This window comes from Citrobacter sp. wls706, assembly GCF_005281305.1.
GTDB lineage: Bacteria > Pseudomonadota > Gammaproteobacteria > Enterobacterales > Enterobacteriaceae > Citrobacter > Citrobacter werkmanii.
The window spans coordinates 506580-558272 of the sequence record NZ_SZXG01000037.1 but is presented as its reverse complement, the minus strand read 5'-3'; the positions used below and the strand labels follow the sequence as shown (position 1 = coordinate 558272).

Sequence of the window (51693 nt, the reverse complement as noted above, 5' to 3'; positions counted from 1 at the left end):
CAGGAAGTGATTGTTGATTTCCTCAACGGTGACCCGGATCAGCCTGTCGTAACGGGACGGGCCTATCACGAAGATAATCCCTCGCCGGGTGACCTGCCGGCCACCCGGACAAAAATGACCATCCGCTCCAAAACCTATCAGGGCGACGGATTTAACGAGCTGACCTTTGACGATGCCACAGACCAGGAGCAGGTCTATATCCATGCGCAGAAGAACATGGATACCGAGGTGCTGAACAATCGCACCACCGATGTGAAGGTGGATCACAGCGAAACCATCGGCAACAACCAGAACATTACCGTGGGTCTGGGCCAGACGGTGACGGTGGGTAAGGAGAATGCAGGCGGCCACGATCAGAAAATCACCGTGGCGCATGACCGGCATGTCACGGTCGGGAACGATCAGCGCATCACGGTGCAGCACGATCATACGCAGGAAGTCACAAACGATCGCACCGTGCGCATTGGTCATGACACGTCGCTGAGCGTTGTGCGCAACAGAAGCGTGAGCGTTGAAGGGAAGCAGGAGCACCGCACCACAAAAGACCATATCAGCCTGGTCGGGGGTAAGCACAGCCTGGAAGTGAAAGGCGATATGGCGCAGAAGGTAGCCGGAGCGCTGGGGATCCGCGTTGAGGGCGATATTGTCCTCCAGAGTGACAGTAAGATCAGTCTGAAGGTGGGCGGCTCATTTGTGGTGATACACGCAGGAGGTGTGGATATCGGGGGATCGAAAATTAATCTTAACAGTGGGGGGAGTCCGGGTGATGCCATTCGGCCATTACAACTGACGAATCAGGATTCTGAAAAATATCATCTTCAATTTCATTTTTTTGATAAAAAACAAGAACCATATTCAAACATACGTTATATCGCATATTTTGTAGATGGAACTCAAATATATGGAGAGACAGATCAGAATGGGTATACCGAAATATTTACCCAAGATAACGATGAAGAAATTGCAATAAAACTTATCAATCCTGATTTTGATACATGTTGGGGAGAAGAAGAATGAGTGATAAAACACACGGTAAACCGTCAAAAGAAATGATAGTTTTTAAACAATGTAAAATAAATGATTTTGATGCAATGATAACAGAAACATTAGAGGCTCTGGATAAGGTATTAAATCAAAGAGAGAAAGATCTTAAAACTTGGGAAGACAAAGAAAAGAACGAATTCCAAACGATATCTGGTATATGGGGTGATGAATTTGTTCATATAAATATGCCTGTAAGAGGAGAGCAACATCTTGTTAAAATAAGCGCAAAGGGTGTGATGGAAGATTGTATTAGGCGAATTAGGTATGTGAAAAGTACAATGACCATTAAAAGTTTTATTAACAAAATTAATGAACCACGTGAAGTTAGTGCTAAAGTACCAGGGGAGCCACAGAAGGACTATAAGGTTGAAATTGGTATAAATTTTGTGGGGCGGAGAAAAAAAGACAGTAATGAAAAGAAACGCATATGCTCAAAACTTACCGGCCATGACTCTCGGGTGTCTACACTTTGCCACGAATTAAGCCATATACCCAAATTTTTTACAGACCCTAATGGTGGAGGAATGGGGACATCAGATTATGACTCTGAAGGAAATAAGCAATCGCCCTATCAAGAAGATAATGATGACTACAATGGGCATGTGAAAGGAGCTAATAAATTAATTACTGAAAATAAATTCGATCTTGTTTTTGACAATGCTTACAATATTGAAAGATACTTTGAAATAGAAATTAAAAACGAGTGAGGAATTATTTTTCATTATCCTTCGCAGATTAACTCTTTAAATCAAAAATATAAGATCCTTAATAAAATGAAGCGTTTCATTTATTTAAATAAACTTAACTTCAAAAAAATATTATTAATGATATTAGTTATACCAAACTGGTTATCAGCAAATGAATTATCCATTATCAAATACGGATATGGAATGAGAGGGTGGAATGGATATGAATATGAAAAAGCTCAACTACATCCCAAGCAATGGTACTTACCAAATTATCCTATAGTGCGTTTTAAATCATTGGAAGTTGCTAACACTAATGAGCAAGCGTTAAACGGTTTATATCTCTCATTATCGGTAAATAATAATAATAATAATGTACTTGCAACACTTTCCTTTAAGAATGAAAAATCTCACCCATATTTTATTCGGACAACATCTCTACCTTATATACCAACAGAAAATAAAGAAATCGCATCTGATATAAAACTATGTAGGATGCTTTTCTTTATATCCACGGCTAATATTTCATTAGATTATTTAGGAAGCAATTGCGATTATCGTAGTTCTTTTGAAAAAGATGACTGGTATAAACTTTCTCCGCATAGTGAAGTACATTTTCAAATAAAGCTTAACGAATATTATTATTTCATGCCTAATATTAAAATCTACAGCATCAGAACTACTGATTTCACCTTCGTAAAACAAGAATGGTTTATTGAACAAAATATAAATGAAAAAATTTTATCTTTGATTGGGGATGGAAATAACCCACATCAATATCATATACCACCACATTTACCACCGATAAAAAATAATTATATCTCGGAAAGTAACCAGTTAATAAAATTTATGGATAGATTTAATTTTAAGGGAATCAATAGTAATAATATCCTCATGGTTAAGTCCAATCAAGTTCATATAAAGATAGATGGAAAAAAAGTTAAATCATTATATTATAAGGATTAAATAAATATATTTTTTACAGCAATGAGAACACCTCATGATTTCTATCAAATCTGTCGACATCTACAAATAAAGCATTTGTTTTTTTATGACGATTATATTACAACCTGGAGAAAAACATGCCCACTGCAGCCAAGCTTAGCGATAAAGGTACTCAGCATGACGGTTATTACGAAACTGTCATCATCGCAGGTTCATCAACTGTATTTATTGACGGCTTACCAGCAGCTCGCCAGGGGGATCCGCTAACACCACACGCTAAACCCAAACACCCACCTCACCCCCGAAAAATAGCAGGCGGATCAGAAAGCGTCTTTATCGATGGTCTGCCAGCGGCAAGAACAGGAGATGCAGTTGAATGTGGTGGCGTAATAATCGGTAACAGTTCAGTCAATATTGGCTGACATATATTATAAATATACTCATAACAGCCCACGAAAATTAAGAACCAAGGATAACGCCTAATTGGTTCGCACGCTAAAAGTGTTCTTCGAATTCATTGATTTTTTCGCTCAATTATCTGCGGACTCGTTGTCCAAGCCGCTAACAGTTTCCTCTATACTAACCCAGGAGGTCCGATAGTCCAGTCAAGCCTCCATTTTTGCGCAGCAAATAATAAATGGTGTGGCGTCCCTGATGCCATATCACTGCTGGGCCTGTTTATTATTCTACCTGCTTAGCGACAGCTATTTTCAATGATAATGATGATCTTGTTAGGTGTGTTTGAATTCAATCATCACGTTATCCGGATTTAAGCCTGGGACGGGTCAACTGAATAAAAAAAGCCGGATCAGCTTATGCGCGATCCGGCTTTTCATCATTCATACCGGATCACGACGCTTACGTCTTATCCGGCCAGGGGTTTACGCGTTTTTCAACACTTCACTGACGATCTCAACAGCTTCTTTTTCGATCTGCTTGCGGTGTTCCTCACCCAGGAAGCTCTCGCAGTAGATTTTATAAGCGTCTTCCGTACCTGACGGACGCGCGGCAAACCAGCCGTTGTCAGTCATCACTTTCAGACCACCGATAGAAGCACCGTTGCCCGGTGCCGCCGTCAGACGTGCGGTGATAGGATCGCCCGCCAGCGTGCTGGCACTTACCATTTCCGGAGACAGCTTAGACAGCGCCGCTTTCTGCGCGGAGGTCGCGCTCGCCTGCAAACGGTTGTAGCTCGGCGCGCCGAAGCGAGCAGCCAGTTCGTTGTAGTGTTCTTGCGGATTCTTACCGGTCACAGCGGTAATTTCTGCCGCCAGCAGGCACATGATGATGCCATCTTTGTCGGTCGACCACGGTGTACCGTCGAAACGCAGGAAAGATGCGCCCGCACTCTCTTCACCACCAAAGCCAAAGCTGCCGTCGAACAGACCGTCAACAAACCATTTAAAACCGACCGGCACTTCCACCAGCTTACGGCCCAGATCGTTGACCACGCGGTCAATCATCGCCGAGGAAACCAGCGTCTTACCGACGGCAACATCTTTGCCCCATTGCGGACGGTGCTGGAACAGATAGTTGATCGCCACCGCCAGGTAGTGGTTCGGGTTCATCAGCCCTGCCGGGGTGACGATGCCGTGACGGTCGTAGTCCGGATCGTTGGCAAAGGCCAGATCGAACTTGTCACGCAGCGCCAGCAGACCCGCCATCGCGCATTCGGAGGAACAGTCCATACGGATAGCGCCATCTTTGTCGAGATGCATAAAACGGAAAGTCTGATCAACGTGGTCGTTAACGATAGTCAGGTTCAGGTTGTAGTGCTTCGCAATACGCTTCCAGTATTCGATACCGGAACCGCCCAGCGGATCGACACCCAAGGTCAGTCCGGCTTTCTGGATCGCCGCCATGTCGACGATGTCAGCCAGTCCTTCAACAAACGGCTGAACCAGGTCCTGCTCTTTCACATGACCCGATGCCAGCGCGGCGTCCAGCGACATACGCTTCACGCCTTGCAGACCGTCAGCCAACAGGGCGTTGGCCCTGTCTTCCACCACTTTGGTGACGTTGGTATCTGCCGGACCACCGTTTGGCGGGTTGTATTTAATGCCGCCGTCTTCCGGCGGGTTGTGGGACGGCGTGATCACAATGCCGTCAGCCAGCGGGCCGCCTTTTTTGTTGTGGACCAGGATGGCATTCGACACGGCAGGGGTTGGCGTAAAGCCGTTGTTTTCCTGCACGATGACGTCAACACCATTCGCCGCCAGCACTTCCAGCACAGAGATAAAAGCCGGTTCAGACAGCGCGTGGGTATCCTTGCCCACATAGCACGGGCCAGTAATCCCGTTTTTCGCACGTTCTTCAGCTATCGCCTGGGCGATAGCCAGAATATGCGGCTCGTTAAAACTATGACGACCTGCGCTGCCGCGATGCCCGGACGTACCGAACTTGACGGCGTGCTCAGCGTTCCCTGCCGTTGGTTTCAGTACATAGTACTGTGCCGTCAGTTGGGCGACGTTAATCAAATCACTCTGTTGCGCAGGTTGACCTGCACGGTTGTGGATTGCCATTGCCTAGTCCTTCTAATGCAAGGATTAAATTGTTCCGCAAACCTTTTCAATCAATTCCGCAGGGAATTGCATTGACTGCATGATGTGCTCCACCATGCTGCATTTACGGCCGGTGTTGGTATTGGTGATCACCCAGTACGGCGTGCCTGGCACGTGTTTCGGTTTGGTTTGATTACCATTTTTCAGCAGCGTCTGTTCATCTGCTGCAAAATAAACGCGCGTACGGCCATGCAACGAATCCGTTGCTTCGGCGAACGCGTTTTGATCCAGAGAATAGAGTGTAGACAGCACCAGCATAAAGCGATTTACTGCTTTCTTCTGTTCCGCATATTCATCGGACAACAGCAGTTCACGCATCGCGCGCACTTTATCTTTTACGGGGTTAACCGGCTTGGCTTCCACGACAGGTTGCACAGCGCGGACTTCTTTTACTACCGGAGTGACAGGCTGTGATGCGGCGGAAAATTTCAACATACGCCGTAAAATGTCGGATGCGCTCTCGCCGATATGCTTGGTGTGGCTGGCAATATAGCTATAGAGTTCATCATCAACTTCAATCGTTTTCATCTTAATCCAGTGCAGTGTTTAGCTGAATACAAGTTGTTGGGTTAACACGCGTAGTGTAAAGGCAAATCCCAACAGCGGATAGCGTCAAGCCTGGTGGCTGATAAAACTCGGAGTAACCGTAGTTGTTGCAGCCCTGTGGCAGAATGGTCAACATGATACCCTAACCCGTGAGTGTGAAAAAAAGAACTTTGCCATGAAATTGAATATCCGAGCGCAATCTGCGCAAAACCTGCACAATAATTCTCCCATCGTCCTGGTTCACGGCCTGTTTGGTAGTCTGGATAACCTGGGGATCCTGGCGCGCGATCTGGTGGCCGATCACGATATCATCCAGGTTGATATGCGAAATCATGGCCTCTCGCCCCGATCGCCTGAGATGAATTATGCGGCCATGGCGCAAGACCTGGTGGATACGCTGGACGATCAACAGATCGAAAAAGCGATCTTTATTGGTCACTCGATGGGGGGGAAAGCCGTCATGGCGTTAAGCGCGTTGGCCCCTGACCGTATCGATCGGATGGTGGCTATTGATATTGCGCCGGTTGACTATCATGTACGCCGTCATGATGAGATTTTTGCGGCAATCAATGCCGTAACCGATGCACAAGCGTCCTCACGCCAGCAGGCGGCAAGCGTCATGCGCCAGTATCTGCAAGAGGAAGGTGTTATCCAGTTTCTGCTGAAATCCTTTGTTGACGGCGAGTGGCGCTTTAACGTTCCCGTATTGTGGGATCAATATCCCCATATCGTTGGTTGGGAAACCGTCCCGGCGTGGGAGCACCCGGCATTGTTTATCCCAGGCGGTAACTCCCCTTATGTCACCGAAGCGTATCGCGGACAGCTGCTGGCACAATTCCCGCAGGCTCGGGCGCACGTAATTGCGGGCGCGGGGCATTGGGTACATGCGGAAAAACCTGAAGCAGTGCTGCGGGCCATTCGTCGTTATCTGAACGAGCAGGCTAACTGATTAAAAACTCAGCGTCCGTGCGCGATTACGCGCGTGGGCGTTGGCGTGCCTCCCCTGCTGATGTATTATGGCGCGCTATCCATCCGGGCAGACGCCTGGCTGATTGTTTCCCCGAAGTCACCAAGATCATGGCCAAAGAACAAACGGACCGTACGACATTAGATCTGTTCGCGCAGGAGCGTCGCCCGGGACGACCCAAAACTAATCCGCTCTCGCGTGATGAACAGTTACGTATAAATAAACGTAATCAGCTTAAACGTGACAAAGTTCGCGGGCTTAAGCGTGTCGAACTGAAACTGAACGCTGATGCCGTTGACGCGTTAAACGAGCTGGCCGAGGCGCGTAACATGAGTCGCAGTGAACTCATCGAAGAGATGCTGATGACCCAACTCACCGCATTGCGCGGTCAGGCATAGTCTGAATTTCTGCTCTAAATCATAAATCGTGTAGCACAGAGTGCAGTCCCGCGTGTTTGCTGTTTCCGCATGCCTGACTGTTCTGCTATGATTGCCCTTATCCGTGGGCAATGCGCCACCACCATTTCAATAAGTTTCAAGAGGTTATTTTACTCATGGCAATCACTGGCATCTTTTTCGGCAGCGACACCGGTAATACCGAAAACATCGCAAAAATGATTCAAAAACAGCTTGGTAAAGACGTTGCCGATGTACATGACATTGCAAAAAGCAGCAAAGAAGACCTGGAAGGGTATGACATTCTGCTGCTCGGCATTCCAACCTGGTACTACGGTGAAGCGCAGTGTGACTGGGACGATTTCTTCCCTACCCTCGAAGACATTGATTTTAACGGCAAACTGGTCGCACTGTTTGGCTGTGGCGACCAGGAAGATTACGCAGAATACTTCTGCGATGCGTTAGGCACCATTCGCGACATCATTGAGCCACGCGGCGCCACCATCGTCGGTCACTGGCCAACGGCGGGTTATCACTTTGAAGCGTCCAAAGGTCTGGCTGATGACGACCACTTTGTTGGTCTGGCTATTGATGAGGATCGCCAGCCGGAGCTGACCGCAGAACGCGTAGAAAAATGGGTTAAGCAGATCTCAGAAGAACTGCACCTCGACGAAATCATCAATGCCTGATTTCACGCGGCGTAGATCACCATCTGCGCCGCATCAATAGATAAAACCAATCAAAATAATTGCTACAAATTTGTAACTTTTTCGTCTGACCCTGTACAATGGCTGGATGCCAATCGGGTGTTGCACAGTGTGTTTGTCGGCGATACCACGTTTTGATTAACAATATATGCCAGAGACTTGCAGTTTTCATTTAACCATGGCAGTTCTATAATGATATGCAATTTCTCAAGTGCAATTTCTGTCACTTCTGTTAATGAAGTGAATCGTTTAGCTACAGGACAGATTCCGCATGACTGACAACAATACCGCATTAAAGAAGGCTGGCCTGAAAGTAACGCTTCCTCGTTTAAAAATTCTGGAAGTTCTTCAGGAACCGGATAACCATCACGTCAGTGCGGAAGACTTATACAAGCGCCTGATCGATATGGGTGAAGAAATTGGTCTGGCGACCGTGTATCGTGTGCTGAACCAGTTTGATGATGCCGGTATCGTGACCCGCCATAATTTTGAAGGTGGTAAATCCGTCTTCGAACTGACTCAACAGCATCACCACGATCACCTCATTTGCCTCGACTGCGGCAAAGTGGTCGAGTTCAGCGATGATTCCATTGAAGCGCGCCAGCGTGAGATTGCGGCTAAACATGGTATTCGCTTAACCAACCATAGCCTCTATCTTTACGGCCACTGCGCCGAAGGCGATTGCCGCGAAGATGAGCATGCGCACGACGGCAAATAATGTGACGCTTTCTGAAAAGCCAACCTTCCGGTTGGCTTTTTTTATGGGCTGAATTTGACCAGCACCCTCTTCCTTCTCCGTCAATGTTGCTTTAATGTAAAAATCAATTGCCCTTCCGGAGAGTTGAAATGGAACTTCGCCAGCTACGCTATTTTGTTCGCATTGTAGAAACCGGCAGCATGGGTAGCGCAGCGCTCGATCTTAATATCGGCGTTTCGGCGCTCAGTCAGCAAATGACGCGGCTCGAAAACGAACTTGCTATTCGCCTGCTACAACGCACCTCGCGAGGTGTGACACCCACCAGCGCCGGACTGGCTTTTTACTCCCAGGCGCAGCTGGCGCTCCGGCATGCAGACGATGCAATCCTCGCCGCTCGCGAGGCCCGACTTTCCGGGCATGTCAGCGTCGGTATGGCTCCCAGTACCGCTTCCGTTCTCGGCATGCCTTTTATTCACGCCATGCGGGAAAGCTATGCTGATGTTCGCCTGCACGTGGTGGAAAGTCTCTCTGGCAACCTGGAACGAATGATTAATACCCGCCAGATTGATCTGGCTATCGTGTTTCAAAAAGAAAAGATCCTGCGCTGGAGCGCCAGACCGATTCTTGAAGAACGGCTGTTTTTGATTGGGACCCATGCCCTATTGGCTGATATTGTCGACGACAATATTGCGCCTGCCCAACTGGCAAATATTCCATTGATCATGCCAAGCCCGGGACACGGTCTGCGCGGCAGGCTGGATGCCATCTGCCAGGAACACGCGCTAAATATTGAGATCGCTACTGAAATTGATGGTCTGGCGTTACTGATGCGCGCCGTACGCAGTGGCATTGGCGCCACTCTTCAGCCAGGCGCGGCGATCTCCCATCTCGATAAAGACACTCTAAGAGTGATCGGCGTCCATAATCCGATACTTAGCCGCCCTAACTTTCTGGTCAGTCTCTCTGACGATGAACTTACCCCGGCAGGCCTCGCCGCCCGTGTGGTGCTGACGAAAGTTATGCATCAACTGGTGGAAGCCGGAAGCTGGCCTGGCGCTACGCTTTACAATAACTAAAGCACTGTTTAGCGTCACGTCATAGCGCCCACACAGCCTGTACGTATACATTTCAATTACAAATTTAACAAATAGTTAAATGGTAATGGAGTATACGATGGTTGATGTTCTGGTGATTGGCGGTGGCAATGCCGCGTTGTGTGCTGCCTTGACCGCCCGCGAGCAAGGAGCTTCGGTACTCCTGCTCGAAGCGGCTCCCCGTGAATGGCGCGGAGGAAACTCCCAACACACACGTAATTTACGTTGTATGCATGACGCGCCGCAGGATGTGCTGGTGGAAAGCTATCCTGAAGAAGAATTCTGGCAGGATCTGTGGCGCGTCACAGAAGGGAATACCAACGAAGCGCTGGCGCGTCTGGTGATCCGTACCTCTTCACAATGCCGTGACTGGATGCGTCAGCACGGCGTTAACTTTCAGCCTCCTCTCTCCGGCGCTTTGCACGTGGCGCGAACCAATGCCTTTTTTATGGGCGGTGGAAAGGCCCTGGTAAATGCCTATTATCGCAGCGCAGAAAAGCTGGGCGTTCAAATTCGCTATAACACCCCCGTTCAGGCGCTTGAACTGCGTAATGGCGAGTTCGTGGCGGCGTTAGCAGGCGAAGAGCGCATCACCGCTAAGTCCTGCGTGCTTGCCGCTGGCGGGTTTGAGTCAAACCGCGAATGGCTGCGAGAAGCGTGGGGAGAGAACGAGCGCGGCGAATGGCCTGCGGATAACTTCCTGATTCGCGGCACGCGCTTTAACCAGGGCGTACTGCTCAAATTTATGATGGATGCCGGAGCCGACATTATCGGCGATCCCTCCCAGTCACACTGCGTGGCTATTGATGCCAGAGCACCATTATATGATGGCGGAATTTGCACCCGCGTGGACTGCGTCTCGCTGGGCATAATGGTAAACCGTGACGCAGATCGTTTTTATGATGAAGGCGAAGATTTCTGGCCGAAACGCTACGCCATCTGGGGGCGTCTGGTCGCGCAACAGCCAGGGCAGATTGGTTACTCCATCATCGACAGTAAAGCTATCGGCCACTTTATGCCTCCGGTCTTTCCCGGCGCGCAGGCCAATACGTTGGCAGAACTGGCCCTTCAGTTAGGACTGGATGCCGAACGCTTTACCCACACCGTGACGGAGTACAACAACGCCTGCCAGCCCGGCCAGTTCGACCATACCGTTCTGGATAACTGCACCACCAAAGATTTGCTACCCGCGAAAACGCACTGGGCGCGACCGCTGGACCAGCCGCCATACTACGGCTATGCCCTGCGGCCAGGGATCACTTTCACTTATCTTGGGTTAAAAGTGAACGAACGCGCCGCTGTGCATTTTGCCGGGCTTCCAAGCCGCAACCTGTTCGTCGCCGGAGAGATGATGGCGGGCAACGTTTTGGGTAAGGGCTACACCGCAGGCGTGGGGATGTCGATCGGCACGACCTTTGGCCGCATTGCCGGAAAAGAAGCCGCGCTAGCCGCACGTAAGGAGACTCGTCATGAAGCAGCTTGAGAAACTGATCATCGAAGCGCAAATTATCACCGAACCGGAAGCTGAAGTTGAACGTGTGATGCAAGTGTGCAATGCCTGTCGCTATTGTGAAGGCTTTTGCGCCGTATTCCCGGCCATGACGCAGCGTCTGGAATTCGGTAAAGCGGATATCAATTACCTGGCAAACTTGTGCCATAACTGCGGCGCTTGCCTGCACGCATGTCAGTATGCCCCGCCTCATGAATTTGCCATCAACGTACCGAAGGCGATGGCGGAAGTCCGGCTCGAAACCTATCAGCATTACGCGCAACCCGCCGCCTTTGGCGCGCTTTATCGTCGCGCAGGCGTCACCGTGACGCTGGCGCTGGTTTTCGGTCTGATCCTGTTTTTACTCCTCGCTATAGGTTTGAAAGGCTCACTATTCCATCCTCCGCTGGCCGGGGATTTCTATCAAATTTTCCCGCATAACCTGCTGGCCTGGATGTTTGGTTCGGTGTTTATTCTGGCGATCGGTTTGTTGATGGCCGGCGTGATCCGCTTCTGGCGCGAGATCTCTCCGGGTATGCCGCGTTCCGCCGAGATTGCTGAAGCCTCACACGATGCGCTGACGCTGAAATATCTCGATGGTGGCCACGGCAAAGGTTGTAACGAAGCGGATGATGCTTTCACCCTGATGCGCCGCCGTTTCCACCACTTTACCTTCTACGGTTTTATGCTCTGCTTTGCCGCCACCGTGGTGGCAACGGGCTATCACTACTTTGCAGGTATAGAAGCGCCCTACCCGTTCTTCAGCGTGCCGGTGATGCTGGGCACGTTGGGCGGCATTGGTCTGGTTGTCGGCCCGGCGGGCTTGCTATGGCTGAATCTTAAGCGTTCACCGCTGCATGGCGACGCCCGGCAAAAACCGATGGATCGCGGTTTTATTTTGCTGCTGCTGCTGACCAGTTTGACTGGTCTGGCGCTGCTGGCGGGAAGGGACACTTCATGGATGGCTATTTTACTGGCCATTCATCTCGGCGTGGTCATGGCGCTTTTTCTGACCATTCCTTACGGAAAATTTGCCCACGGATTTTACCGCTGCGCAGCCTTACTCAAGTGGGCGATTGAGAAAAGGCGCGGCAAACAAGCGGGGGTCACAGGCGACTAACCCGCAAACTCTTACCTCTATAAATATTATGATAAGACAGTGGAGCAACCCTAATGACACAACAACCATCGCGCGCTGGAACTTTCGGCGCAATACTGCGGGTAACCAGCGGTAATTTTCTCGAACAGTTCGACTTTTTTCTGTTCGGGTTTTACGCCACCTATATCGCAAAGACGTTCTTCCCCGCGGAGAGTGAATTTGCCGGGCTCATGTTGACCTTTGCGGTTTTCGGTTCGGGTTTTTTAATGCGGCCCGTTGGCGCAATCGTGCTGGGTGCTTACATCGACAGAATTGGACGCCGTAAAGGACTGATGGTGACGCTGGCGATCATGGGCTGCGGTACCCTGCTGATTGCCCTGGTTCCCGGTTATCAAAGCATTGGCCTGCTGGCCCCTGTGCTGGTATTAGTCGGTCGATTATTGCAAGGCTTCTCTGCGGGCGTAGAGCTGGGAGGCGTTTCGGTTTATCTCTCTGAAATCGCCACGCCTGGTAATAAAGGTTTCTACACCAGTTGGCAGTCCGCCAGCCAACAGGTCGCCATTGTGGTGGCGGCGCTGATTGGCTACGCTCTGAATGCCACACTGGGGCACGATGAGATCTCTGAATGGGGCTGGCGCATTCCGTTCTTTATTGGTTGCATGATTATTCCGTTGATCTTCGTCCTGCGCCGTTCGCTTCAGGAGACAGACGCATTTTTACAACGTACGCACCGTCCCGACACCAGGGAAATTTTCACCACTATCATCAAAAACTGGCGTCTGATCGCTGCGGGTACGCTGCTGGTAGCGATGACCACCACGACGTTTTACTTTATTACCGTCTACACCCCAACCTACGGCAGGGCCGTACTCCACCTGAGCGCGCGCGATAGCCTGGTAGTCACCATGCTGGTCGGTATTTCTAACTTTATTTGGCTGCCGATTGGCGGAGCGATATCTGACCGAATTGGTCGTCGTCCGGTATTGATGGGGATTACTGTACTCGCACTGCTTACCACCTGGCCGGTAATGCACTGGCTCACCGCCGCGCCAGACTTCATGCGCATGACGCTGGTCCTGCTTTGGTTCTCGTTCTTTTTTGGCATGTACAACGGGGCAATGGTCGCGGCACTCACCGAGGTGATGCCTGTCTATGTCCGTACGGTGGGCTTTTCACTGGCATTCAGTCTTGCCACGGCGATTTTTGGCGGCCTTACACCAGTCATATCCACGGCGCTGGTCCAGCTAACCGGGGATAAAAGCTCACCGGGATGGTGGCTGATGTGCGCAGCGCTTTGTGGACTCGCCGCCACGGCAATGCTGTTTGTCCGACTGAGTCGGGGCTATCAACCAGTGGAACATAAGCTCTGAAAAGCAAACGGGCGGAAAACTCTCCGCCCGTTGTCATTTTCTTTTCTCGAATTACTGCGCAGCATTCTTGCTACGTATTTCCTGCCAGACCTTGTCGCAATCAGCATTAACGGACTGATCGTTACCCGTGCGCGTGGCCTGGATACACTGCTGATAATCCAGTACGCGTACGCTTTCTTCATTAGCAAACTGCTGGTGCTGCTTTTCTTTCTTCAACACATTCAGCACGCTTTGGCAGGCTTCAATTTTCTCCGGCGATCCTTGCGCGGTGTTAATACACGCGCTGTAGGCTTCTTTCAGGCGACTGTCTTCTTTCGGCGAAGGGGATTGCGCACAAGCCACCAGCCCTGATGCCATAATGGCGATGAGTATCAGTTTTTTCATAGCACTTTCCTCAACGGAGCGGCAGACGTCTGGTCTGCCGCTGTTGGCATTAGAAGATGGTGAACGGAGCAATAACTATGAACTTCACGTCGCGTTCATCCTGGAAGATGTTGCCGTAACCACCGCCCCAGCTCGGAATGTCGGAATGGTTGTCGTACTGGGTGAAGTGCAGTTTGAACATAGTGCCTTTCGCACGACCGTCCTGCAGGGTATAGACCGCATCCAGGCTGTAAGAAGACTCTTCGATAGTCCGGTTTTTGTCGTAGTACGCATCCGGATTGAGCTGCCAGGTAGATGGCTTGGCATCCCAGGCGTAAACGTAGGACGCACCGACTGCCCAACCCGGCAGGTTCCAGTTCTTCAGGTCATACATTGCACCGAAGAAGACGGCCTTTTCGCCGTTGGCGTTGAAGTCAGAACGGTTGTCCCACCAGATATCCAGACGACCGTTTGATGAGGCGTAGGTCGGGGTCATACGCTGCAGGAAGTAACCCTGCTGCCCGTCTGCTTTAACCCAGGTCCCTTCCAGGCGCAGGTCAACCACTTCCGCCACTTTGTAGCCGAAGGTTAACGCCTGCAACCAGGCCGTGCCATCATAAATATCGTTTACTGTGCGATCATCAACTTTGTCGCGCGCGCCATAGAACTGATAGCTGGTGGTAAACGGGTTACCGCCTAAATCGAATTTGTAGCTGGCTTTCGCGAAGTATTGATCGACGTAGCCTTCGGACTGACCAAATGCCGCTTCCAGCAACAGGTTATTTTTGAAGTCATATTTCGCGCCGATTGAGTGCAGGTAATCTACGCTGGTCTTTTTATCGGCCTGATAAAATTTATCGACTTCGGTGTGCCACGGCGCTTTATATTCGTTGGCCCACATATAGGAGAAGCTCAGTGCGCCAGCATCACCATAGTCGAAGTTGGCACCAGCTTCGGCACCCTGATAGGTACCAGGCATAAAGCTCCAGTGCGGAGCCAATAGCGTCTGTCCGGTTGGTTGAATGTAACCGGCGCGCGCCCAGGTTGGGCCGTATTTAAATTTGGCCGCTGCTTTATAAAGGCTAATTCCGCTCTTGTCGCCGGAGTAATCTTCGTCATAGCCTTTATTTTTTGAAGAGAATGCGATTTCGTTTGGATGGCCGCTTTCGCTACTTTCGTTCATTTCAATCGCGGTGAATGCTGCGATATCAATACCAAACATATCGGCCGCATAACCGGACTGGAAGTCGAGGTTAGCGTTCCAGGTCGAGTGAGAAAGGTTGGTTTTGTATTTGTCATGATCGGTGACATCTTTACGGTCACGTTCACGCTGCCAGTAATAGATGCCGCCGGTTAAAGTGGAGTCATCAATGAAACCTTCGGCGTGAGCCTGGGGAGCGACAACGAAACCCGACATTGCTGTGATACCGGCGATAGCCAGCGCCAGCGTACTACGTTTGCCACTAAACGTACGCATATGTTAATCCTCTTTGACATAAAAATGCTGCCGATAAAAGCGGTCAGCGAAAAAACAAAAATTAAAAAAGTAGCGCCAAGAAAACCTCAGTGACTACAATGAATAGACTATTTTTCGCGACGCGAATTATCAATCTCTTTCTGTAACGAGTATGTAATAGTATGAGCAACCGCACATATTTCATTGCTTTCTGTTACATTTTCATCGAGAGATAAAAAAGCGTTGAAAAAATGAAAAAATCGCTTGTTTTCCATGAGGATGAAATCGGTTTCAGCCCATCTCATATTGAGGTAAGTTATTTAAACGTAAAAACATTCAGCCGTTTTATTATTACAGACATGTAATTAATTCGCTCCGCAAACGGAGCCTGTCACACGTTTTTTTGGCATAAAAAAACGCCGCATGATGCGGCGTTTAGACAAGATGTGTTGCGGCTTATTCGCCCGCTTTAGCCCACGTATCACGCAGACCAACGGTGCGGTTAAACACCAGCTTATCAGCCGTAGCGTAACGGCTGTCGAGGCAGAAATAGCCTTCGCGTTCAAACTGGAACGCTTTGCCTGCAACCGCGGCCTGCAGTGATGGCTCGCCGTAGCCGTGTTTAATCACCAGTGATTCCGGGTTAATCACGGACAGGAAGTCCTCTGCCGCACCAGGGTTCGGTACGCTAAACAGACGATCGTACAGGCGGATTTCAATCGGCAACGCATGAGCCGCGCTGACCCAGTGAATAACACCTTTTACTTTACGACCATCGGCCGGATCTTTGCTCAGAGTGTCGACATCGTAGGTGCAGAAAATGGTGGTGATATTCCCTTGCGCATCTTTCTCTACACGCTCGGCCTTGATCACGTAAGCATTACGCAGACGTACTTCTTTACCCATCACCAGACGCTTGTACTGCTTGTTCGCTTCTTCGCGGAAGTCAGCGCGATCGATCCAGATTTCAGCGCTAAACGGCACTTCACGGCTGCCCATTTCCGGTTTATTCGGATGATTAGGCATGGTCACCATTTCGCTCTCGCCCTGTGGGTAGTTTTCGATAACCAGCTTCACCGGATCGATAACCGCCATCGCGCGCGGCGCGTTTTCGTTCAGATCTTCACGAATACAGGATTCCAGCGAGGCGATCTCAATGGTGTTATCCTGCTTGGTCACGCCAATGCGTTTGCAGAACTCACGGATCGCGGCAGCGGTGTAACCACGACGACGCAGACCAGAAATCGTCGGCATACGCGGATCGTCCCAGCCCTCTACGTGCTTGTCGGTAACCAGCAGGTTCAGCTTACGCTTGGACATCACGGTATATTCCAGATTCAGGCGCGAGAATTCGTACTGGCGCGGATGAACCGGAATGGTGATGTTGTCCAGCACCCAGTCGTACAGACGACGGTTATCCTGGAATTCCAGCGTACACAGTGAATGCGTAATGCCTTCCAGCGCATCGCTGATGCAGTGGGTAAAGTCGTACATCGGGTAGATGCACCACTTGTTGCCGGTCTGGTGGTGTTCAGCGAACTTAATACGGTACAGCACCGGATCGCGCATCACGATAAACGGCGACGCCATATCGATTTTCGCACGCAGGCAGGCTTTACCTTCTTCAAAGCCACCAGTACGCATTTTTTCGAACAGCGCGAGGTTCTCTTCGACGCTACGATCGCGGAACGGGCTGTTTTTACCCGGCTGAGTCAGCGTGCCACGGTATTCGCGGATTTCGTCTGCTGACAGTTCGTCAACATACGCCAGACCTTTATTGATAAGTTCTACCGCATAGGCGTGAAGCTGATCGAAGTAATCAGACGAGTAGCGAATGTCGCCAGTCCAGTGGAAACCTAACCATTCAACGTCGTTTTTAATCGACTCAACGTACTCGATATCTTCTTTAACCGGGTTCGTATCATCAAAACGCAGGTTGCACTGGCCCTGGTAATCCTGCGCAATACCAAAGTTCAGACAAATGGATTTCGCGTGGCCAATGTGCAGATAGCCATTTGGCTCCGGCGGAAAACGGGTATGGATCGTGGTGTGCTTACCACTGGCCAGATCTTCATCGATGATCTGACGAATAAAGTTACTCGGGCGGGCTTCAGCCTCACTCATCGTGGATTCCTCAAAGCGTAAACAACGTATAACGGAACATGATCTTATAAGCGACGTCAGGAGACAACTATTAGTTGCACAAAAAAGGTGTTTCAACAGGATATATGAGGGCATTTGCTGCAAAAAAAAGCGGCGGAGGAATATCCCCCGCCGCTTAAGGCATTTAACTCACTTTACTCAGGAGCAGTTATTTACCTTTAATCTCATACAGTGGTGTCTGACCGGCAACCACATGACCTTCAGCTTTAATGACCAGAGCGCCGAAGTCATCGCTGTTGCTGCACACAACCGGGCTAATCATGGAACGTGCATTGGCGTTCAGGAAATCCAGATCCATTTCCAGAATCGGTTGGCCCGCAGTCACTTCCGCACCTTCTTCAACCAGGCGCTTAAAGCCTTTACCTTCCAGCGCTACGGTATCGATACCCATATGGACGACGATTTCCGCACCTTTAACAGTTTCCAGACAGAACGCATGGTTGGTGTTGAAGATTTTCACGATGGTGCCCGCAGCCGGAGCAACCACGATTTTATCCGTTGGTTTCACCGCCACGCCGTCGCCTACTGCTTTGCTGGCGAAGGCTTCATCAGGAACCTGCTCCAGAGCAACGACGTCACCGGTAATCGGAGAAACCAGCGCTTCAACGGTGACTGCGTTCGCGACAGCCTGCGGTTTTGCAACCGGGGCCGCTGCTACTGGCGCGCTTTCAGCAGACGCTGCCGCAACCGGGCCACGCGCCACAACTTTCTTCATTTCGTCGCCAATGGATTCCGCTTTCGCACCCACGATGACCTGGATGGTTTGCTTATTCAGCTTAACGACACCCGATGCGCCTAAACGTTTACACATCGCATCGTTTACGCGACCAGAGTCGGCCACGGTCAGACGCAGACGGGTGATACAGGCGTCAATCGCTTTCAGGTTATCGGTACCGCCAACCGCAGCAATGTAGTTGGTTGCCAGTTGAGCCAGACCTTCTTCAGTGTTGCTGTTCGCTTCTTCTGTAACGATATCGTCTTCTTTATCTTCGCGGCCCGGCGTTTTCAGGTTAAACATACGAATAACCGCGCTGAACAACACAAAGTAGATAACGAAGAAGACCAGACCCATCGCAACCAGCATCCAGACGTTCTTACTTGCTGCCGGCAGGTTGTACATCAACACGTAGTCGATAGCACCTGCGGAGAAGGAGAAGCCCGCGTGGATCCCCAGCAGCGTCGCAACGAACAGGCTGATGCCGGTTAACAGTGCGTGCAGGAGATACAGCAGTGGTGCCAGGAACATGAACAGGAATTCCAGCGGCTCAGTAACACCGGTCAGGAACGCGGTGATCGCAACGGACAGCAGCATGCCGCCAACCATCGGACGACGCGCTTTCGGAGCCGCGAAGTACATCGCCAGCGCCGCACCCGGCAGACCAAACATCATGATCGGGAAGAAACCAGACATGAACATACCCGCAGTGCCGTCACCCGCGTAGAAGCGGTTGATATCACCGTGGAATACGGTACCTGCAGCGTTAGTAAATTCGCCAATCTGGAACCAGGCAATGGTGTTCAGAACCTGATGCAGACCGGTTGGGATCAGCAGACGGTTGATGAAACCAAAGATGCCGGAACCCAGCGCGCCAGCGCCTACGATCCACTCACCACCCGCATGGATGGCGTTCTGCACCGGCGGCCACACGTAGCCGAAGATAGCAGCCAGCACCAGACAGAAGAAGCCAGTGGCGATCGGCACGAAGCGTTTGCCGCCAAAGAAGCTCAGGAAGTCAGGTAGTTTGATACCAGACCAACGGTTATACACCGCACCGCCGACCAGACCGGTGATGATACCCGCCAGCACACCCATGTTGATGGCAGGGTTAATGGTAACCATTGCTTTGGTCAATATGAAATAACCAACCGCACCCGCCAGCGCTGCCGCACCCGCGCTGTCTTTTGACCAGCTGGAAGCCACACCGATAGCGAAAATCAGCGCCAGGTTATCAAAGATAGCCCCGCCCGCTTGCGCGATGAAAGGTACGTTTAGTAAATCTGGTTGGCCGAATCGCAGCAACAGTGCCGCGACTGGCAGCACAGCGATGGGGAGCTGTAACGCCCTACCCAGCCGCTGGAAAAAACCTAAAATATTCATTTTATTCCCCCTACGAGACCCCGATTAGGCTTCTTTGAAGCCATATTTTTATTGTGCGACCATTCCTGACAGCAAGATTCTGGATCAACGATATTAACCATTCATCTACATTCAGAGTGTGTGAAAATTTAATTCGTATCGCAAATTAAACGCGTGTTTTTTGTGATTCCAGTCACCAAATATCGTTATTAAGCCTCCCTTCCACTGGCTAACTACGAAAACTTATTTTATCATTCAAAAAATCGAAACGGATTGATCCTTACCGATGCAAAACCAGGTTACGCTTAATACTGCACAGAGACTCAATCCGCCAATTGCTTACATTTACTTTTGAGGTGAAGAATGAGACTGATCCCCCTGAATACCGCTGAACAAGTCGGCAAATGGGCTGCTCGCCATATCGTTAACCGTATTAACGCGTTCAAACCAACGGCAGATCGCCCGTTCGTTCTGGGCCTGCCGACGGGCGGTACCCCGCTGACAGCTTATAAAGCATTGGTTGAAATGCACAAAGCGGGCCAGGTGAGCTTCAAGCATGTTGTTACTTTCAATATGGACGAATATGTTGGCCTGCCGAAAGAACATCCGGAAAGCTATCACAGCTTCATGCATCGTAACTTCTTTGATCACGTTGATATTCCAGCAGAAAACATCAACCTCCTCAATGGTAACGCGCCGGATATTGATGCAGAATGCCGTCAGTATGAAGAAAAAATCCGTTCTTACGGTAAAATCCACCTGTTTATGGGCGGTGTAGGCAACGATGGTCACATCGCGTTCAACGAACCAGCCTCCTCTTTGGCTTCCCGTACCCGCATCAAAACGCTGACTCACGACACACGTGTTGCTAACTCACGCTTCTTTGACGGCGACGTAAGCCAGGTGCCTAAATATGCCCTGACCGTGGGCGTGGGCACCCTGTTGGATGCCGAAGAGGTGATGATCCTGGTACTGGGTCATCAGAAGGCGCAGGCGCTGCAAGCCGCCGTTGAAGGCAACGTTAACCACATGTGGACCATCAGCTGTCTGCAGCTGCATCCAAAAGCCGTTGTGGTATGCGATGAGCCTTCCACCATGGAACTGAAAGTGAAAACGCTGAAATACTTTAACGAGTTAGAAGCGGAAAATATTAAAGGTCTGTAATTGATGTCTCCGCCCTGTCGATAAGTTGCAGGGCGGCATTTTTTGAAATCGGGGGTCGGAATGTATGCTTTAACCCAGGGCCGGATTTTTACCGGTCACGAAATTCTTGATGACCATGCGATTGTTGTCGCCAATGGCCTGATTGACAGCGTTTGCCCACTGGCTGAGTTACCGTCAGGAATTGAACAGCGCTCACTGAATGGGGCCATTATTTCCCCCGGTTTTATCGATGTACAGCTAAACGGCTGCGGCGGCGTACAGTTTAACGATACGGCAGAAGCCGTGACCGTTGAAACACTGGAAATCATGCAGAAAGCCAATGAAAAATCAGGCTGCACCAACTATCTGCCTACGCTTATCACCACCAGCGACGACCTGATGAAACAAGGCGTTCGCGTCATGCGTGAATACCTGGCGAAGCACCCGAATCAGGCATTAGGGCTTCATCTGGAAGGTCCGTGGCTGAATCTGGTGAAAAAAGGCACCCATAATCCGGGATTTGTCCGTCAACCGGACGCTGCGTTGGTTGATTTCCTGTGCGATAATGCTGACGTGATAACCAAAGTCACGCTGGCACCAGAAATGGTCCCTGTAGAGGTCATCACCAAACTGGTAAATGCAGGTATTGTGGTTTCCGCCGGTCACTCAAATGCGACGGTAAAAGAGGCCAAAATCGGCTTCCGCGCAGGGATTAGCTTCGCAACGCATCTGTTTAACGCCATGCCTTATATAACGGGCCGTGAACCTGGCCTGGCGGGCGCTATTCTTGATGAAGCCGATATTTATTGCGGTATCATCGCTGATGGTCTGCATGTTGACTACGTCAATATCCGTAATGCCAAGCGCCTGAAAGGCGACAAGCTGTGCCTGGTTACCGACGCGACCGCGCCGGCAGGTGCAAATATTGAACAGTTCATTTTCGCTGGTAAAACAATATACTACCGGAATGGATTGTGCGTTGATGAGAACGGGACATTGAGCGGTTCATCATTAACCATGATTGAAGGCGTACGCAATCTGGTCGAACATGCGAATATCGCTCTCGACGAAGTGTTACGCATGGCAACGCTCTACCCTGCTCGCGCTATTGGCGTCGACAAACGACTCGGCAGCATCGCGCCAGGCAAAGTAGCCAACCTGACTGCGTTCACGCACGACTTTAAAATCATCAAGACCATCGTTAATGGCAACGAGGTCGTTACTGAGTAAGAGAAAGAATGACACCAGGCGGACAAGCTCAAATAGGTAATGTTGATCTCGTAAAACAGCTTAACAGCGCGGCGGTTTATCGCCTGATTGACCAGCATGGGCCAATCTCGCGCATTCAGATTGCCGAGCAAAGCCAGCTTGCCCCCGCCAGCGTAACCAAAATTACGCGTCAGTTGATTGAACGCGGGCTGATCAAAGAAGTCGATCAGCAGGCCTCCACCGGGGGCCGCCGCGCTATCTCAATCGTCACCGAAACTCGCAATTTCCACGCCATTGGCGTACGTCTGGGTCGTCACGACACCACGCTCACGCTCTATGATATGAGCAGTAAAGTGGTCGCCGAAGAGCATTACCCTCTCCCGGAGCGCACCCAGGAAACGCTGGAGTATGCGCTACTCAACACCATTGCCACTTTTATTGACAGCTGCCAGCGGAAAATCCGCGAGCTGATTGCGATTTCCGTCATCCTGCCCGGTCTGGTTGATCCTGAAAGCGGCGTTATTCGCTATATGCCGCACATTCAGGTCGAAAACTGGGGGCTGGTCGAAGCGCTCGAAAAACGCTTTAAGGTGACTTGCTTTGTCGGTCACGATATCCGCAGCCTGGCGCTGGCCGAGCACTATTTCGGGGCAAGCCAGGATTGCGAAGACTCCATTTTGGTGCGTGTTCACCGCGGTACCGGGGCGGGTATTATTTCCAATGGCCGAATTTTTATCGGTCGCAATGGCAACGTGGGGGAGATTGGTCATATTCAGGTAGAGCCACTGGGTGAGCGCTGTCACTGCGGTAACTTCGGCTGTCTGGAAACCATTGCCGCCAATGCGTCTATCGAACACCGCGTGCAAAACTTACTGAAACAGGGTTATCCCAGCCGACTCACGCTGGATGATTGCAGCATTAAAGCTATCTGTAAGGCGGCGAATAAGGGCGATAACCTGGCGGCAGAAGTCATTGAACACGTTGGTCGCCACTTGGGTAAAACCATTGCCATCGCCATCAACCTGTTTAACCCACAAAAAATCGTCATTGCAGGCGAAATTACTGAGGCGGATAAAGTGCTGCTGCCTGCAATAGAAAGCTGTATCAACACGCAGGCGTTGAAAGCGTTTCGTCACAATTTACCGGTGGTGCGTTCCACGCTGGATCACCGTTCCGCCATTGGCGCCTTTGCGCTGGTGAAGCGTGCGATGCTCAACGGGACATTGCTGCAACGTTTGCTGGAAAACTAATGCTCTCATATAGTAGTGGATTATTTTCATACTCATAACGAATTCCCTGGGTTGTTCATGACCATTAAGAATGTAATTTGTGATATCGACGGCGTGCTGATGCACGACAATGTTGCCGTACCGGGTGCGGCAGAATTTCTGACCGGGATCCTGGAAAAAGGCCTGCCGTTAGTTCTGCTGACTAACTATCCTTCACAGACCGGGCAAGATCTGGCAAACCGCTTCGCCACCGCGGGTGTGAATGTCCCCGATAGCGTCTTTTATACTTCCGCCATGGCTACCGCTGATTTCCTTCGTCGTCAGGAAGGGAAAAAGGCCTACGTGGTAGGTGAAGGCGCATTAATTCATGAGCTATATAAAGCCGGGTTTACCATTACCGACGTGAACCCCGATTTTGTGATTGTTGGCGAGACGCGCTCCTACAACTGGGACATGATGCATAAAGCGGCATATTTTGTCGCTAACGGCGCGCGTTTCATCGCCACAAACCCGGATACTCACGGCCGCGGCTTTTATCCCGCCTGCGGTGCACTGTGCGCCGGTATCGAGAAAATCTCTGGTCGTAAGCCGTTTTATGTCGGTAAACCCAGCCCGTGGATTATTCGCGCGGCGCTCAACAAAATGCAGGCGCACTCGGAAGAGACCGTTATCGTTGGCGATAACCTGCGTACCGATATTCTGGCAGGATTCCAGGCCGGTCTGGAAACCATTCTGGTATTGTCTGGCGTCTCAACGCTTGACGACATCGACAGCATGCCGTTCAGACCGAGCTGGATTTACCCGTCCGTTGCTGAAATAGACGTCATTTAATCTCTTTAGCCGGATAACAACATCTGCAAGTTATCCGGCCTGAAAAATACATCCATTCAATAAAATCACCACTTCACTGTTGATTCATTAATAATAGCGCTCATTACATAATCTTTTTTCATCAATCAGCAATGACCATTGCGTTTTTTATTTTCCGCACCGTAATTCGCTTGCGCCCTCTCCCGCTTTGCGGCATTTTCTTTATCAAGCAAACATAAAAAGCATTACGCAACAGGTTAACGGAGAAGGTTATGTGTTCTATTTTTGGCGTATTCGATATTAAAACTGACGCAGTTGAACTGCGTAAAAAAGCCCTGGAATTGTCTCGTCTGATGCGCCATCGCGGCCCGGATTGGTCAGGTATTTACGCCAGTGATAACGCCATTCTGGCGCACGAACGTCTGTCCATCGTCGACGTCAATGCCGGCGCTCAGCCGCTGTATAACGTGAAAAAAACGCATATCCTGGCTGTTAACGGTGAAATTTATAACCATCAGGCGCTGCGAGCGGAATATGGCGATCGCTATCAGTTCCAGACGGGTTCAGACTGCGAAGTTATCCTCGCGCTGTATCAGGAAAAAGGCCCAGAGTTCCTGGATGACCTGCAAGGCATGTTTGCTTTTGCCCTGTACGACAGCGAACAGGACGCTTATCTGATTGGTCGCGATCATATCGGGATCATCCCTCTGTATATGGGTTACGACGAACACGGTAACTTCTACGTCGCGTCTGAAATGAAAGCCCTGGTTCCGGTATGCCGCACGATCAAAGAATTCCCGGCCGGTAGCTATTTGTGGAGTAAGGACGGCGAAATTCGTCAGTACTATCAGCGCGACTGGTTTGAATACGATGCGGTCAAAGACAACGTGACCGATAAAAACGAGCTGCGTCAGGCGCTGGAAGATGCAGTGAAAAGCCACCTGATGTCAGATGTTCCTTATGGTGTGCTGCTGTCCGGTGGTCTGGATTCATCCGTCATTTCCGCGATTACGAAAAAATACGCGGCGCGCCGTGTTGAAGATCAGGAACGTAGCGAAGCCTGGTGGCCACAGTTACACTCCTTCGCCGTCGGACTGGAAGGCGCACCGGATCTGAAAGCCGCGCAAGAGGTAGCGAACCATCTGGGGACCGTGCACCATGAGATCCACTTCACCGTGCAGGAAGGTCTGGATGCTATCCGTGACGTGATTTATCACATCGAAACTTACGATGTCACAACGATCCGCGCATCGACGCCAATGTACTTAATGTCGCGTAAAATTAAAGCGATGGGCATTAAAATGGTGCTGTCGGGTGAAGGCTCTGACGAAGTATTCGGCGGCTATCTCTATTTCCACAAAGCGCCAGACGCGAAAGAGCTGCATGAAGAAACCGTGCGTAAGCTGCAGGCGCTGCATATGTTCGACTGCGCCCGCGCCAACAAAGCGATGTCTGCCTGGGGTGTGGAAGCTCGCGTGCCCTTCCTGGATAAGAAATTCCTTGATGTGGCAATGCGCATCAACCCGCAGGATAAAATGTGCGGCAACGGCAAAATGGAAAAACATGTGCTGCGCGAATGTTTTGAATCTTACCTGCCTGCCAGCGTCGCATGGCGTCAGAAAGAGCAGTTCTCTGATGGTGTCGGTTACAGCTGGATTGATACCTTGAAAGAGGTGGCTGCTGAGCAAGTTTCTGACCAACAACTGGAAACCGCCAGCTTCCGTTTCCCTTACAACACGCCATCGTCTAAAGAAGCGTATTTGTACCGTGAGATTTTTGAAGAATTGTTCCCGGTTGCCAGCGCGGCGGAATGTGTGCCTGGCGGGCCATCAGTAGCCTGTTCTTCTGCCAAAGCGATTGAATGGGATGAAGCGTTTAAAACCATGAACGATCCCTCTGGCCGTGCAGTTGGCGTACATCAGTCCGCTTATAAATAAGTTAATCCTTAGAAAAGGGCCCTGCGGGGCTCTTTTTTTATGTCTTTTTCTGTGCAAAAAAACAATTAATAACTAATAATTGCCGAATATTGCGCCATGCTGTTCGCAACCTAACCAAACAGTCACATTCCAGCTATTTTCAATGAAAAAGGGGTTGACGCTTCAAGGCTCAATACGCATAATGCGCCCCGCAACGCCGATAAGGTTACGCGAAAAAAAGATGGCTACGTAGCTCAGCTGGTTAGAGCACATCACTCATAATGATGGGGTCACAGGTTCGAATCCCGTCGTAGCCACCATCTTTTTTGCGGGAGTGGCGAAATTGGTAGACGCACCAGATTTAGGTTCTGGCGCCGCAAGGTGTGCGAGTTCAAGTCTCGCCTCCCGCACCATTCACCCGTAAGCGTTGCACGGATGGGGTATCGCCAAGCGGTAAGGCACCGGTTTTTGATACCGGCATTCCCTGGTTCGAATCCAGGTACCCCAGCCATTTTTTTCTTCGATATAGCGGTTCACCGCAACGGTCATTGGGGTATCGCCAAGCGGTAAGGCACCGGTTTTTGATACCGGCATTCCCTGGTTCGAATCCAGGTACCCCAGCCATTTTTTTCTTCGATATAGCGGTTCACCGCAACGGTCATTGGGGTATCGCCAAGCGGTAAGGCACCGGTTTTTGATACCGGCATTCCCTGGTTCGAATCCAGGTACCCCAGCCATTTTTTTCTTCGATATAGCGGTTCACCGCAACGGTCATTGGGGTATCGCCAAGCGGTAAGGCACCGGTTTTTGATACCGGCATTCCCTGGTTCGAATCCAGGTACCCCAGCCATTTTTTTCTTCGATATAGCGGTTCACCGCAACGGTCATTGGGGTATCGCCAAGCGGTAAGGCTCTGGTTTCTGATACCAGCATTCCGAGGTTCGAATCCTCGTACCCCAGCCAATTTCAAAAGTCGTCCACATTGTGGGTGCGCCCGTTGGGGTATCGCCAAGCGGTAAGGCTCTGGTTTCTGATACCAGCATTCCCTGGTTCGAATCCAGGTACCCCAGCCATTTTTTTCTTCGATATAGCGGTTCACCGCAACGGTCATTGGGGTATCGCCAAGCGGTAAGGCACCGGTTTTTGATACCGGCATTCCCTGGTTCGAATCCAGGTACCCCAGCCATCGAAGAATAAGTAATATATGGCTACGTAGCTCAGCTGGTTAGAGCACATCACTCATAATGATGGGGTCACAGGTTCGAATCCCGTCGTAGCCACCATATTAAGGACGTATCGACTCGTTCGGTAACGCCAAAATATTGTTGGGGTATCGCCAAGCGGTAAGGCACCGGATTCTGATTCCGGCATTCCGAGGTTCGAATCCTCGTACCCCAGCCATATTAAAAAAGCTCGCTTCTGCGAGCTTTTTGCTTTTCTGCATTTATCGCCTGATGGCGCTCCGCTTATCAGGCCTACGTATTTTCCCCGTAGGCCTGCCTGAATTACAATCCTAACGCATACTTCAACGCCTGACGCTTCAGTACGCCTGCGCGCTCTGCGGCCATTAATCCGAGATTACGCATGATACGCAGTGGCTGTAGATTGTTGCTGAATCCGGCGTAGAACAGATCCATCCCGCTCTGCATAATGAAATTATCAGTCATACGACGGTTCTGATAGCGCTTCAGCACCGGCTGGCTGGCCCAGGATTCACCGTAGCTGCGCGCATTAACCAGCACGTCAATCAGCGCATCCACATCACGGAACCCGAGATTTACGCCCTGCCCTGCCAGCGGATGAATGGTATGCGCGGCATCCCCCACCAACGCCAGCCCTGGCTGGACATATTGCAGCGCGTGACGACGCGTAAGCGGGAATGCCCCCGCCGCCACAGGCGTAACGTTGCCGAGTCGTGACGGGAAGTGTTTGGCGATCTCCGCCTGCAGTTGCGACATATTCAGACCTTGCAACTGTCGGATACGCGCCGGTGAGTCATACCACACCAGCGAGGCCCAGTTATCAAACAGCGGTAAAAACGCGCGTGGACCGTCAGGCGTGAATTGTTGCCAGGTGCTATCGCCGGGCGCGTTATCGCATTGTACGGTGATCAACATACAGGACTGCGCGTATTGCCAGGCATGAATACCAATCCCGGCCATTTTCCGCACCTGAGAATTTGCGCCATCCGCGCCGATCACCAGCTTCGCGCTGATTTTCTCACCGCCAGCCAGTTCAAGCTCATGCCGATCGTGATGTTGATGCAGAGAGATCAATGACGCCGGTACGCGCAGCGTGACTTTGGGGTGGGCTTCCAGCGCCTGCCAGAGCGCCTGTTGCAGAACCGTGTTTTCCACCATATAGCCCAGCAAAGGTAACTTAAGCTCGGCGGCATCAAACATGACATGGGCATTTTCCCATTCCCACGTTTCCAGACGACGGTAAGGATGACTGCGCATACCCTGAACCGTATCCCAGACCCCCAGTCCTTTCAGCAACGACACTGAGGCGGAGCTAATGGCGGAAATTCTGACATCGGGCTGTCCATCAGCCACAAACGGCGCGGGAACGGCATGTTCAATGACCGTTACCGTAAATCCATGCTGCGCCAGTCCAAGCGCCAGCGCGCCGCCGACCATCCCCCCGCCGACAATGGCAATTTCCGTTGGTTGATTTGTCATGTGGTCAATCATCCTGTTACATGTATTGTGTAAGTTTACAGGATTTTTTACCCCTTGAGGCTGACATCCGTCATACTGGTCACAACCGCGCCAAAGCAGTACACTATGCGCCCTGCATTTCAGCCACAATTTCGCAAGAGCAAGTCGATGACCAAAAAACTCCATATTAAAACCTGGGGCTGTCAGATGAACGAATACGATTCATCGAAGATGGCCGATCTGCTGGATGCCACTCATGGGTATCAACTGACCGACGTGGCGGAAGAAGCGGATGTGCTGCTGCTGAATACCTGCTCAATCCGTGAGAAGGCTCAGGAAAAAGTTTTCCATCAGTTGGGCCGCTGGAAGCTGTTAAAAGAGAAAAACCCCAATCTCATCATCGGTGTCGGTGGCTGTGTCGCGTCACAAGAAGGCGACCATATTCGCCAGCGCGCCCACTACGTCGATATTATTTTTGGGCCGCAGACTCTGCATCGCCTGCCGGAAATGATCAACAAAGTACGTGGAAGCACTAGCCGTAGCCCGGTAGTTGATATCAGTTTCCCGGAGATAGAAAAGTTTGACCGCCTGCCGGAACCGCGTGCTGAAGGTCCAAGCGCGTTTGTGTCCATCATGGAAGGCTGTAATAAATATTGTACCTACTGCGTGGTGCCCTACACTCGCGGTGAGGAAGTCAGCCGCCCGGCGGATGACATCCTGTTCGAAATCGCTCAGCTTGCGGCGCAAGGCGTGCGTGAAGTGAACCTGCTGGGGCAAAACGTCAACGCCTGGCGCGGTGAGAACTATGACGGCACAACAGGATCCTTTGCTGACCTGCTGCGTCTGGTGGCGGCGATCGACGGCATTGACCGCATCCGCTTCACCACCAGCCATCCGATCGAATTCACCGATGATATCGTTGAAGTTTATCGCGACACGCCGGAGCTGGTGAGCTTCCTGCATCTGCCGGTACAGAGCGGTTCAGATCGCGTACTGAATCTGATGGGGCGCACCCATACCGCGCTGGAATACAAAGCGATTATCCGCAAACTGCGCGCAGCGCGTCCGGACATTCAGATTAGCTCGGATTTCATCGTTGGCTTCCCAGGCGAAACCACACAGGATTTCGAGCAGACCATGAAGCTGATTGCAGACGTGAATTTTGACATGAGCTACAGCTTTATCTTCTCTGCGCGTCCTGGCACCCCGGCCGCCGATATGGTTGACGACGTACCGGAAGAAGAGAAAAAACAGCGTCTGTATATCCTGCAGGAGCGTATCAACCAGCAGGCCATGGCCTGGAGCCGTCGTATGGTCGGCACAATCCAGCGCATTTTGGTTGAAGGTACGTCGCGCAAAAGCATTATGGAGCTGTCAGGCCGTACCGAAAACAACCGTGTCGTGAACTTTGAAGGCACACCGGAAATGGTCGGTAAGTTTGTGGATGTTGAAATTACCGATGTCTGGACAAACTCCCTGCGCGGTAAAGTGGTTCGCACCGAAGACGAAATGGGTCTGCGCATCGCAGAATCCCCTGAGTCGGTCATTGCGCGTACCCGCAAAGAAAACGATCTGGGTGTAGGTATTTACCAGCCTTAATCTTCTGGCCCGTCAGCTCTGGCGGGCCTTGTATTTCCTCCTGCAATCCCCATATTTATTGCAATGCTTGCGCCTTTTCCCTATGGCGTGAATAATTTCCTTAGATGCCGGTAAATGTTCAGCGTCCGGCGAGACATGCTAAAGAGGAACAGTTTGAACATAGACACTCGCGAAATCACCCTTGAACCCGCAGACAACGCCCGCCTGTTGAGCCTTTGCGGTCCATTTGATGACAACATCAAACAGTTGGAACGTCGTCTCGGCATCGAAATTAACCGTCGGGATAACCACTTTAAGCTGACCGGTCGCCCAATTTGCGTCACCGCTGCGGCTGATATTTTACGCAGCCTGTATGTCGATACCGCCCCAATGCGCGGTCAGACCCAGGACATTGAACCTGAGCAAATTCATCTGGCGATTAAAGAAGCGCGAGTGCTTGAGCAAAGCGCGGACAGCGTGCCGGAATTTGGCAAAGCGGTGAATATCAAAACCAAACGCGGAGTGATTAAACCGCGTACGCCAAACCAGGCGCAGTACATCGCCAACATCCTCGATCACGACATCACCTTCGGCGTTGGCCCTGCGGGTACGGGTAAAACGTATCTTGCGGTTGCCGCCGCGGTCGATGCACTTGAGCGCCAGGAGGTCCGTCGAATTCTGCTGACCCGTCCGGCAGTAGAAGCGGGTGAAAAACTCGGTTTCCTGCCGGGAGATCTCAGCCAGAAAGTCGATCCGTATTTACGTCCGCTGTATGACGCGCTATTCGAAATGCTCGGTTTTGAGAAGGTCGAAAAACTGATTGAGCGTAACGTCATTGAGGTGGCGCCGTTGGCCTATATGCGCGGTCGTACCTTGAACGATGCGTTCATCATTCTTGATGAAAGCCAGAACACCACCATCGAACAGATGAAAATGTTCCTGACCCGTATCGGCTTTAACTCCAAAGCGGTCATCACCGGCGATATCACTCAGATTGACCTGCCGCGTAGCACCAAATCCGGTCTGCGTCATGCCATTGAAGTGCTGGCTGAAGTCGACGAGATTAGTTTTAATTTCTTCCATAGCGAAGACGTGGTTCGCCACCCGGTAGTCGCCCGTATCGTCACGGCGTATGAAGCCTGGGAAGAAGCAGAACAGAAACGTAAAGCCGAGCTGGCAGCGGAACGCAAGCGCGAAGCTCAGGAGCAGGAGCAAAAATGAGTCAGGTTATTCTCGATTTACAGCTGGCATGTGAAGACGAAACCGGTTTACCCACAGAAAGTCAGTTTCAGGGCTGGCTGGATGCGGTAATCCCGCAGTTTCAGGAAGAGTCTGAAGTGACGATTCGCCTGGTCGATGACGCGGAAAGCCACGAGCTGAACCTGACCTATCGCGGAAAAGATAAATCAACCAACGTGCTCTCTTTCCCGTTTGAAGCTCCGCCGGGCATTGAGATGCCGCTGCTGGGCGATCTGATCATCTGCCGTCAGGTGGTTGAGAAAGAAGCTCAGGAGCAAGGTAAGCCGCTTGAAGCCCACTGGGCGCACATGGTGGTGCACGGTAGCCTGCATTTACTCGGCTACGACCATATCGAAGATGATGAAGCGGAAGAAATGGAATCCCTCGAAACAGAGATTATGCTTGCTCTGGGCTATGAGGATCCGTACATTGCCGAGAAGGAATAAGCCGTCGGGCATCTGCCCGGGCTTCCCATGAAGCCATGCGCTGAGTTTACGCGCATTGAGCGACCTATTAACTAACATGAGAACCCATACGACGCCATGAGCGACGACAATTCACACAGTAGTGACACCTTAACCAGCAAAAAGGGATTTTTTTCCCTGTTACTGAGCCAACTTTTCCACGGTGAACCGAAAAACCGCGACGAACTGTTGGAGCTGATCCGTGATTCCGGGCAAAACGACCTTATCGATGAAGATACGCGCGATATGCTCGAAGGGGTGATGGACATTGCGGACCAACGCGTGCGCGACATCATGATCCCTCGCTCGCAAATGATTACCCTGAAACGCAACCAAACCCTGGATGAATGCCTCGATGTCATTATCGAGTCAGCCCACTCGCGTTTCCCGGTGATCAGCGAAGACAAAGATCACATTGAAGGGATTCTGATGGCCAAAGATCTGCTGCCGTTTATGCGCAGCGATGCCGAAGCTTTCAGCATGGAGAAAGTGTTACGCCAGGCGGTTGTCGTCCCTGAAAGCAAGCGGGTTGACCGCATGCTGAAAGAGTTCCGCTCCCAGCGTTATCATATGGCTATCGTCATCGACGAATTCGGTGGTGTCTCTGGTCTGGTGACCATTGAGGACATCCTTGAACTGATCGTTGGTGAAATCGAAGATGAGTACGACGAAGAAGATGATATCGACTTCCGTCAGCTCAGTCGCCACACCTGGACCATTCGCGCGCTGGCGCCAATTGAGGACTTCAACGAAGCCTTTGGCACCCACTTTAGCGACGAAGAAGTCGATACCATTGGCGGTCTGGTCATGCAGGCCTTTGGTCATCTGCCCGCTCGTGGGGAGACTATCGACATTGATGGTTACCAGTTCAAAGTGGCAATGGCCGACAGCCGTCGTATTATTCAGGTTCATGTCAGAATTCCGGACGACTCACCCCAGCCCAAACTGGACGAATAAACCCGAAACTGGATCTTAGACTACATGGCATTTGCCTCACTAATTGAACGCCAGCGCATTCGCCTGCTGCTGGCGTTATTATTCGGTGCCTGCGGGACGCCGGCTTTCTCTCCGTATGACATCTGGCCTGCGGCGATCGTATCGCTGATGGGCCTGCAGGCTCTCACCCTCAACCGCCGTCCACTTCAGTCAGCCGCTATCGGCTACTTCTGGGGCCTGGGGTTGTTTGGTTCCGGCATTAACTGGGTCTACGTCAGCATCGCGCAGTTTGGCGGTATGCCAGGTCCGGTTAACGTTTTCCTTGTGGTACTGCTTGCCGCCTACCTTTCACTCTATACCGGTCTGTTTGCTGGCGTGTTGTCACGCCTGTGGCCGAAAACAACCTGGCTACGCGTCGCCATTGCCGCGCCGGTTGTCTGGCAGATAACCGAGTTCCTGCGGGGCTGGGTGCTGACCGGCTTTCCGTGGCTGCAGTTCGGCTACAGCCAGATTGACGGCCCGCTAAAAGGGCTGGCGCCGGTGATGGGCGTTGAAGCGATTAACTTCCTGCTGATGATGGTCAGCGGCCTGCTGGCGCTGGCTATCGTACAGCGTAACTGGAAACCGCTGGTTGCAGGCGTGGTGCTTTTCGCTCTGCCCTTCCCGCTGCGCTACATCCAGTGGTATACGCTTGAGCCGGAAAAAACGACTCAGGTTTCGATGGTACAAGGTGACATTCCACAGTCACTCAAATGGGATGAGGGTCAGCTACTTAATACGCTGAAAATTTATCTCGACGCCACCCAGCCTGAAATGGGCAAATCACAGCTGATCATCTGGCCGGAGTCCGCTATCCCGGACCTGGAAATTAACCAGCAGCGTTTTTTGAGCATGATGAATGACCTGCTGAAATCGAAAAACAGCACGTTGATTACCGGTATCGTAGACGCGCGGCTGAATAAGCAGAACCGTTACGACACCTACAACACCATCATCACGTTGGGTAAAGACAGTCCGTACAGCTACGACTCCAGCAACCGCTACAACAAAAACCATCTGGTACCGTTTGGCGAGTTTGTTCCGCTGGAATCGATCCTGCGCCCGTTAGCGCCGTTCTTTGACCTGCCTATGTCGTCGTTCAGCCGCGGACCGTATGTGCAGCCACAGCTGCATGCGCATGGCTTTAAGCTGACCGCAGCTATCTGCTACGAAATCATTCTTGGCGAACAGGTTCGTGATAACTTCCGCCCGGATACGGACTATCTGCTCACCATCTCTAACGATGCGTGGTTTGGTAAGTCTATCGGCCCGTGGCAGCACTTCCAGATGGCGCGTATGCGTTCCCTGGAACTGGCGCGCCCGCTGCTGCGTAGCACCAACAACGGTATTACGGCGGTGATTGGTCCACAGGGTGAGATTCAGGCGATGATCCCGCAGTTTACCCGCCAGGTTCTGACCACCAGCGTGACGCCAACCACGGGCTTAACCCCGTATGCCCGTACCGGTAACTGGCCGCTATGGCTGCTTACCGCGCTGTTTGGCTTTGGCGCGCTGGTAATGAGCCTGCGCCAGCGTCGTAAATAACCTTCCTTCCCCGGGCCGGATAACGATGTGTTTATCCGGCCGACAAAACTCCCTACCTTGCCCATTCTGGCACGCCTATTGCTTTGTTATACAAGGCAAACGCCGTTTTGGCTGAATGTGCAACCTGGTCGCACCAAAGTTGAGCTTTGGTAGCACCTGAAAAGTGCAACAAGATATTTTTGCCCCCAAATGGTGCGGCGCACTTCGCAAAAATAAACAATAACACAGCAAATTCTTTACATTCATCCAAACTAAATGTTAACAAACATATACAAGACTGCACGTTTAAGTAGCAAACAATAACAACATCACAATGGGTATCAATGCGTCCCTGGCGCAGACGATAAAGGAGTTGGATATGCAATTACGTAAGCTCGCCACTGCCATGCTGGTCATGGGAATGTCCGCCGGTCTGGCGCACGCAGAAGACGCAGCACCAGCGGCAGGCAGCACGCTGGACAAGATCGCCAAAAATGGCGTTATCGTTGTCGGCCACCGTGAATCATCGGTACCGTTTTCTTACTACGATAATCAGCAAAAAGTGGTCGGTTATTCACAGGATTACTCCAACGCCATCGTTGAAGCCGTGAAGAAAAAACTCAACAAGCCTGACCTACAGGTAAAACTGATCCCGATCACCTCACAGAACCGTATCCCGCTGCTGCAAAACGGTACCTTCGACTTTGAATGTGGCTCCACCACCAATAACGTCGAGCGTCAAAAACAAGCGGCATTCTCTGACACTATTTTCGTTGTTGGCACCCGTCTGCTGGCGAAAAAAGGCGGTGATGTTAAAGATTTCGCTGACCTGAAAGGCAAGGCCGTGGTCGTGACTTCGGGTACCACCTCGGAAGTGCTGCTGCACAAGCTGAACGAAGAACAAAAAATGGATATGCGCATCATCAGCGCGAAGGACCATGGTGACTCTTTCCGTACTCTGGAAAGCGGCCGCGCCGTTGCCTTTATGATGGATGACGCCCTGCTGGCTGGCGAACGCGCGAAGGCGAAGAAACCAGACAACTGGGAGATCGTCGGCAAGCCACAGTCTCAGGAAGCCTACGGCTGCATGCTGCGCAAAGATGACCCTGAGTTCAAAAAGCTGATGGACGACACTATCGCCAAGGCGCAGACCTCAGGCGAAGCGGAAAAATGGTTTGATAAGTGGTTTAAAAACCCAATTCCACCGAAGAACCTGAACATGAATTTCGAACTGTCAGACGAGATGAAAGCCCTGTTCAAAGAACCGAATGATAAAGCGCTTAACTAACTAAAATAAATGGGAGGCTTCCCCTCCCTCTCGATTGTTACCCGGCACGGACAGACTATAAGCCTGATGGTCGTTCCCCATCAGGCCTGAAAACCGCAAAACGCCGAATAACAATCTTCGAGGGTAGCGCTGCTACCCTTTTTTTTCTGGAGTAGATTTATGTCTATAGACTGGAACTGGGGCATTTTTTTACAACAAGCCCCGTTCGGCAACACCACCTATCTCGGCTGGCTCTGGAGTGGTTTCCAGGTCACGGTCGCGTTATCCATTACGGCCTGGATTATCGCTTTCCTCATCGGTTCTTTATTCGGCATTTTACGCACAGTCCCCAACCGCTTCCTCGCCGGGATCGGCACGCTGTACGTTGAGCTGTTTCGTAACGTTCCGCTCATTGTCCAATTTTTCACCTGGTATCTGGTCATTCCTGAACTGTTACCGGAAAACATTGGTATGTGGTTTAAGTCGGAACTGGATCCCAATATTCAGTTCTTCCTTTCATCCATGCTTTGTCTGGGGCTGTTTACCGCCGCGCGCGTCTGCGAGCAGGTTCGCGCTGCTATTCAGTCTCTGCCTCGTGGGCAGAAAAACGCAGCTCTGGCAATGGGGCTGACGTTGCCTCAGGCTTATCGTTATGTTCTGCTGCCAAACGCTTACCGCGTGATTGTTCCGCCAATGACCTCAGAGATGATGAACCTGGTGAAGAACTCCGCGATCGCCTCCACCATCGGCCTGGTCGATATGGCTGCTCAGGCAGGTAAGCTGCTGGATTACTCCGCCCACGCTTGGGAATCGTTTACGGCTATTACCCTGGCCTACGTGCTGATTAACGCAGTCATCATGCTGGTGATGAATCTCGTCGAACGCAAGATCCGCCTGCCGGGCAATATGGGAGGCAAATAATGTACGAATTTGACTGGAGTTCTATTGTCCCTTCCCTGCCGTACCTGCTGGACGGGCTGATCATCACGCTGAAAATCACTGTCACGGCGGTCGTCATTGGTATCGTATGGGGAACTATCCTGGCCGTCATGCGTCTGTCCAGCTTCGCGCCGATAGCCTGGTTTGCGAAAGGCTACGTCAACGTATTCCGTTCTATTCCACTGGTGATGGTACTGCTGTGGTTCTACCTGATTGTGCCCGGCTTCCTGCAAAACGTATTGGGTCTGTCGCCAAAAACCGATATTCGCCTGATCTCGGCGATGGTCGCATTTTCGATGTTTGAAGCCGCGTACTACTCAGAGATTATCCGGGCTGGGATCCAGAGTATTTCTCGTGGGCAGTCCAGCGCCGCGCTGGCGCTGGGGATGACCCACTGGCAGTCGATGAAGCTCATTATTCTGCCGCAGGCCTTCCGCGCGATGGTGCCGCTGCTGCTTACCCAGGGTATCGTACTCTTCCAGGATACCTCGCTGGTCTATGTATTAAGTCTGGCAGATTTCTTCCGTACCGCCTCCACCATTGGCGAGCGTGACGGCACGCAGGTTGAAATGATCCTGTTTGCTGGCGCCGTTTATTTTGTATTCAGTCTGAGCGCATCGTTGTTGGTCAGCTATTTGAAGAAAAGGACAGTTTAATGATTACCCTGAAAAATGTTTCTAAATGGTATGGTCACTTTCAGGTGCTGACCGACTGCTCTACGGAAGTGAAAAAAGGTGAAGTGGTCGTGGTCTGCGGCCCTTCAGGTTCCGGTAAATCCACGCTTATCAAAACGGTAAACGGTCTGGAGCCGGTACAACAGGGCATCATCACGGTTGATGGCACCGTGGTGAACGACAAAAAAACCGATCTGGCCAAACTTCGTTCCCGTGTGGGCATGGTGTTCCAGCACTTTGAACTATTTCCACATCTGTCGATCATTGAAAACCTGACTCTGGCCCAGGTCAAAGTGCTGAAACGCGATAAAGCGCCTGCCCGCGCAAAAGCGCAGAAGCTGCTGGAGCGTGTCGGTCTGGCGGCCCATGCCGAGAAGTTTCCGGCTCAGCTCTCCGGGGGACAGCAACAGCGTGTCGCCATCGCCCGGGCACTGTGCATGGATCCTATCGCCATGCTGTTTGACGAACCGACATCTGCGCTTGATCCTGAAATGATCAACGAAGTACTGGACGTCATGGTTGAACTGGCCAATGAAGGAATGACCATGATGGTGGTGACCCACGAAATGGGCTTTGCGCGGAAAGTGGCGAACCGGGTGATCTTCATGGATGAAGGGAAAATTGTTGAAGACTCACCGAAAGAAGAGTTCTTCGCCAATCCGAAATCGGACCGCGCCAAAGACTTCCTCGCGAAAATCCTGCACTAATCTTGCTGGCGCGCACCGCTATGTGCGCGCCACCTCACGCTTTATCTCTTCACTTCTCGAAACAGGTACAGCCCAGCGTTACCCTTGTCACAAAGTCCCACTTACAAGGAGCAACAATGGCACTTCCTATTCTGTTTGATTGCGATCCAGGTCATGACGACGCTATCGCAATTGTTCTCGCCCTCGCCTCACCTGAACTGAATGTGAAAGCAATCACCTCTTCTGCCGGCAACCAGACGCCCGACAAAACGCTGCGTAACGTATTACGCATGTTAACGTTACTCAACCGTACGGATATCCCCGTAGCCGGCGGAGCCGTAAAACCGCTGATGCGCGATCTGATTATTGCCGATAACGTCCACGGTGAGAGTGGGCTGGATGGCCCGGCATTGCCGGAACCCGCTTTCGCTCCTCTGGACTGTACCGCCGTGGAACTGATGGCAAAAACCCTGCGGGACAGCCCGGAACCGGTGACCATTGTCTCCACCGGGCCGCAAACTAACGTCGCATTGCTTCTGAACAGCCACCCGGAATTGCACGCCAAAATCGCCCGTATCGTGATTATGGGGGGCGCGATGGGCCTCGGGAACTGGACGCCCGCGGCGGAATTCAATATCTATGTTGATCCTGAAGCCGCTGAGATCGTATTCCAGTCGGGTATCCCAGTGGTAATGGCCGGGCTGGACGTCACGCATAAAGCGCAAATACATCGTGAAGATACCGAGCGATTCCGCGCTATCGGCAACCCTGTTTCGACGATCGTGGCAGAACTACTCGACTTTTTCTTTGAATATCATAAAGACGAAAAATGGGGATTCATCGGCGCGCCGCTGCACGACCCATGTACCATTGCCTGGCTGCTGAAACCTGAACTGTTTACCACCGTCGAGCGCTGGGTCGGCGTGGAAACCCAGGGCAAATACACCCAGGGGATGACTGTGGTGGATTATTACTTCCTGAGCGGCAATAAGCCAAACGCCACCGTGATGGTGGACGTGGATCGCCAGGGGTTTGTCGATCTGCTGGCAGAACGTTTAAGATATTACGCGTAAAAATGTAGGCCGGATAAGGCGCTTGCGCCACCATCCGGCATATTGCCTGATGGCGATGCTGACACATCTTATCAGGCCTACAAATGACGTTTGGCACGTCTAATCATTAAGGCTCAAACGGCCTGCGCTGGAACTGATCGTGCCCGCATTTCGGGCACAGCGGCAGCACATCCGGGGTGTATACCGCTAAATGGAAGTGGCACTTCTCGCAGACCAGATTGCCCAGGCCGACCACCTCGCCGCTGTGATAAACCCCATGATGGCTGAGATCCTGAAAGACTTCGCGCCATTCGAGCTGCGTTTTATCGGTAATATCAGCCAGTTCTTGCCAGATACTCTCTTTGATAACCCGCATAAAGACGCTGTCAGTCTCCTCATCGAGACTCTCTTCATAACTCAACGCAAACTCTTCCAGGTCACGTCTGACGGCCCGGGTGACCTCTTCCACCTCGGTTCGCGTTAACTCCCCGGTCTGCATAACTCGCTGACGCGCCTGCTCCACCAGCGCATCAATATCGCGTTCGCCGTTACGCAGGCGTTCGCTCAGTGAAGCCACCAGTTCGCGGTAATATTGAGCAACCTTGTTCATCACTTCACCTCCTGGGTCGTTAACTGTCTATAATAATAGACGTTATTTACGCTACGCTTTGCAAGACTGTCCACAGAGTGTGTAAATTCGTGCAAGAATTATCCTTGCGGGAATTCAACGCTGAATGCGCGAAAGGCTGTTTTGGCGCGGGCGTTTGGGCTATGCTATGCGGATCTGAAACACCACATCTAGAGCTACGTTTGTAGCTGTATTGAAAACAGGACCACTGGCTGCCATGCAAGAGCAATACCGCCCGGAAGAGATAGAATCCAAAGTACAGCTTCACTGGGATGAGAAGCGCACATTTGAAGTGACCGAAGACGAGAGCAAAGAGAAGTATTACTGCCTGTCTATGCTTCCCTATCCTTCTGGTCGACTACACATGGGCCACGTACGTAACTACACCATCGGTGACGTGATCGCCCGCTACCAGCGTATGCTGGGCAAAAACGTACTGCAGCCTATTGGCTGGGATGCGTTCGGTCTGCCTGCGGAAGGCGCTGCGGTTAAAAACAACACCGCACCGGCACCGTGGACGTACGACAACATCGCCTACATGAAAAACCAACTCAAAATGCTGGGCTTTGGTTATGACTGGAGCCGCGAGCTGGCGACCTGCACCCCGGAATACTACCGTTGGGAACAGAAATTCTTCACCGAGCTGTACAAAAAAGGCCTGGTGTACAAGAAAACCTCTGCGGTCAACTGGTGCCCGAACGATCAGACCGTTCTCGCCAACGAGCAGGTTATCGACGGCTGCTGCTGGCGTTGCGATACCAAAGTTGAGCGCAAAGAGATCCCGCAGTGGTTCATTAAAATCACCGCTTACGCTGACGAACTGCTGCGCGATCTGGATAACCTGGATCACTGGCCGGACACCGTTAAGACCATGCAGCGCAACTGGATCGGTCGTTCGGAAGGTGTGGAAATCACCTTCGACGTGAACGGTTACGACAACACGCTGACCGTCTATACCACCCGCCCGGATACCTTTATGGGTGCGACCTACCTGGCCGTTGCCGCTGGTCACCCGCTGGCGCAGAAAGCCGCCGCGAACAACCCTGAACTGGCCGCCTTCATTGACGAATGCCGCAACACCAAGGTTGCTGAAGCCGAAATGGCGACCATGGAGAAGAAAGGCGTCGACACTGGCTTTAAAGCGGTTCACCCGCTGACTGGCGAAGAGATCCCGGTTTGGGCGGCAAACTTTGTCCTGATGGAATATGGTACAGGCGCAGTGATGGCCGTTCCGGGTCACGATCAGCGCGACTACGAATTTGCCACCAAATATGGCCTGACCATCAAGCCGGTCATTCTGACCGCCGAAGGTGCAGAGCCGGATCTGTCGGAACAGGCACTGACTGAAAAAGGCGTACTGTTTAACTCCGGTGAGTTTGACGGCCTCGACTTCGAAGCTGCCTTCAACGCCATTGCTGACAAGCTGGTCGCTAAAGGCGTGGGTGAGCGTAAAGTTAACTATCGTCTGCGCGACTGGGGCGTTTCCCGTCAGCGTTACTGGGGCGCGCCGATTCCGATGGTGACGCTGGAAGACGGTACCGTGCTGCCAACACCAGAAGATCAACTGCCGGTTATTCTGCCGGAAGACGTGGTCATGGACGGCATCACCAGCCCGATCAAAGCCGATCCTGAGTGGGCGAAAACCACCATTAACGGCATGCCTGCGCTGCGTGAGACCGACACCTTCGATACCTTTATGGAATCCTCCTGGTACTACGCGCGTTATACCTGCCCGCAGTACAACGAAGGCATGCTGGATCCAGAAGCCGCTAACTACTGGCTGCCGGTGGATATCTACATTGGCGGTATCGAACACGCCATCATGCACCTGCTCTACTTCCGCTTCTTCCACAAACTGATGCGCGACGCGGGCATGGTCAACTCTGACGAGCCGGCTAAACAGCTGCTGTGTCAGGGCATGGTGCTGGCAGATGCGTTCTACTACGTCGGCGCCAACGGCGAGCGTAACTGGGTTTCTCCGGTTGATGCCATCGTTGAACGCGACGAAAAAGGTCGTATTGTGAAGGCGAAGGACGCCGAAGGTCATGAACTGGTGTATACCGGCATGAGCAAGATGTCCAAGTCCAAAAACAACGGCATCGACCCGCAGGTGATGGTTGAGCGTTACGGCGCAGACACCGTGCGTTTGTTTATGATGTTCGCCTCTCCGGCTGACATGACCCTGGAATGGCAGGAATCCGGCGTTGAAGGGGCTAACCGCTTCCTGAAACGTGTCTGGAAACTGGTTTACGAACATACTTCCAAAGGGGATGTCGCTGCCCTGAACGTTGATGCTCTGAGCGAAGATCAAAAAGCGCTGCGTCGCGACGTGCACAAAACTATCGCTAAAGTCACCGATGATATCGGTCGTCGTCAGACCTTTAACACCGCAATTGCGGCGATTATGGAGCTGATGAACAAGCTGGCGAAAGCGCCACAGGAAGACGAGCAGGACCGCGCCCTGATGCAGGAAGCGTTGCTGGCTGTTGTGCGTATGCTTAACCCGTTCACCCCACACGTTTGCTTCACCCTGTGGCAAGCGCTGAAAGGCGAAGGCGATATCGATAACGCACCGTGGCCAGTAGCTGACGAAAGCGCTATGGTTGAAGACTCAACGCTGGTTGTCGTTCAGGTTAACGGTAAAGTACGTGGCAAAATCACCGTTCCGGTAAACGCCACCGAAGAACAGGTTCGTGAACGTGCAGGCCAGGAACACCTGGTGGCAAAATATCTTGATGGCGTTACCGTACGTAAAGTGATTTATGTACCGGGTAAACTCCTCAATCTGGTCGTTGGCTAAGCGCGGGAGGAAGCGTGCGACTTCTGACAACATTGTTGTTATCTCTGGCGGTGCTGGTCACCGCCGGGTGCGGTTGGCATCTGCGTAGTACTACGCAGGTTCCCCCCTCAATGAAAACCATGATCCTGAACTCTGGCGATCCGAACGGCCCGTTAAGCCGCGCGGTTCGTAATCAGTTGCGTCTGAACGGCGTTACGCTGCTTGAAGACGGTTCAATGCGTAAAGATGTGACGTCCTTACGACTGGGAGCAGTGAGTATCTCAAAGGATACCGCGTCGGTATTCCAGAACGGTCAAACGGCTGAGTACCAGATGGTGATGTCCGTAAGTGCTACCGTGCTGATTCCAGGACACGATATCTACCCCATCAGCACCAAAGTTTATCGTTCGTTCTTTGATAACTCTCAGGCTGCGCTGGCGAAGGATAACGAGCAGGACATGATCATCAAAGAGATGTACGACAAAGCGGCAGAACAGTTGATTCGTAAGCTGCCAAGCGTACATCTGGCCGACACTCGGTCCTCCAGTGCGGATGCCGAGCCAGCAGCGACGCCAGCCGCAGCGCCTGCGTCATCTCCAGCACGTGTTTCCACCACGCTGGGTAACTGATGCTCAAGTTGTACCCTGAACAACTCCGCGCACAGCTCAATGAAGGGCTGCGCGCGGCGTATTTACTACTGGGCAACGATCCCCTCTTATTGCAGGAAAGCCAGGATGCCATCCGTCTGGCTGCCGCAACGCAAGGATTCGAAGAACACCACGCTTTTACTCTGGACACCAGCACCGACTGGGGAGAAATATTTTCACTCTGCCAGGCGATGAGCCTGTTTGCCAGTCGTCAAACGCTGCTTTTGCAGTTGCCTGAAAATGGCCCCAATGCCGCCATTAACGAACAACTCGCGTCGCTGGTCACTCTGCTTCATGACGATCTGCTGCTGATTGTTCGCGGCAACAAACTGACTAAGACACAGGAAAACGGCGCATGGTATACCGGGCTGGCGAATAACGCGGTTCAGGTTAGCTGCCAGACACCGGAGCAAGCACAACTACCGCGCTGGGTTGCCGCGAGAGCGAAACTTAACAACCTGCAACTGGATGACGCAGCCAATCAGCTATTGTGCTATTGCTATGAAGGTAACCTGTTAGCTCTGGCGCAAGCACTTGAGCGGTTAGCATTACTGTGGCCTGATGGCAAACTCACGCTGCCTCGCGTGGAGAAAGCCGTTAACGATGCCGCGCACTTTACGCCATTCCACTGGGTGGATGCTCTGCTGATGGGCAAAAGCAAGCGCGCGCTGCACATCCTGCAACAGTTACGCCTTGAAGGCAGCGAACCGGTTATTTTACTGCGTACGATACAGCGCGAATTGCTGCTGCTGGTCAACCTGAAACGGCAGTCGGCCCATACGCCCTTACGCACGTTGTTTGATAAACATCGTGTGTGGCAAAATCGCCGTGGCATGATGGGGGATGCGCTTAACCGGCTAAATCCGGCACAGCTGCGTCAGGCGGTGACGCTGTTAACACGTACGGAAATTACGCTTAAACAAGACTATGGTCAGTCAGTGTGGGCAGAACTTGAGGGACTTTCCCTTTTGCTCTGCCATAAATCGCTGGCCGATGTTTTTATTGATGGTTGATATGAAATCATTGCAGGCTCTGTTCGGCGGCACCTTTGATCCGGTGCATTATGGTCATCTTAAACCGGTTGAAATTCTGGCGAATCTGATTGGCCTTTCCCGGGTCATCATCATGCCCAATAACGTGCCGCCACATCGCGCGCAACCCGAAGCGTCCGGCGAACAACGTAAGCGTATGGTTGAACTGGCCATTGCTGATAAGCCGCTGTTTTCTCTGGATGAACGCGAACTGAAACGCGATACCGCCTCCTACACCGCGCAAACGCTACAAGAGTGGCGCGAAGAGCAAGGTCCGGACGTGCCGTTAGCGTTTATTATTGGTCAGGACTCGCTGCTTACCTTTCCTTCCTGGCATGACTACCACACGATTTTGGGTAACACGCATCTTATTGTGTGCCGACGTCCGGGCTATCCACTCGAAATGGCGCAGGAAAAGCACCAGCAGTGGCTGGAGGATCATCTGACCCATTCGCCGGAAGACCTGCACAACCTGCCCTGCGGGAAAATTTACCTGGCCGAAACGCCGTGGTTTAATATCTCCGCCACGCTGATCCGCGAACGCCTGGAAAAAGGCGAGCCGTGCGACGACTTACTGCCAGGCGCTGTGCTTGACTATATCAATCAACAAGGGCTGTACCGCTAAGCGCCTTGCGTAATGCCGCCAGCAGTCGGTTATTCTCTTCCATGCTGCGAACGGCCACCCGATAATAACGCGTATCCAGTCCTGGATAGTTGGCGCAACTGCGGATCAAAACATGTTGTTCGAGCATGGCGCGTTGCAGATCAACATCCGCCCGATCGCAGCGTAATAAACGATAATTTGCCCGGCCGGGATACACCGTCAGGCCGGACAGAGCTTGCAACTGTTGATCAAACCGCGCCCCCTCTTGCTCCAGCCATTTCCACGTCGCCTGCTGATAGGCGCTATCGGGTAAAATAATCTCGCCTGCAAGGGCAGCAAACGCATTAATTGACCACGGCATTTGTTGGCTACGCATCTGTGCAACGGCGTGTTCGTTACTGTTGACCAGATACCCCAGGCGCAATCCCGGTATCGCATAGAATTTAGTCAGCGAGCGCAGAACCCAAATATGTGGATTCCCGTGCAGCAGCGGGATAAACCCCGGCTCACCGGCAATAAAATCAATAAATGCTTCATCAAGGATCAGAGTGATCCCAAGCTGCTCACAACGGGTAGCAATCTCGTGTAGCAGGTGGTTATCGGGCAGTAATCCGGTGGGATTGTTAGGTGTACAGAGAAACAGGCAGTCCAGTTCTGGGGTTAACGCATCGAGGATGGCCTCGGTAAGCTGCCAACCATCCTCTTCACGCAGCGCAAATTCATGAATCGTACCCCCCCCCCATTGCAACGCCCGACGATATTCCGCAAACCCGGGCGTGACGATCATCGCATGGCCTGGCTTGAGGCCATGCACCAGGGTAAAAATAGACTCGGTCTCACCGTTTCCGGCCAGGATCCACGAGGCCGGAATCTGATGATGATCCGCCAGTGCCGTATGCAGTTGAGCGTAATCGACATCCGGGTAACGCTCCGCGCTGTCCAGATTGTCGATGATCGCGCGTTTTAAACTTGCTGGCATACCCAGCGGGTTAATATTCGCGCTAAAATCCAGCAATTGTTCAGGCGAGATACCCAACAATTCGGCGGCTTCTCGGGTATTACCACCATGCGCGCTCTTCAATAAAGACATCGTGCCGCTCCACGTAAAAAAGGGTATTTTAGTGAAAAAACTCTGCGCAATCAGGGCAAACATCATATTTTGTGCGAATAGCTTCACGAGGAAAACATGAGACTCTGGTTAGTACGGCATGGCGAAACCGACGCCAATGTCGCCGGATTATACAGCGGCCACGCCCCCACTGCGCTAACGGAGCGGGGGATCGCACAGGCGCAAACAGTGGGCAAGCTGTTACATAATCTTCCCGTTGACAACGTGCTTTGCAGCGAACTCGAACGCGCCCGCCATACAACCCGGTTGATCTTAGGCGATCGCGACCTCCCGGTACGTATTATGCCTGAGCTGAATGAGATGTTTTTTGGTGACTGGGAAATGCGCCACCATCGCGATTTAGCACGTGAAGACGCTGAAAATTACGCCTTATGGTGTAACGACTGGCAGAACGCAACGCCAACAAATGGCGAAGGCTTTCAGGCATTTTCTCAGCGGGTTGAACGCTTCATTGCCCAGCTTGCCGATTATAAAGCGAGTCAAAATCTGCTGGTGGTGAGTCATCAGGGCGTGCTGAGCGTTTTGATTGCCCGCCTGCTGTCCATGCCGGCTGCGGCAATGTGGCATTTCCGCGTCGAACAAGGCTGCTGGAGCGCGATAGATTTATGTGACGATTTCGCGGTACTGAAAGTGCTTAACAGCCGAGCCGTATGGCATGACGGGGAGTGAATGCGCGGTTTTTTCTGCCGAAGGCCCTCTCTCCCATTGACACCCCCTGACAGGCTGTTATCCTCCGCAACCTGACTTTTCCCGCCTTTCAGAGCTTTGCAGAAATTGTTTTACAAAAATGGCGATGCATTCTGTGGCGTGGGGTGGGATGATAGCGCACTTCAAAAGCGCTTTCGGAGACATTTGTCCCGATATCGCCTCTGGTTCAGGTATACTAACAGACGTTTTTAACTCTTTTCACCCAGGGGGAACACTTGCAGGGTAAAGCACTCCAGGATTTTGTAATCGACAAAATTGATGACCTGAAAGGTCAAGACATCATCGCCTTAGACGTTCAGGGCAAATCCAGCATCACTGATTGCATGATTATCTGCACTGGCACGTCCAGCCGTCACGTTATGTCCATCGCAGATCACGTTGTTCAGGAGTCCCGCACTGCCGGCCTGCTGCCGCTCGGCGTGGAGGGCGAGAACGTCGCTGACTGGATCGTCGTTGACCTCGGCGATGTGATTGTCCACGTGATGCAGGAAGAAAGCCGTCGCCTGTATGAACTGGAAAAACTCTGGAGTTAATGCGTGAAGCTGCAACTTGTCGCTGTGGGTACGAAAATGCCTGACTGGGTACAAACAGGATTTACCGAGTATCTGCGTCGGTTTCCGAAAGATATGCCCTTTGAGCTGATCGAAATCCCGGCAGGAAAACGCGGCAAGAACGCGGACATTAAACGCATTCTCGACAAAGAGGGTGAGCAGATGCTGGCCGCCGCAGGCAAGAACCGCATCGTCACCCTTGATATTCCGGGCAAACCCTGGGACACGCCGCAGCTGGCGACCGAACTGGAGCGCTGGAAACTGGACGGCCGCGACGTCAGTCTGCTGATCGGCGGGCCGGAAGGTCTGTCTCCCGCTTGTAAAGCAGCGGCGGAACAAAGCTGGTCACTCTCTGCGTTAACCCTTCCTCACCCTCTTGTTCGGGTTCTGGTAGCGGAGAGTCTGTACAGGGCGTGGAGCATTACCACCAACCATCCTTATCACCGTGAGTGATCATTGATTCTTGAGTAGATTAAGCAGCGGATGAAACTACAGAATTCTTTTCGCGACTATTCGGCTGAGTCCGCGCTGTTTGTGCGCCGGGCGCTGGTCGCTTTTTTGGGGATTTTGCTGCTGACCGGCGTGCTGATCGCCAACCTGTATAATCTGCAAATCGTTCGTTTTACTGATTATCAGACACGTTCGAACGAGAACCGCATTAAACTGGTACCTATTCCTCCCAGTCGCGGCATTATTTATGACCGCAACGGAATTCCGCTTGCCCTTAACCGCACCATTTATCAGATTGAAATGATGCCGGAGAAGGTAGACAACATTCAGGATACGCTCGACGCGCTGCGCAACGTCGTAGATCTGACGGACGACGATATTGCCGCGTTTAAAAAAGAACGCGCCCGTTCACACCGCTTCACCTCTATTCCGGTAAAAACCAACCTGACGGAAGTTCAGGTCGCACGGTTTGCCGTTAATCAATATCGCTTTCCTGGCGTTGAAGTCAAAGGCTATAAACGCCGCTACTACCCTTACGGTTCCGCCCTAACCCACGTGATTGGCTACGTATCGAAGATCAACGATAAAGACGTGGACCGCCTGGACAAAGACGGCAAACTGGCTAACTACGCGGCGACGCACGATATCGGTAAGCTCGGTATTGAACGCTATTATGAAGACGTGCTGCATGGACAGACCGGCTATGAAGAAGTTGAAGTCAACAACCGCGGTCGTGTCATTCGTCAGCTTAAAGAGGTCGCGCCGCAGGCCGGGCATGATATTTATCTCACGCTGGATTTGAAGCTCCAGCAGTATATTGAAACGCTGTTGGCGGGGAGCCGCGCCGCCGTGGTGGTCACCGACCCGCGTACCGGTGGCGTTCTGGCGCTGGTCTCCATGCCAAGCTACGACCCCAACCTGTTTGTGGATGGCATCTCCAGTAAAGATTACTCCGGGTTGCTCAATGACCCGAATACCCCATTGGTTAACCGCGCCACGCAAGGCGTTTATCCTCCAGCGTCGACGGTTAAGCCTTACGTTGCGGTTTCTGCGTTAAGCGCAGGCGTCATCACTCGCAATACCGGTCTGTTCGATCCGGGCTGGTGGCAGTTACCCGGCTCTGAGAAACGTTACCGCGACTGGAAAAAGTGGGGTCACGGCCACCTGAACATCACCCGCTCTCTGGAAGAGTCCGCGGATACGTTTTTCTATCAAATCGCCTATGATATGGGGATAGACCGGCTTTCCGAGTGGATGAGCAAGTTTGGCTACGGTCAATATACGGGCATCGATCTTGCCGAAGAACGTTCCGGAAACATGCCAACCCGTGAATGGAAGCAAAAACGGTTTAAAAAGCCATGGTACCAGGGTGATACCATTCCGGTCGGCATCGGTCAGGGTTACTGGACGGCAACCCCTATCCAGATGAGTAAAGCGCTGATGATCCTTATCAACGACGGTTTGGTAAAAGTCCCGCATCTGCTGATGAGCACTGCAGAAAACGGCAAGCAAGTCCCATGGGTGCAGCCGCACGAACCGCCCGTTGGCGATATTCATTCCGGTTACTGGGAAATCGCCAAAGACGGTATGTACGGCGTCGCTAACCGCCCTAACGGGACTGCACATAAATATTTCGCTGGCGCGCCATACAAAATTGCGGCGAAATCCGGTACCGCACAGGTCTTTGGCCTGAAAGCTAATGAAACCTATAACGCGCATAAAATCGCCGAACGTTTACGTGACCACAAGTTAATGACGGCCTTCGCACCTTACGATAACCCCCAGGTCGCTGTCGCCATGATCCTTGAAAACGGCGGTGCGGGTCCGGCTGTAGGGACGATTATGCGCCAGATCCTTGACCACATTATGTTGGGCGACAACAACACCAATCTGCCTGCGGAAAACCCAGCGGTTGCAGCAGCTGAGGACCAATAATCGTGACGGATAATCCGAACAAAAAAACATTTTGGGACAAAATCCACATCGATCCCACAATGTTACTTATTTTGCTGGCTCTGCTGGTCTACAGCTCGCTGGTCATCTGGAGCGCCAGCGGCCAGGATATTGGCATGATGGAGCGTAAGGTCGGTCAGATCGCGATGGGCCTGGTCATCATGGTGGTGATGGCGCAAATTCCGCCCAGGGTTTATGAAGGTTGGGCGCCCTATCTCTATATCTTCTGCATCATTCTGTTGGTGGCGGTTGACGCCTTCGGCGCTATTTCCAAAGGCGCCCAGCGCTGGCTGGATTTGGGTATCGTGCGCTTTCAACCTTCTGAAATCGCCAAGATTGCCGTGCCGCTGATGGTCGCACGCTTCATCAACCGCGACGTCTGCCCGCCATCGCTAAAAAATACCGCGATTGCGCTGGTGCTGATTTTTATGCCCACGCTGCTGGTTGCCGCTCAGCCTGACCTCGGCACCTCAATTCTGGTTGCCCTTTCTGGTCTGTTTGTCCTGTTCCTTTCTGGTTTAAGCTGGCGTTTAATCGGTGTGGCAGTCGTTTTGGTCGCCGCGTTTATTCCGATACTGTGGTTCTTCCTGATGCATGACTACCAGCGTCAACGCGTCATGATGTTACTCGACCCTGAAACCGATCCGCTGGGCGCGGGCTATCACATTATTCAGTCTAAAATTGCTATTGGTTCCGGCGGATTACGCGGTAAAGGCTGGCTGCACGGTACGCAGTCGCAGCTTGAGTTTTTACCCGAACGCCACACTGACTTTATCTTCGCCGTCTTAGCGGAAGAACTGGGTCTGGTGGGAATCTTGATTTTGCTGACGCTGTACATTTTGCTGATTATGCGCGGGTTGTGGATCGCGGCTCGCGCACAAACCACCTTTGGTCGCGTCATGGCGGGTGGTTTAATGTTGATATTATTCGTTTATGTCTTCGTAAATATTGGTATGGTGAGCGGTATTCTCCCTGTGGTTGGGGTTCCACTCCCACTGGTCAGTTACGGAGGCTCAGCACTGATCGTGCTGATGGCCGGGTTCGGGATTGTTATGTCGATCCACACCCATAGAAAAATGTTGTCGAAAAGCGTGTAAGGGGTACGCAATGCGTAAGCAGTGGCTTGGTATCTGCATCGCAGCAGGAATGCTCGCGGCGTGTTCGAATGATGATGGTCAGCAACAGGTTGCTGTCGCGCCGCAGCCTGCGGTGTGTAATGGTCCGATTGTTGAAATCAGCGGGGCCGATCCGCGCTTTGAACCCCTGAACCCAACGGCGAATCAGGACTACCAGCGTGATGGTAAGAGCTACAAAATAGTCCAGGATCCCTCCCGCTTTAGCCAGGCCGGGCTTGCCGCTATTTATGATGCGGAGCCTGGAAGCAATTTAACCGCGTCTGGTGAAGCGTTTGATCCAATGCAGTTGACCGCTGCGCACCCGACGCTGCCGATCCCAAGCTATGCCAGAATCACCAACCTGGCAAACGGCAGGATGATCGTCGTGCGCATTAACGATCGCGGCCCTTATGGCAACGATCGCGTAATTTCACTTTCACGTGCCGCCGCCGATCGACTGAACACGTCTAACAACACCAAAGTGCGTATCGACCCGATCATCGTCGCTCAGGATGGTTCATTATCCGGACCGGGTATGGCCTGTACGACCGTGGCGAAACAAACCTATGCCCTGCCCGCTCGCCCTGATTTAAGCGGTGGTGGCACTATGTCTTCCGCACCGGATGCGGGCCAGCCGCAAAATGACATCCGTCCTATCAGCAATTCCACGCTGAAAAGCGAGGATGCCAGCGGTGCGCCAGTCAACAGCAGTGGTTTCCTCGGCGCGCCGACAACGCTTGCAGCTGGTGTGCTTGAAGGCAGTGAACCCACGCCTGCACCACAGCCTGTAACCACCACTCCCGCGGCATCAACTGCCCCGGTAACCGCGCCAGCGACCGTTGCCGCGCCAGCCGCTGCGACCAACGGACGCTATGTCGTTCAGGTCGGTGCCGTTAGCGATCAAACCCGAGCGCAGCAGTATCAAAAGCGCTTAAGTCAGCAGTTTGGCGTCCCAGGACGGGTAGTGCAAAACGGCGCGGTATGGCGTATTCAGATGGGGCCATTCGCCAGCAAAACTGAAGCCTCCTCATTGCAGCAGCGTCTTCAATCCGAGGCACAATTACAGTCCTTCAT

46 protein-coding genes and 11 tRNA genes (1 of these 57 cut by a window edge) are annotated in these 51693 nt (G+C 52.0%); 48 read left to right on the top strand and 9 right to left on the bottom strand.

Features of this window, described 5'->3' with window-relative positions; genetic code table 11:
• The 4 genes from FDW92_RS19225 to FDW92_RS19210 form a co-directional block, all read left to right on the top strand.
• A partial coding sequence (locus tag FDW92_RS19225; RefSeq protein ID WP_137400680.1) for a type VI secretion system tip protein VgrG occupies positions 1 to 1017 on the top strand: 1017 nt, incomplete at its 5' end.
• Positions 1014 to 1751, top strand: a complete 738-nt coding sequence (locus FDW92_RS19220; protein ID WP_052511193.1) for a hypothetical protein — start codon at positions 1014 to 1016, stop codon at positions 1749 to 1751. The genes FDW92_RS19225 and FDW92_RS19220, both read left to right, overlap by 4 nt.
• 66 nt (positions 1752 to 1817) lie before the next feature.
• Entirely contained in the window at positions 1818 to 2696 is an 879-nt protein-coding gene (locus FDW92_RS19215) for a hypothetical protein (protein WP_137400679.1), read from the top strand.
• Between the two features lie 116 nt (positions 2697 to 2812).
• The gene (locus FDW92_RS19210; protein ID WP_042309765.1) at positions 2813 to 3097 is read left to right on the top strand and encodes a type VI secretion system PAAR protein; all 285 of its coding nucleotides are present in this window, start codon (positions 2813 to 2815) and stop codon (positions 3095 to 3097) included.
• 459 nt (positions 3098 to 3556) lie between these two features.
• On the opposite strand, the gene pgm is transcribed toward FDW92_RS19210, so the two are convergent.
• Together pgm and seqA are read right to left on the bottom strand one after the other, a co-directional pair.
• A complete protein-coding gene (gene pgm, locus FDW92_RS19205) occupies positions 3557 to 5197 on the bottom strand; it encodes a phosphoglucomutase (alpha-D-glucose-1,6-bisphosphate-dependent) (protein ID WP_016152262.1) in 1641 nt (546 codons plus the stop codon).
• Positions 5198 to 5221: 24 nt separating this feature from the next.
• Positions 5222 to 5764, bottom strand: coding sequence for a replication initiation negative regulator SeqA (seqA, locus tag FDW92_RS19200; RefSeq protein WP_042309768.1), 543 nt, complete (start codon positions 5762 to 5764; stop codon positions 5222 to 5224).
• 193 nt (positions 5765 to 5957) lie between these two features.
• Here seqA and ybfF point away from each other — a divergent pair, with 193 nt between their 5' ends.
• The 8 genes from ybfF to FDW92_RS19155 all read left to right on the top strand — a co-directional run bounded on the left by ybfF (position 5958) and on the right by FDW92_RS19155 (position 13600).
• The gene (gene ybfF / locus FDW92_RS19195) at positions 5958 to 6731 is read left to right on the top strand and encodes an esterase (protein ID WP_042309770.1); all 774 of its coding nucleotides are present in this window, start codon (positions 5958 to 5960) and stop codon (positions 6729 to 6731) included.
• A gap of 128 nt (positions 6732 to 6859) precedes the next feature.
• Positions 6860 to 7147: a LexA regulated protein gene (gene ybfE / locus FDW92_RS19190; RefSeq protein WP_042310165.1), complete on the top strand. Its 288-nt coding sequence runs from the start codon at positions 6860 to 6862 to the stop codon at positions 7145 to 7147.
• Between the two features lie 155 nt (positions 7148 to 7302).
• Positions 7303 to 7833 carry a flavodoxin FldA gene (gene fldA, locus FDW92_RS19185; RefSeq protein WP_003022839.1) on the top strand — a complete coding sequence of 177 codons (531 nt, stop codon included), beginning with the start codon at positions 7303 to 7305 and terminating at the stop codon, positions 7831 to 7833.
• Between the two features lie 289 nt (positions 7834 to 8122).
• Entirely contained in the window at positions 8123 to 8569 is a 447-nt protein-coding gene (gene fur, locus FDW92_RS19175; protein WP_003022836.1) for a ferric iron uptake transcriptional regulator, read from the top strand.
• A 128-nt stretch (positions 8570 to 8697) separates the two neighbouring features.
• Entirely contained in the window at positions 8698 to 9624 is a 927-nt protein-coding gene (tcuR, locus tag FDW92_RS19170) for a tricarballylate utilization LysR family transcriptional regulator TcuR (RefSeq protein WP_042309772.1), read from the top strand.
• A gap of 97 nt (positions 9625 to 9721) precedes the next feature.
• Positions 9722 to 11125 carry an FAD-dependent tricarballylate dehydrogenase TcuA gene (gene tcuA / locus FDW92_RS19165; RefSeq protein WP_042309774.1) on the top strand — a complete coding sequence of 468 codons (1404 nt, stop codon included), beginning with the start codon at positions 9722 to 9724 and terminating at the stop codon, positions 11123 to 11125.
• Positions 11112 to 12251: a tricarballylate utilization 4Fe-4S protein TcuB gene (gene tcuB, locus FDW92_RS19160; protein ID WP_042309776.1), complete on the top strand. Its 1140-nt coding sequence runs from the start codon at positions 11112 to 11114 to the stop codon at positions 12249 to 12251. Before tcuA ends, tcuB begins: the two co-directional genes overlap by 14 nt.
• A gap of 53 nt (positions 12252 to 12304) precedes the next feature.
• Positions 12305 to 13600 carry an MFS transporter gene (locus FDW92_RS19155; protein ID WP_038638812.1) on the top strand — a complete coding sequence of 432 codons (1296 nt, stop codon included), beginning with the start codon at positions 12305 to 12307 and terminating at the stop codon, positions 13598 to 13600.
• Positions 13601 to 13651: 51 nt separating this feature from the next.
• On the opposite strand, the gene chiQ is transcribed toward FDW92_RS19155, so the two are convergent.
• The 4 genes from chiQ to nagE all read right to left on the bottom strand — a co-directional run bounded on the left by chiQ (position 13652) and on the right by nagE (position 19680).
• Positions 13652 to 13984: a ChiQ/YbfN family lipoprotein gene (gene chiQ / locus FDW92_RS19150; protein ID WP_038638809.1), complete on the bottom strand. Its 333-nt coding sequence runs from the start codon at positions 13982 to 13984 to the stop codon at positions 13652 to 13654.
• Positions 13985 to 14033: 49 nt separating this feature from the next.
• Entirely contained in the window at positions 14034 to 15440 is a 1407-nt protein-coding gene (gene chiP, locus FDW92_RS19145; protein WP_038638807.1) for a chitoporin, read from the bottom strand.
• Positions 15441 to 15875: 435 nt separating this feature from the next.
• The gene (glnS, locus tag FDW92_RS19135) at positions 15876 to 17543 is read right to left on the bottom strand and encodes a glutamine--tRNA ligase (RefSeq protein ID WP_042309780.1); all 1668 of its coding nucleotides are present in this window, start codon (positions 17541 to 17543) and stop codon (positions 15876 to 15878) included.
• Between the two features lie 187 nt (positions 17544 to 17730).
• Positions 17731 to 19680, bottom strand: a complete 1950-nt coding sequence (gene nagE, locus FDW92_RS19130) for a PTS N-acetyl glucosamine transporter subunit IIABC (RefSeq protein ID WP_042309782.1) — start codon at positions 19678 to 19680, stop codon at positions 17731 to 17733.
• A gap of 342 nt (positions 19681 to 20022) precedes the next feature.
• Between nagE and nagB the strand changes: the two genes are divergently transcribed.
• The 16 genes from nagB to FDW92_RS19050 all read left to right on the top strand — a co-directional run bounded on the left by nagB (position 20023) and on the right by FDW92_RS19050 (position 27367).
• Positions 20023 to 20823: a glucosamine-6-phosphate deaminase gene (nagB, locus tag FDW92_RS19125; protein ID WP_003022803.1), complete on the top strand. Its 801-nt coding sequence runs from the start codon at positions 20023 to 20025 to the stop codon at positions 20821 to 20823.
• A 60-nt stretch (positions 20824 to 20883) separates the two neighbouring features.
• Positions 20884 to 22032 (top strand): N-acetylglucosamine-6-phosphate deacetylase, encoded by a 1149-nt coding sequence (gene nagA / locus FDW92_RS19120; protein ID WP_042309784.1) that lies wholly within the window; start codon positions 20884 to 20886, stop codon positions 22030 to 22032.
• Positions 22033 to 22040: 8 nt separating this feature from the next.
• Complete coding sequence (locus FDW92_RS19115) at positions 22041 to 23261, top strand: N-acetylglucosamine repressor (RefSeq protein ID WP_042309787.1); 1221 nt, start codon at positions 22041 to 22043, stop codon at positions 23259 to 23261.
• A gap of 57 nt (positions 23262 to 23318) precedes the next feature.
• Positions 23319 to 24071, top strand: coding sequence for a ribonucleotide monophosphatase NagD (nagD, locus tag FDW92_RS19110; protein ID WP_038638796.1), 753 nt, complete (start codon positions 23319 to 23321; stop codon positions 24069 to 24071).
• Between the two features lie 251 nt (positions 24072 to 24322).
• A complete protein-coding gene (gene asnB / locus FDW92_RS19105; protein ID WP_003835552.1) occupies positions 24323 to 25987 on the top strand; it encodes an asparagine synthase B in 1665 nt (554 codons plus the stop codon).
• A 222-nt stretch (positions 25988 to 26209) separates the two neighbouring features.
• Positions 26210 to 26286 (top strand) — tRNA-Met (locus tag FDW92_RS19100).
• Between the two features lie 8 nt (positions 26287 to 26294).
• Positions 26295 to 26379, top strand: a tRNA-Leu gene (locus tag FDW92_RS19095).
• 23 nt (positions 26380 to 26402) lie between these two features.
• Positions 26403 to 26477: transfer RNA gene (locus FDW92_RS19090), tRNA-Gln, on the top strand.
• Between the two features lie 38 nt (positions 26478 to 26515).
• Positions 26516 to 26590, top strand: a tRNA-Gln gene (locus FDW92_RS19085).
• Between the two features lie 38 nt (positions 26591 to 26628).
• Positions 26629 to 26703, top strand: a tRNA-Gln gene (locus FDW92_RS19080).
• Positions 26704 to 26741: 38 nt separating this feature from the next.
• A tRNA-Gln gene (locus tag FDW92_RS19075) sits at positions 26742 to 26816 on the top strand.
• A 38-nt stretch (positions 26817 to 26854) separates the two neighbouring features.
• Positions 26855 to 26929, top strand: a tRNA-Gln gene (locus FDW92_RS19070).
• Positions 26930 to 26964: 35 nt separating this feature from the next.
• Positions 26965 to 27039 (top strand) — tRNA-Gln (locus tag FDW92_RS19065).
• Positions 27040 to 27077: 38 nt separating this feature from the next.
• A tRNA-Gln gene (locus FDW92_RS19060) sits at positions 27078 to 27152 on the top strand.
• A 20-nt stretch (positions 27153 to 27172) separates the two neighbouring features.
• A tRNA-Met gene (locus FDW92_RS19055) sits at positions 27173 to 27249 on the top strand.
• 43 nt (positions 27250 to 27292) lie between these two features.
• Positions 27293 to 27367: transfer RNA gene (locus tag FDW92_RS19050), tRNA-Gln, on the top strand.
• A gap of 104 nt (positions 27368 to 27471) precedes the next feature.
• Here FDW92_RS19050 and ubiF read toward each other — a convergent pair.
• Positions 27472 to 28647, bottom strand: a complete 1176-nt coding sequence (gene ubiF, locus FDW92_RS19045) for a 3-demethoxyubiquinol 3-hydroxylase (RefSeq protein WP_042309790.1) — start codon at positions 28645 to 28647, stop codon at positions 27472 to 27474.
• Positions 28648 to 28794: 147 nt separating this feature from the next.
• On the opposite strand from ubiF, the gene miaB reads away from it, so the two are divergent.
• From miaB to rihA, 10 genes are all read left to right on the top strand, one after another.
• Positions 28795 to 30225, top strand: coding sequence for a tRNA (N6-isopentenyl adenosine(37)-C2)-methylthiotransferase MiaB (miaB, locus tag FDW92_RS19040; protein ID WP_042309792.1), 1431 nt, complete (start codon positions 28795 to 28797; stop codon positions 30223 to 30225).
• A 153-nt stretch (positions 30226 to 30378) separates the two neighbouring features.
• Positions 30379 to 31425 carry a PhoH family protein gene (locus FDW92_RS19035; protein WP_042309794.1) on the top strand — a complete coding sequence of 349 codons (1047 nt, stop codon included), beginning with the start codon at positions 30379 to 30381 and terminating at the stop codon, positions 31423 to 31425.
• Positions 31422 to 31889: an rRNA maturation RNase YbeY gene (gene ybeY / locus FDW92_RS19030; RefSeq protein ID WP_042309797.1), complete on the top strand. Its 468-nt coding sequence runs from the start codon at positions 31422 to 31424 to the stop codon at positions 31887 to 31889. Before FDW92_RS19035 ends, ybeY begins: the two co-directional genes overlap by 4 nt.
• Before the next feature lie 96 nt (positions 31890 to 31985).
• Entirely contained in the window at positions 31986 to 32864 is an 879-nt protein-coding gene (corC, locus tag FDW92_RS19025; protein WP_038638785.1) for a CNNM family magnesium/cobalt transport protein CorC, read from the top strand.
• A gap of 24 nt (positions 32865 to 32888) precedes the next feature.
• On the top strand, positions 32889 to 34427 hold the full coding sequence (lnt, locus tag FDW92_RS19020; RefSeq protein ID WP_042309799.1) for an apolipoprotein N-acyltransferase: 1539 nt from the start codon (positions 32889 to 32891) through the stop codon (positions 34425 to 34427).
• A 358-nt stretch (positions 34428 to 34785) separates the two neighbouring features.
• Positions 34786 to 35694: a glutamate/aspartate ABC transporter substrate-binding protein GltI gene (gene gltI / locus FDW92_RS19015; protein WP_003022762.1), complete on the top strand. Its 909-nt coding sequence runs from the start codon at positions 34786 to 34788 to the stop codon at positions 35692 to 35694.
• Between the two features lie 159 nt (positions 35695 to 35853).
• Complete coding sequence (gltJ, locus tag FDW92_RS19010; protein WP_038638776.1) at positions 35854 to 36594, top strand: glutamate/aspartate ABC transporter permease GltJ; 741 nt, start codon at positions 35854 to 35856, stop codon at positions 36592 to 36594.
• The gene (gene gltK, locus FDW92_RS19005; protein ID WP_003022757.1) at positions 36594 to 37268 is read left to right on the top strand and encodes a glutamate/aspartate ABC transporter permease GltK; all 675 of its coding nucleotides are present in this window, start codon (positions 36594 to 36596) and stop codon (positions 37266 to 37268) included. The genes gltJ and gltK overlap by 1 nt, the downstream gene beginning before the upstream one ends.
• The gene (gene gltL / locus FDW92_RS19000) at positions 37268 to 37993 is read left to right on the top strand and encodes a glutamate/aspartate ABC transporter ATP-binding protein GltL (RefSeq protein ID WP_042309800.1); all 726 of its coding nucleotides are present in this window, start codon (positions 37268 to 37270) and stop codon (positions 37991 to 37993) included. The genes gltK and gltL overlap by 1 nt, the downstream gene beginning before the upstream one ends.
• A 116-nt stretch (positions 37994 to 38109) precedes the next feature.
• On the top strand, positions 38110 to 39045 hold the full coding sequence (gene rihA / locus FDW92_RS18995; protein ID WP_042309801.1) for a pyrimidine-specific ribonucleoside hydrolase RihA: 936 nt from the start codon (positions 38110 to 38112) through the stop codon (positions 39043 to 39045).
• Between the two features lie 106 nt (positions 39046 to 39151).
• Here the strand turns inward: rihA and FDW92_RS18990 are convergent, their stop codons facing one another.
• Positions 39152 to 39634 carry a zinc ribbon-containing protein gene (locus tag FDW92_RS18990; protein ID WP_006685521.1) on the bottom strand — a complete coding sequence of 161 codons (483 nt, stop codon included), beginning with the start codon at positions 39632 to 39634 and terminating at the stop codon, positions 39152 to 39154.
• Positions 39635 to 39869: 235 nt separating this feature from the next.
• On the opposite strand from FDW92_RS18990, the gene leuS reads away from it, so the two are divergent.
• From leuS to nadD, 4 genes are read left to right on the top strand one after another with little or no spacing between them, the layout of a single operon-like run.
• Positions 39870 to 42452 carry a leucine--tRNA ligase gene (gene leuS / locus FDW92_RS18985; protein WP_094301018.1) on the top strand — a complete coding sequence of 861 codons (2583 nt, stop codon included), beginning with the start codon at positions 39870 to 39872 and terminating at the stop codon, positions 42450 to 42452.
• Between the two features lie 14 nt (positions 42453 to 42466).
• On the top strand, positions 42467 to 43060 hold the full coding sequence (gene lptE / locus FDW92_RS18980; protein WP_042309805.1) for an LPS assembly lipoprotein LptE: 594 nt from the start codon (positions 42467 to 42469) through the stop codon (positions 43058 to 43060).
• Positions 43060 to 44091: a DNA polymerase III subunit delta gene (gene holA / locus FDW92_RS18975; RefSeq protein WP_042309806.1), complete on the top strand. Its 1032-nt coding sequence runs from the start codon at positions 43060 to 43062 to the stop codon at positions 44089 to 44091. The genes lptE and holA overlap by 1 nt, the downstream gene beginning before the upstream one ends.
• A 1-nt stretch (position 44092) precedes the next feature.
• Positions 44093 to 44734: a nicotinate-nucleotide adenylyltransferase gene (gene nadD, locus FDW92_RS18970; RefSeq protein ID WP_094301021.1), complete on the top strand. Its 642-nt coding sequence runs from the start codon at positions 44093 to 44095 to the stop codon at positions 44732 to 44734.
• Here the strand turns inward: nadD and cobD are convergent.
• Entirely contained in the window at positions 44709 to 45803 is a 1095-nt protein-coding gene (cobD, locus tag FDW92_RS18965) for a threonine-phosphate decarboxylase CobD (protein ID WP_042310168.1), read from the bottom strand. The two genes, nadD and cobD, sit on opposite strands and share 26 nt — an antisense overlap.
• A gap of 96 nt (positions 45804 to 45899) precedes the next feature.
• Here cobD and FDW92_RS18960 point away from each other — a divergent pair, with 96 nt between their 5' ends.
• From FDW92_RS18960 to rlpA, 6 genes are all read left to right on the top strand, one after another.
• The gene (locus FDW92_RS18960) at positions 45900 to 46511 is read left to right on the top strand and encodes an adenosylcobalamin/alpha-ribazole phosphatase (RefSeq protein ID WP_042309809.1); all 612 of its coding nucleotides are present in this window, start codon (positions 45900 to 45902) and stop codon (positions 46509 to 46511) included.
• A 254-nt stretch (positions 46512 to 46765) separates the two neighbouring features.
• The gene (gene rsfS / locus FDW92_RS18955) at positions 46766 to 47083 is read left to right on the top strand and encodes a ribosome silencing factor (protein WP_003022728.1); all 318 of its coding nucleotides are present in this window, start codon (positions 46766 to 46768) and stop codon (positions 47081 to 47083) included.
• A gap of 3 nt (positions 47084 to 47086) precedes the next feature.
• Positions 47087 to 47554 (top strand): 23S rRNA (pseudouridine(1915)-N(3))-methyltransferase RlmH, encoded by a 468-nt coding sequence (gene rlmH, locus FDW92_RS18950; protein WP_003022725.1) that lies wholly within the window; start codon positions 47087 to 47089, stop codon positions 47552 to 47554.
• Between the two features lie 30 nt (positions 47555 to 47584).
• Positions 47585 to 49486, top strand: coding sequence for a peptidoglycan DD-transpeptidase MrdA (gene mrdA / locus FDW92_RS18945; protein ID WP_042309811.1), 1902 nt, complete (start codon positions 47585 to 47587; stop codon positions 49484 to 49486).
• Positions 49487 to 49488: 2 nt separating this feature from the next.
• Positions 49489 to 50601 carry a peptidoglycan glycosyltransferase MrdB gene (mrdB, locus tag FDW92_RS18940; protein ID WP_006685529.1) on the top strand — a complete coding sequence of 371 codons (1113 nt, stop codon included), beginning with the start codon at positions 49489 to 49491 and terminating at the stop codon, positions 50599 to 50601.
• A gap of 10 nt (positions 50602 to 50611) precedes the next feature.
• Positions 50612 to 51693 carry the 5' portion of an endolytic peptidoglycan transglycosylase RlpA gene (gene rlpA / locus FDW92_RS18935; RefSeq protein WP_042309813.1) on the top strand. 13 nt of this gene lie beyond the right edge of the window, so 1082 of the gene's 1095 nt are visible here — the first part of the coding sequence; it begins with the start codon at positions 50612 to 50614; the stop codon falls past the right edge of the window.

Coding starts and splice junctions, on each gene's coding strand:
- FDW92_RS19220 (WP_052511193.1), top strand. CDS start 1,014: ATGAGTGATAAAACACACGGTAAACCGTCAAAAGAAATGATAGTTTTT.
- FDW92_RS19215 (WP_137400679.1), top strand. CDS start 1,818: ATGAAGCGTTTCATTTATTTAAATAAACTTAACTTCAAAAAAATATTA.
- FDW92_RS19210 (WP_042309765.1), top strand. CDS start 2,813: ATGCCCACTGCAGCCAAGCTTAGCGATAAAGGTACTCAGCATGACGGT.
- pgm (WP_016152262.1), bottom strand. CDS start 5,197: ATGGCAATCCACAACCGTGCAGGTCAACCTGCGCAACAGAGTGATTTG.
- seqA (WP_042309768.1), bottom strand. CDS start 5,764: ATGAAAACGATTGAAGTTGATGATGAACTCTATAGCTATATTGCCAGC.
- ybfF (WP_042309770.1), top strand. CDS start 5,958: ATGAAATTGAATATCCGAGCGCAATCTGCGCAAAACCTGCACAATAAT.
- ybfE (WP_042310165.1), top strand. CDS start 6,860: ATGGCCAAAGAACAAACGGACCGTACGACATTAGATCTGTTCGCGCAG.
- fldA (WP_003022839.1), top strand. CDS start 7,303: ATGGCAATCACTGGCATCTTTTTCGGCAGCGACACCGGTAATACCGAA.
- fur (WP_003022836.1), top strand. CDS start 8,123: ATGACTGACAACAATACCGCATTAAAGAAGGCTGGCCTGAAAGTAACG.
- tcuR (WP_042309772.1), top strand. CDS start 8,698: ATGGAACTTCGCCAGCTACGCTATTTTGTTCGCATTGTAGAAACCGGC.
- tcuA (WP_042309774.1), top strand. CDS start 9,722: ATGGTTGATGTTCTGGTGATTGGCGGTGGCAATGCCGCGTTGTGTGCT.
- tcuB (WP_042309776.1), top strand. CDS start 11,112: ATGAAGCAGCTTGAGAAACTGATCATCGAAGCGCAAATTATCACCGAA.
- FDW92_RS19155 (WP_038638812.1), top strand. CDS start 12,305: ATGACACAACAACCATCGCGCGCTGGAACTTTCGGCGCAATACTGCGG.
- chiQ (WP_038638809.1), bottom strand. CDS start 13,984: ATGAAAAAACTGATACTCATCGCCATTATGGCATCAGGGCTGGTGGCT.
- chiP (WP_038638807.1), bottom strand. CDS start 15,440: ATGCGTACGTTTAGTGGCAAACGTAGTACGCTGGCGCTGGCTATCGCC.
- glnS (WP_042309780.1), bottom strand. CDS start 17,543: ATGAGTGAGGCTGAAGCCCGCCCGAGTAACTTTATTCGTCAGATCATC.
- nagE (WP_042309782.1), bottom strand. CDS start 19,680: ATGAATATTTTAGGTTTTTTCCAGCGGCTGGGTAGGGCGTTACAGCTC.
- nagB (WP_003022803.1), top strand. CDS start 20,023: ATGAGACTGATCCCCCTGAATACCGCTGAACAAGTCGGCAAATGGGCT.
- nagA (WP_042309784.1), top strand. CDS start 20,884: ATGTATGCTTTAACCCAGGGCCGGATTTTTACCGGTCACGAAATTCTT.
- FDW92_RS19115 (WP_042309787.1), top strand. CDS start 22,041: ATGACACCAGGCGGACAAGCTCAAATAGGTAATGTTGATCTCGTAAAA.
- nagD (WP_038638796.1), top strand. CDS start 23,319: ATGACCATTAAGAATGTAATTTGTGATATCGACGGCGTGCTGATGCAC.
- asnB (WP_003835552.1), top strand. CDS start 24,323: ATGTGTTCTATTTTTGGCGTATTCGATATTAAAACTGACGCAGTTGAA.
- ubiF (WP_042309790.1), bottom strand. CDS start 28,647: ATGACAAATCAACCAACGGAAATTGCCATTGTCGGCGGGGGGATGGTC.
- miaB (WP_042309792.1), top strand. CDS start 28,795: ATGACCAAAAAACTCCATATTAAAACCTGGGGCTGTCAGATGAACGAA.
- ybeY (WP_042309797.1), top strand. CDS start 31,422: ATGAGTCAGGTTATTCTCGATTTACAGCTGGCATGTGAAGACGAAACC.
- corC (WP_038638785.1), top strand. CDS start 31,986: ATGAGCGACGACAATTCACACAGTAGTGACACCTTAACCAGCAAAAAG.
- lnt (WP_042309799.1), top strand. CDS start 32,889: ATGGCATTTGCCTCACTAATTGAACGCCAGCGCATTCGCCTGCTGCTG.
- gltI (WP_003022762.1), top strand. CDS start 34,786: ATGCAATTACGTAAGCTCGCCACTGCCATGCTGGTCATGGGAATGTCC.
- gltJ (WP_038638776.1), top strand. CDS start 35,854: ATGTCTATAGACTGGAACTGGGGCATTTTTTTACAACAAGCCCCGTTC.
- gltK (WP_003022757.1), top strand. CDS start 36,594: ATGTACGAATTTGACTGGAGTTCTATTGTCCCTTCCCTGCCGTACCTG.
- gltL (WP_042309800.1), top strand. CDS start 37,268: ATGATTACCCTGAAAAATGTTTCTAAATGGTATGGTCACTTTCAGGTG.
- rihA (WP_042309801.1), top strand. CDS start 38,110: ATGGCACTTCCTATTCTGTTTGATTGCGATCCAGGTCATGACGACGCT.
- FDW92_RS18990 (WP_006685521.1), bottom strand. CDS start 39,634: ATGAACAAGGTTGCTCAATATTACCGCGAACTGGTGGCTTCACTGAGC.
- leuS (WP_094301018.1), top strand. CDS start 39,870: ATGCAAGAGCAATACCGCCCGGAAGAGATAGAATCCAAAGTACAGCTT.
- holA (WP_042309806.1), top strand. CDS start 43,060: ATGCTCAAGTTGTACCCTGAACAACTCCGCGCACAGCTCAATGAAGGG.
- nadD (WP_094301021.1), top strand. CDS start 44,093: ATGAAATCATTGCAGGCTCTGTTCGGCGGCACCTTTGATCCGGTGCAT.
- cobD (WP_042310168.1), bottom strand. CDS start 45,803: ATGTCTTTATTGAAGAGCGCGCATGGTGGTAATACCCGAGAAGCCGCC.
- FDW92_RS18960 (WP_042309809.1), top strand. CDS start 45,900: ATGAGACTCTGGTTAGTACGGCATGGCGAAACCGACGCCAATGTCGCC.
- mrdA (WP_042309811.1), top strand. CDS start 47,585: ATGAAACTACAGAATTCTTTTCGCGACTATTCGGCTGAGTCCGCGCTG.